Annotated in this window: 45 protein-coding genes (1 of these 45 running past the window's edge); 28 read left to right on the top strand and 17 right to left on the bottom strand. The window is 66.5% G+C overall.

Annotated features, from left to right (window positions below; translation table 11 throughout):
• Positions 1-371, top strand: the 3' end of a protein-coding gene (locus tag E8M83_RS14270; protein ID WP_137174012.1) for a 2-hydroxyacid dehydrogenase. 574 nt of this gene lie to the left of the window's left edge; 371 of the gene's 945 nt are visible here — the last part of the coding sequence; its start codon lies off the left edge, out of view; it ends in the stop codon at positions 369-371.
• On the opposite strand, the gene E8M83_RS14265 is transcribed toward E8M83_RS14270, so the two are convergent.
• Positions 368-1108: a siderophore-interacting protein gene (locus E8M83_RS14265; protein ID WP_137174011.1), complete on the bottom strand. Its 741-nt coding sequence runs from the start codon at positions 1106-1108 to the stop codon at positions 368-370. The genes E8M83_RS14270 and E8M83_RS14265 overlap by 4 nt on opposite strands.
• A gap of 114 nt (positions 1109-1222) precedes the next feature.
• Here E8M83_RS14265 and E8M83_RS14260 point away from each other — a divergent pair, with 114 nt between their 5' ends.
• Positions 1223-1621, top strand: coding sequence for a MarR family winged helix-turn-helix transcriptional regulator (locus tag E8M83_RS14260; RefSeq protein WP_229491531.1), 399 nt, complete (start codon positions 1223-1225; stop codon positions 1619-1621).
• A 19-nt stretch (positions 1622-1640) separates the two neighbouring features.
• On the opposite strand, the gene zwf is transcribed toward E8M83_RS14260, so the two are convergent.
• The 5 genes from zwf to E8M83_RS14235 form a co-directional block, all read right to left on the bottom strand.
• Complete coding sequence (gene zwf / locus E8M83_RS14255) at positions 1641-3119, bottom strand: glucose-6-phosphate dehydrogenase (RefSeq protein WP_137174010.1); 1479 nt, start codon at positions 3117-3119, stop codon at positions 1641-1643.
• Positions 3120-3299: 180 nt separating this feature from the next.
• On the bottom strand, positions 3300-6251 hold the full coding sequence (locus E8M83_RS14250; RefSeq protein WP_137174009.1) for a TonB-dependent receptor: 2952 nt from the start codon (positions 6249-6251) through the stop codon (positions 3300-3302).
• Between the two features lie 172 nt (positions 6252-6423).
• Positions 6424-8292, bottom strand: coding sequence for a glycoside hydrolase family 28 protein (locus tag E8M83_RS14245; RefSeq protein WP_137174008.1), 1869 nt, complete (start codon positions 8290-8292; stop codon positions 6424-6426).
• An 8-nt stretch (positions 8293-8300) separates the two neighbouring features.
• On the bottom strand, positions 8301-9527 hold the full coding sequence (locus tag E8M83_RS14240; protein ID WP_229491530.1) for a DUF4861 family protein: 1227 nt from the start codon (positions 9525-9527) through the stop codon (positions 8301-8303).
• A gap of 10 nt (positions 9528-9537) precedes the next feature.
• Positions 9538-10935, bottom strand: a complete 1398-nt coding sequence (locus tag E8M83_RS14235; RefSeq protein ID WP_137174007.1) for a glycoside hydrolase family 105 protein — start codon at positions 10933-10935, stop codon at positions 9538-9540.
• Between the two features lie 164 nt (positions 10936-11099).
• Between E8M83_RS14235 and garD the strand changes: the two genes are divergently transcribed.
• Genes garD through E8M83_RS26265 form a run of 4 tightly spaced genes read left to right on the top strand, consistent with a single transcriptional unit; the run spans position 11100 to position 16805 of the window.
• The gene (gene garD, locus E8M83_RS14230; protein ID WP_137174006.1) at positions 11100-12641 is read left to right on the top strand and encodes a galactarate dehydratase; all 1542 of its coding nucleotides are present in this window, start codon (positions 11100-11102) and stop codon (positions 12639-12641) included.
• 25 nt (positions 12642-12666) lie between these two features.
• Entirely contained in the window at positions 12667-13491 is an 825-nt protein-coding gene (locus E8M83_RS14225) for an NAD(P)-dependent oxidoreductase (protein WP_137174005.1), read from the top strand.
• Between the two features lie 15 nt (positions 13492-13506).
• Complete coding sequence (locus E8M83_RS14220) at positions 13507-14382, top strand: aldose 1-epimerase (protein ID WP_137174004.1); 876 nt, start codon at positions 13507-13509, stop codon at positions 14380-14382.
• Between the two features lie 11 nt (positions 14383-14393).
• Complete coding sequence (locus E8M83_RS26265) at positions 14394-16805, top strand: family 43 glycosylhydrolase (RefSeq protein ID WP_137174003.1); 2412 nt, start codon at positions 14394-14396, stop codon at positions 16803-16805.
• 6 nt (positions 16806-16811) lie between these two features.
• On the opposite strand, the gene E8M83_RS14210 is transcribed toward E8M83_RS26265, so the two are convergent.
• From E8M83_RS14210 to E8M83_RS14200, 3 genes are all read right to left on the bottom strand, one after another.
• Positions 16812-19910, bottom strand: a complete 3099-nt coding sequence (locus E8M83_RS14210) for a pectinesterase family protein (RefSeq protein WP_137174002.1) — start codon at positions 19908-19910, stop codon at positions 16812-16814.
• Complete coding sequence (locus tag E8M83_RS14205; protein ID WP_137174001.1) at positions 19907-20623, bottom strand: rhamnogalacturonan acetylesterase; 717 nt, start codon at positions 20621-20623, stop codon at positions 19907-19909. Before E8M83_RS14205 ends, E8M83_RS14210 begins: the two co-directional genes overlap by 4 nt.
• A gap of 73 nt (positions 20624-20696) precedes the next feature.
• On the bottom strand, positions 20697-21395 hold the full coding sequence (locus tag E8M83_RS14200; protein WP_137174000.1) for a FadR/GntR family transcriptional regulator: 699 nt from the start codon (positions 21393-21395) through the stop codon (positions 20697-20699).
• A 188-nt stretch (positions 21396-21583) separates the two neighbouring features.
• On the opposite strand from E8M83_RS14200, the gene E8M83_RS14195 reads away from it, so the two are divergent.
• From E8M83_RS14195 to E8M83_RS14175, 5 genes are all read left to right on the top strand, one after another.
• Positions 21584-22312: a FadR/GntR family transcriptional regulator gene (locus tag E8M83_RS14195; RefSeq protein WP_137173999.1), complete on the top strand. Its 729-nt coding sequence runs from the start codon at positions 21584-21586 to the stop codon at positions 22310-22312.
• Positions 22313-22424: 112 nt separating this feature from the next.
• On the top strand, positions 22425-23336 hold the full coding sequence (gene kdgD, locus E8M83_RS14190; protein ID WP_137173998.1) for a 5-dehydro-4-deoxyglucarate dehydratase: 912 nt from the start codon (positions 22425-22427) through the stop codon (positions 23334-23336).
• A 2-nt stretch (positions 23337-23338) separates the two neighbouring features.
• Positions 23339-24925: an aldehyde dehydrogenase (NADP(+)) gene (locus E8M83_RS14185; RefSeq protein ID WP_137173997.1), complete on the top strand. Its 1587-nt coding sequence runs from the start codon at positions 23339-23341 to the stop codon at positions 24923-24925.
• Positions 24926-24997: 72 nt separating this feature from the next.
• Complete coding sequence (locus tag E8M83_RS14180) at positions 24998-26392, top strand: MFS transporter (RefSeq protein WP_137173996.1); 1395 nt, start codon at positions 24998-25000, stop codon at positions 26390-26392.
• Positions 26393-26406: 14 nt separating this feature from the next.
• Positions 26407-27279 carry an SMP-30/gluconolactonase/LRE family protein gene (locus E8M83_RS14175; RefSeq protein ID WP_137174352.1) on the top strand — a complete coding sequence of 291 codons (873 nt, stop codon included), beginning with the start codon at positions 26407-26409 and terminating at the stop codon, positions 27277-27279.
• Here the strand turns inward: E8M83_RS14175 and E8M83_RS14170 are convergent.
• A complete protein-coding gene (locus E8M83_RS14170; RefSeq protein WP_229491529.1) occupies positions 27276-28190 on the bottom strand; it encodes a DUF4380 domain-containing protein in 915 nt (304 codons plus the stop codon). The genes E8M83_RS14175 and E8M83_RS14170 overlap by 4 nt on opposite strands.
• Positions 28191-28378: 188 nt before the next feature.
• On the opposite strand from E8M83_RS14170, the gene E8M83_RS14165 reads away from it, so the two are divergent.
• Complete coding sequence (locus E8M83_RS14165; RefSeq protein ID WP_137173994.1) at positions 28379-30391, top strand: DUF262 domain-containing protein; 2013 nt, start codon at positions 28379-28381, stop codon at positions 30389-30391.
• A gap of 45 nt (positions 30392-30436) precedes the next feature.
• On the opposite strand, the gene E8M83_RS14160 is transcribed toward E8M83_RS14165, so the two are convergent.
• Positions 30437-30826 carry a hypothetical protein gene (locus E8M83_RS14160; RefSeq protein WP_137173993.1) on the bottom strand — a complete coding sequence of 130 codons (390 nt, stop codon included), beginning with the start codon at positions 30824-30826 and terminating at the stop codon, positions 30437-30439.
• Positions 30827-30938: 112 nt separating this feature from the next.
• Positions 30939-31826, bottom strand: coding sequence for a LysR substrate-binding domain-containing protein (locus E8M83_RS14155; protein ID WP_137173992.1), 888 nt, complete (start codon positions 31824-31826; stop codon positions 30939-30941).
• 97 nt (positions 31827-31923) lie between these two features.
• Here E8M83_RS14155 and E8M83_RS14150 point away from each other — a divergent pair, with 97 nt between their 5' ends.
• Both E8M83_RS14150 and E8M83_RS14145 read left to right on the top strand, forming a co-directional pair.
• The gene (locus E8M83_RS14150; protein ID WP_137173991.1) at positions 31924-32856 is read left to right on the top strand and encodes a DMT family transporter; all 933 of its coding nucleotides are present in this window, start codon (positions 31924-31926) and stop codon (positions 32854-32856) included.
• Between the two features lie 117 nt (positions 32857-32973).
• Positions 32974-34455 carry a S41 family peptidase gene (locus E8M83_RS14145; RefSeq protein WP_137173990.1) on the top strand — a complete coding sequence of 494 codons (1482 nt, stop codon included), beginning with the start codon at positions 32974-32976 and terminating at the stop codon, positions 34453-34455.
• Here the strand turns inward: E8M83_RS14145 and E8M83_RS14140 are convergent.
• Positions 34406-35047 (bottom strand): MOSC domain-containing protein, encoded by a 642-nt coding sequence (locus E8M83_RS14140; protein ID WP_137173989.1) that lies wholly within the window; start codon positions 35045-35047, stop codon positions 34406-34408. The genes E8M83_RS14145 and E8M83_RS14140 overlap by 50 nt on opposite strands.
• Positions 35048-35119: 72 nt before the next feature.
• Positions 35120-36595 carry a M28 family peptidase gene (locus tag E8M83_RS14135; protein WP_137173988.1) on the bottom strand — a complete coding sequence of 492 codons (1476 nt, stop codon included), beginning with the start codon at positions 36593-36595 and terminating at the stop codon, positions 35120-35122.
• A 383-nt stretch (positions 36596-36978) separates the two neighbouring features.
• Between E8M83_RS14135 and E8M83_RS14130 the strand changes: the two genes are divergently transcribed.
• The 3 genes from E8M83_RS14130 (at position 36979) to E8M83_RS14120 (ending at position 41582) form a co-directional block, all read left to right on the top strand.
• On the top strand, positions 36979-39534 hold the full coding sequence (locus E8M83_RS14130; protein ID WP_137173987.1) for a TonB-dependent siderophore receptor: 2556 nt from the start codon (positions 36979-36981) through the stop codon (positions 39532-39534).
• Positions 39535-39675: 141 nt separating this feature from the next.
• Positions 39676-40785, top strand: a complete 1110-nt coding sequence (locus E8M83_RS14125; RefSeq protein ID WP_170976807.1) for a sensor histidine kinase — start codon at positions 39676-39678, stop codon at positions 40783-40785.
• Entirely contained in the window at positions 40782-41582 is an 801-nt protein-coding gene (locus E8M83_RS14120) for a LytTR family DNA-binding domain-containing protein (RefSeq protein ID WP_137173985.1), read from the top strand. Before E8M83_RS14125 ends, E8M83_RS14120 begins: the two co-directional genes overlap by 4 nt.
• A 15-nt stretch (positions 41583-41597) precedes the next feature.
• Here E8M83_RS14120 and E8M83_RS14115 read toward each other — a convergent pair whose 3' ends face one another.
• Genes E8M83_RS14115 through E8M83_RS14105 form a run of 3 tightly spaced genes read right to left on the bottom strand, consistent with a single transcriptional unit; the run spans position 41598 to position 42855 of the window.
• Positions 41598-42011 (bottom strand): hypothetical protein, encoded by a 414-nt coding sequence (locus E8M83_RS14115; RefSeq protein ID WP_137173984.1) that lies wholly within the window; start codon positions 42009-42011, stop codon positions 41598-41600.
• A complete protein-coding gene (locus E8M83_RS14110; RefSeq protein ID WP_137173983.1) occupies positions 42012-42401 on the bottom strand; it encodes a hypothetical protein in 390 nt (129 codons plus the stop codon).
• 7 nt (positions 42402-42408) lie between these two features.
• Entirely contained in the window at positions 42409-42855 is a 447-nt protein-coding gene (locus E8M83_RS14105; RefSeq protein ID WP_137173982.1) for a hypothetical protein, read from the bottom strand.
• 114 nt (positions 42856-42969) lie between these two features.
• Here E8M83_RS14105 and E8M83_RS14100 point away from each other — a divergent pair, with 114 nt between their 5' ends.
• From E8M83_RS14100 to E8M83_RS14050, 11 genes are all read left to right on the top strand, one after another.
• Complete coding sequence (locus E8M83_RS14100; RefSeq protein WP_137173981.1) at positions 42970-43758, top strand: ferritin-like domain-containing protein; 789 nt, start codon at positions 42970-42972, stop codon at positions 43756-43758.
• Positions 43758-46118 carry a DNA polymerase II gene (locus tag E8M83_RS14095; RefSeq protein WP_137173980.1) on the top strand — a complete coding sequence of 787 codons (2361 nt, stop codon included), beginning with the start codon at positions 43758-43760 and terminating at the stop codon, positions 46116-46118. The genes E8M83_RS14100 and E8M83_RS14095 overlap by 1 nt, the downstream gene beginning before the upstream one ends.
• 67 nt (positions 46119-46185) lie before the next feature.
• Complete coding sequence (locus E8M83_RS14090; RefSeq protein WP_137173979.1) at positions 46186-47961, top strand: alkaline phosphatase; 1776 nt, start codon at positions 46186-46188, stop codon at positions 47959-47961.
• A gap of 119 nt (positions 47962-48080) precedes the next feature.
• A complete protein-coding gene (locus E8M83_RS14085; protein WP_137173978.1) occupies positions 48081-49490 on the top strand; it encodes a GntP family permease in 1410 nt (469 codons plus the stop codon).
• Between the two features lie 135 nt (positions 49491-49625).
• Positions 49626-50585 carry a chemotaxis protein gene (locus tag E8M83_RS14080; protein ID WP_137173977.1) on the top strand — a complete coding sequence of 320 codons (960 nt, stop codon included), beginning with the start codon at positions 49626-49628 and terminating at the stop codon, positions 50583-50585.
• A 49-nt stretch (positions 50586-50634) separates the two neighbouring features.
• The gene (locus E8M83_RS14075) at positions 50635-51576 is read left to right on the top strand and encodes a LysR family transcriptional regulator (RefSeq protein ID WP_137173976.1); all 942 of its coding nucleotides are present in this window, start codon (positions 50635-50637) and stop codon (positions 51574-51576) included.
• An 81-nt stretch (positions 51577-51657) separates the two neighbouring features.
• Positions 51658-53115: an efflux transporter outer membrane subunit gene (locus tag E8M83_RS14070; protein ID WP_137173975.1), complete on the top strand. Its 1458-nt coding sequence runs from the start codon at positions 51658-51660 to the stop codon at positions 53113-53115.
• An 18-nt stretch (positions 53116-53133) separates the two neighbouring features.
• Complete coding sequence (locus E8M83_RS14065) at positions 53134-54306, top strand: efflux RND transporter periplasmic adaptor subunit (RefSeq protein ID WP_137173974.1); 1173 nt, start codon at positions 53134-53136, stop codon at positions 54304-54306.
• 15 nt (positions 54307-54321) lie between these two features.
• A complete protein-coding gene (locus E8M83_RS14060) occupies positions 54322-55776 on the top strand; it encodes an MFS transporter (protein ID WP_137173973.1) in 1455 nt (484 codons plus the stop codon).
• 84 nt (positions 55777-55860) lie between these two features.
• Entirely contained in the window at positions 55861-56388 is a 528-nt protein-coding gene (locus E8M83_RS14055; RefSeq protein ID WP_137173972.1) for a TetR/AcrR family transcriptional regulator, read from the top strand.
• Positions 56385-57509 carry an MFS transporter gene (locus E8M83_RS14050; protein WP_137173971.1) on the top strand — a complete coding sequence of 375 codons (1125 nt, stop codon included), beginning with the start codon at positions 56385-56387 and terminating at the stop codon, positions 57507-57509. Before E8M83_RS14055 ends, E8M83_RS14050 begins: the two co-directional genes overlap by 4 nt.
• Positions 57510-57671: the final 162 nt, after the last annotated feature.

Genomic DNA, 57671 nt, shown 5'->3' with positions numbered 1-57671 from the left:
CGCTGGCCGAGGAAAGCGATATGCTGGTGCTGTGCATGCCGGGCGGCGCCGACACCCGGCACATGATCGACGCCCGGTTACTCGAAGCGCTCGGGCCGGAAGGCACGCTGGTGAATATCGCGCGCGGCTCGGTGGTCGACCAGGACGCTCTGGTCGCGGCCCTGCGCGACGGCCGGCTTGGCGCGGCCGGACTGGACGTGTTCGAGGACGAACCGAATGTGCCGCAAGCGCTGTTCGGGCTCGATAACGTGGTGCTCACGCCCCACGTGGGCAGCTTCACGGTGGAAGCGCGGCGTGCGATGGGCAGGCTGGCCGTGGCCAACCTGGTGGCCCACTTCAATGGCGAGCCCTTGCCGACGCCCGTCGTTTAATCGAGATGTTCGTGGTGGTCGGCCACGCCTTGCTTCCAGTAGGCCGAGATCCGGCCGGCCTGGCGCGGCAAGCCCTTGTCGACCAGTAGCTGGCGCACCTGTGCCATCAGCGCGGCTTCGCCGCCGCCCCAGGCCAGGCCCGCGCCGCTGTGCAGCGGCAGGTCTTTCAGCACCTGCAACAACGCTTCGTTCGAGGCTACCCAGTGGATGTCGGCATTGGCCTGGGTGGCGAACTCGCGGCGATCGGCCGCATCCACCAGCAGCACCACCTGGGCACGGGCGGCCGGCGGCAGTTCTTCCAGGCGGCGGGTCACGGCCGGCAGGGCGCTGGCGTCGCCGATCAGCAGGTGCCAGTCCATCGCCAGAGGCAGGATCATCGAGCCGCGCGGACCGCCGATGATGGCATTCGAGCCGACCTGCGCCTTGCGCGCCCACTCGGCCGCCCCGCCGTGGCCGTGCAGGGCGAACTCGATGTCGACCTCGCAGGCTTGGCGGTCGAAGCGGCGTGGCGTATAGTCGCGCCGAACCTGCTGGCCATCGGGGCCGTCGAACATGAACTTGACGTGGTCGTCGAACGACAGCGAGGTGAAATCCGAGAGTGCGGCACCCTTGAAAGTGATGCTGGCGAAGCCGGGGCTGAGCTGTTCGATGCGCGCGACTTCGACCTCGCGCATCTTGAGGTCGTGGCGAACGCGCTCGATCGCCGGAATCGGGGAGGGAATGTGGGATTCGGACATGCTACACTCCAGAATTAGTTGATAGTATCCACCATTATGCGAAAAGAAGTTGATAGAGTCAACCAAAACCATGGCAATCGTGCCGACGATCCCCTGGAGACGATGCACGCGATCGTGCATCTCTACCGTTCACGGCAGCTGCGCGGCTTGCGCGGCGGCCCGCATGAGCTGGCGCATATGGAGATGAAGGCGCTGGGATATTTTGCACGTCATCCTGGCGCCACGCAGAGCGATCTGGTGGCGCATTCGGGCAGGGACAAGGCCCAGGTGGCACGCTTGATCCGCGCGCTGCGCGAGGGGCAGTTGCTGGAGGCGACTGCCGATGAGCAGGATCGGCGCAGCACGCGGCTGTCGCTCAGTGCGGCGGGAGAAGAAATATTCGCGGGTCTGCACCGCCAGAGCGGCGCCCTGGGCCAGGTCGCCCTGGCCGGCCTGTCCGGCGACGAACAGGCGCAGCTTGGGGGCTTGCTGGCACGGGTGCGCGCCAACCTGGAACAGGCGCGGGAGGACTAGCCGCCCGCCCAGGTCGGGCTTATTCCACCCAGCCGAAGCCGTCGCGCGCCAGCAGCGCGAACGACTCCGCCGGGCCCCACGAGCCGGCCGCATACGCATGCGGCTTTTCGTTCAGGGTTTCCCAGCCATTGATGATCGGCTCGACCCATTCCCAGGCCGCTTCGAGTTCATCGCGGCGCATGAAGTGGGTCAGGCGGCCGCGCACGACGTCGATCAAGAGGCGTTCATAGGCTTCGGCGCGGCGCTGCTGGAAGGCCGATTGCAGGTCGAGGTTCAGGGCGACCTGCTGCATCTGCATGCCGCTGCCGGGCTGCTTGGCAAAGAGCTGCAGCTTGATCGCTTCTTCGGGCTGCAATTCGATCACCAGGCGATTGGCGACGCCGCCCGGGGTCTCCGGGAACAGCGGGAATGGCGGATTGGCGAATTCGATCACGATCTTCGACGAGCGGCGCTGCATGCGCTTGCCGGTGCGCAGGTAGAACGGCACCTTGGACCAGCGCCAGGTGTCGATATGCGCGCGCAGGGCGACGAAGGTCTCGGTGTGGCTGTCGGCCGGCACGTTGCTCTCCTCGTGGTAGCCCTTGACTTCTTGGTTACCGCTGACGCCACGGCTGTACTGCCCACGCACCGTGTCGCGCGCGATATCGGCCAGCGTCATGCGGCGCAGCGAGCGGATTACTTTCAGTTTTTCGTCGCGCACCGCATCCGGCGACAGCGAGGTCGGCGGCTCCATGGCGACGATGCACAGCAGTTGCATCAGGTGGTTCTGCACCATGTCGCGCATCGCGCCGGCGCTGTCATAGAAACCGGCGCGGCTGCCCACGCCCACTTCTTCTGCCACCGTGATCTGCACGCTCGCGATGTTCGGTGCGCGCCACAGCGGTTCCAGGATCGAGTTCCCGAAGCGCAGCACCATCAGGTTCTGCACCGTCTCTTTACCCAGGTAGTGATCGATGCGGTAGATCTGCGATTCGGCGAAGTGCTTGCCGACCGCCTCGTTGATCTCGACGGCCGAGGCGAGGTCGCGGCCCAGCGGTTTTTCGAGGACCACGCGCGCATTGGCGTCGACCAGGCCGGTCGCGGCCAGCCTGTCGCAGATGGTGGTGAACAGCGACGGCGCGGTGGCGAGGTAGAAGACGCGCTGGGCGCCTTCGCGCGAGGCGTCCTTCAGCGTGTCGAAGACCGGGGCCGCCGAGACGTCCAGGCGCACATAGACGAGCAGGTCGAGGAAGCCGGCCCAGCTCTTCTCGTTGAAATTGGCGGCGCTGATGAAGGAGCGCGAGTGTTCCTCGACGAAGGCCAGGTAGGCGGCGCGATCGTAGTCCTGGCGGCCGGTCGACAGGATGCGGGTCGATGCTGGCAGGTTACCGTGCAGGAAGGCCATGTACAGCGCCGGCAGCAGCTTGCGCATGGCAAGGTCGCCCATGCCGCCGAAGATGGTCATGTCGAGGGGAAGGCCGTTGTCTTGCTCTTTCGCGTGCTCGTTCGAGGTGCTCATGTCTCTTTCGCTATCAGGTTGTATAGATCGCTTGCGTCGTGCGCTCGCCTGGTTGGTCTTTGATTGTAGCCTACATGAAGCGGATCGATTGGCAAAAGCGGCAAGATTGCCACGGTCCGCGTACGGACGAAAAAAAGCCCGCGCAAGGCGCGGGCTCGAAGCCACGAGGAGAGGGGCGGGTCAGAACTTGTAGCGCAGGCCGAACAGGTACTCCCGGCCGGTCACATTGTTCACCACGACGCTGTCGCGCTGGCGGCTGATGAACTGGTCGTTTTCCTCGTTGGTCAGGTTGACGCCTTCGAGCGTGAACTCGAGGTTCTCGTTGACCTTGTACGACAGCGACAGGTCGACGTTGAACGTTTCGTTCTTGCCCTCGACGTCGTTGTTGTTCTGGCCCGGCACGCGGGTCACGAAGCCCGAACGCTTGGCGCCCGAGATACGCGCGCTGAACTTGCCGTCGTCATAGAAGAAGGTGGCGTTCCACGACTTCGGTGACAGGTTCAGCAGGTCGTCGGTGATCGTGGCGCCGCCGGTTGGCGACACCAGGTACTCGATCTTCGACGACACCTTGGTGTAGTTCAGCAGGGTGCCGAAGTTCTTGCCCCAGCCCGGCAGGAAGGTGAACGGCTGCTGGTAGCTCAGCTCGAAGCCCTTCAGCTTGCCGCCATCGGTATTGACCGGCAGGGTCTGCTGGAAGACTTCCTCACCCGTGAAGTTCGCCGGCAGCAGCGACATCGGCAAGCCAGAATCCCTGAACGCCACATTGGTGCGCAGGCTCTGGATATAGGTGTCGATGTTCTTCTGGAACAGGCCCAGGCCGACGAAGGCCTTGTTGGCGAAGTAGTACTCGAAGCTGCTGTCGAAGGTCTTGGCGCGGAACGGTTTCAGGAACGGGTTGCCCGAGTTGATCGACAGGTTGCCGGTGGTGGCGATGCTGCCGCCCGGCGACAGGAAGCCCAGCTGCGGACGGGTCATCACCTTGGCCGCGCCGAAGCGCACGATGAACTCGTCGGTCACGTTGGCGGTCAGGTTGAACGATGGCAGGGTGTCGGTGTAGTCGTGGTTCACCTTGACCGCGGTGCCGCCGCCGGCCGCCTGGTAGCCGATGGTCTCGAGGTCGGTCTTCACGTAGCGCACGCCGACGTTGCCGCGCACCGGAATATTCCACAGGTCGTGGCGGAACTCGCCCATCAGGTAGACGCCGTCGCTCTTCTCGGTCACCGAACGGTTGTTGCCGCGCGCATTGCCGTTCTCGATCGACGACAGGGTGAAGTCGCCCGGGCCGCCCGCAGGACCGCTCTTGATGCAGTTGCAGTAGATGTCGTAGGCGGCGGCGATGGCCTGCAGGTTCGGCATTACCCAGCCGGTCGCATTCCCGGCCGGCATGCCGAGCTGGCTGCCGAAACCGGTCATGTTCGAGGTAAGGCCGGTGGCGCCGCTTGGGGGCGCGAAGATCGTGTCGTTCTGGTTCACGCGGCGGAACTCGTAGGTCTCCGACGTGTATTTCTTGCTGTTGACGCCGCCCTTGAAGGTCAGGCTGTCGCTCGCTTCCCAGGCCAGGTCGAACTGGGCGACGTTGTTGACGTTGTCGGTGCCCTGCGGACGGATGCGGATCTCGCTGGTCGTGGTGTTCGGTACCGTGGTCGGCTGAGTGCCGCCGGCGACCTGCGGCACGCCGATCAGGCCCAGCGGGCCGCCGTTGACGTCGAATGGATACGTGATCAAAGGGCGGCGGCTGTCGCCACGGAAGTCGATGCTGTAGCCGTCCACGTTCAGGGCGTCGAGCGTGACCGTGGTCTGGATCGGGTTGCGGAACTTGGATTCGGCGCGGCCATACTTGGCGCTCATGCTCCAGGTGTCGGAGAGCTTGTGTTCCAGGGTCAGCGTCGGCTGGGTGAAGGTGGTTTTCAGTTCGTCGAAACGCTGCTCGGAACGGATGTCCACGTTGTTGTAGCGGCCGTACAGCAGCGAGCCGTTCGGGGCGTACTCGGCTTCCAGCACGCCGACCTGCGGCTTGCCGCCCTGGCTGGCGCTGCGGCTGAACGAGGTCGCCTGCAAGAAGTCCTCCTGGCGGGTGGCGTCCAGCTTCGAGTACAGCATGTCGAAGGTCAGCAAGGTGCCGCGTTGCGGGCGCCATTGCACCGAACCGGTCAGGCCCAGGCGGTCCTGGTCGTGGGTCAGGCGGCCATAGCGCGGCAGGCGCGGATGGAAGTTGTTCGGATCGCTGGCATTGTTATAGGCGGCGATGTTTTCCGGCGTGCCGGGCAGGCGCTCGGCGCCTTGGGCGGCCGGGCCGCAGGTGGTCGCGGTCGAATTGGCCGGGTTGGCGGCCATGCCTTGCGGGGCGCACCAGCCGCCCGACGATGGGCCGTTATCCCAGCGCACCGTGCTGAAACCGTCTTCCAGCACGCGGCGTTTGGAGTAGGCGCCCGAGATCAGCACGCCGACCTTGCGGTCGAAGAAGGTGTTCGAGACCATGAAGGCGGCGCGCGGATCGGTTTTTTCCGAGCCGTCGTTGTACTTGCCCTTCAGCGCGACCGTCGCGTTGAAGCCGCGCAGGTCGAACGGGCGCAGGGTCTGCAGGTCGACGGTGGCGCCGAGCGAACCCTCGTCGACGTCGGCCGAGGAGCTCTTGCGCACCGTGAGGGCGGAAAACAGCTCCGAGGCGAACACATTGAAGTCGAAGCCGCGGCCGCGGTTGGTGCCGCCCGAGCTGTCGGTGCCGCCGGTGGTGGCCAGGCCCTCGATGCCGTTGATGCGCACGCGGGTAAAGTCCTGGCCCAGGCCGCGCACCGTGATGCTGCGGCCTTCGCCGGCGTCACGGTCGATCACCACGCCCGGCACGCGCTGCAGCGATTCGGCCAGGTTCGTGTCGGGGAACTTGCCCATGTCTTCGGACTTGATGACGTCGACGATGCCGTTGTCCTGGCGCTTGGCGTTCAGTGCGCTTTCGAGCGAGGCACGCAGGCCGGTCACGACCACGGTCTGGGCGTTGACGGTGTCGCCGCCAGTCGGCGTGGCCGCTACTTCCTGGGCAAACGCCGGGCCGAGCGAGAGGGCCGACACCGAGGCGGTGCCGAGCAGGCAAAGGGTAAGTTTGCGCAGGACTGCGCGGTGGGGAATGTGGTTCATCTTGTCTCCATGCGTTTTTGATCCGGTGGACTATGAACATGTCCGCCGCCGCTACTTTGTGATTATTTGGTCAGACCAGTGGTCAGGCCAGTTGTTGAATTCTATGTCAACTTTTATGTTTTTGGTCAGACCAATTAAAAAATATTTTTAAACTGGCCTGACCTGTTATCAGTCAGGTCTTTGTCGACAAGACCTGCTTGTAGCGTTTTCCGCCGATGGTGACGTTATCGAGCGTGATGTCGACCGCGTTGTGAATGAACCACGGTTGCGTCGTGTTGGCTGGCGTGCCGAAATCTGAATCGCTGATGCGAATGCGCGCGATCGGCGGGATTGGGGTACCCGGCTTGCCGTTGAAGCTCGATGCGACGGGCCCCAGCAGCATGAAAGCCTGGTAGCACGAGAAACTGCCCTTGCCGGTATCCACATTGCTGGCCCGGACATTGCGGATATCGATGTCCGATACCTGCGGCGGCCGGATGCGCATGGTGTCGTCGCCGGGCACGTAGTCGCAGTCGATGGTGACGATGGCGCCTGCGCTCGAGGCCACCGGCACCTTGATCTCGTGCGCACCGGGCAGCGGCTTGTACAGCATCGGTTCGACCGACACGCCGTGGGGCAGGGTGACGTCGCGCACGTACAGGTGGCGCAGGAAGCCACCCCGGTTCATATTGGTCTTGAGCCGGATCGCCGTGTTCAGCGGATCGTCCTTCCAGTGGATGTTGCGGAACTCGAGCTTCTCGGCGAAGACATACTCGATACCGCCGGCCATCTCGCTGCCCAGGGTCACGCCGCCATGGCCGCTGTTCATCACGCAGTTCTGGATCACGATATTGCGCGTGGGCCCGTGCCGGGTATCGAGGTTCTTGCCGGCCTTGATCGCGATGCAGTCGTCGCCATTGTTGAACAGGCAGTCGTCCACCAGCACGCCGTCGCACGCCTCCGGATCGAAGCCGTCGCTGTTCGGTCCCAGGCTTTCCATATTGACGCGCCGGATCAGGAGGTCGCGGCAGTTGACCGGATGGTGCAGCCAGAACGGCGCCGCATTCACCTGGTAGCCCTGCAGCAGCACCTTGTCGCAGCCGATCAGTTCGATCATGCAGGGCCGCAGGTAGTGGCCGTGGCCGAATACGCGCCGCTCCACTGGCACGCCGGCTTCCGACAGCGCCGGCAGGTAACGCGAATCGGTCTGCCAGCGGTCGCCCTCGCCCTGGATGCTCGCCTGGCGCCGCGCATCGATGCCGGGGACGACCTGGTCGAGCGGCGGGTTGTGCGGATTGGCATGGACCTCGGTGCGCCTGCGTACCGGCTTGCCGCGGCCCTTCCAGTCCCACCAGCATTCCGGCCCGTCGGCGAAGCCCGGCTCGAACGGCACGCCGCCCTGGCCGTTGAGGATGCTGGTCCAGTCTTCGCCGGTGAGGGCGATATTGGTCTGGTCGATCGCGTACACCATCGGCGAGTAGTTCAGGCAGTCGTTGCCCTGCCAGCGCGACAGCACCAGCTTGCCGTTCTTGCCGCAATCGTGGTCGCCATGGCGCGCGTAGTGGGCCGGATTGGCGGCGAAGTGCACGCGGGCGCCGGCGGCCAGGTGCACGTGCACGTTCGAGCGCAGCACGATCGGGCCGGCGCAATACCATTCGCCCTTGGGGATCACGACCCGGCCGCCGCCCTTGGCATGGCAGGACGCAATCGCCGCGGCGATCGCCGGATAGCAGTCCGGGGAGCCCGGCGCCGGCGTGTCGAGGGTGCCCTCGACCAGCGATTCGGTCTGGCCCTTCACTTTCACCAGCGTGCATGGCCTGGCGCCGTGGGCGGTGATCGGAAAGTCCTCGTCGCGGAACGTCAGGGGCGTGGCGAAACGGGCGACGATGGCTGCGGCGCGCTGCCATGGGTCGCCCACCTTCGCAGTCGCGACGGCGGCACCGCCGGCGGTTGCCAGGGCGCCGGCCTGGCCTGCGGCCGCTGCGCTCTTGACCCCACCCAGCATCAGCGACGCGGCTGGGACCGTGCGCAGCAGGGCGCGGCGTTTTGCTTGAAAATTCATCGGCATCCTTATTTCACCGCCTGGACGGTGACGCGCACCGGGCTGGCGTCGCGCGCCGCGATGTCCTGGGCCTGGCGCTCCCACTGGGCTCGGCTGGTGATCTCGCCGGCGCGGCTCCAGGCGGCGCCCGCGTAATAGCGTAGCGGCTTGCCCGGCGTGGCCCTGGCGAACACCAGTTCGTTGAGCTGGTCCTGGGCGAAGCCTTCGGCGCCCGGCAGCACGATCGCGGTGCCGAAGGCGTCGTTGGTCTTCTGCTCGACCCATTGCAGCAGCACCTTGCCGTCGCGGCCGACCCCGATCTTCGCGTCCTGGCCCTTGTCGGCCGGCGTCTTGTTCAGGCCCACGGCCACCGTGAGCGGGGCCGAATTGTCCACACCCGCGCCACTGGTCGTGGTAAACGTGCTGTCGATGCGGTCGAGCCAGTGGCCGGCGTCGACCGTGAAGCGCTTGACTTCGCTGACCTGGCGCCCGCCCGCGTCCCACGGGGCGTAATGCAATTCGAAGATGGCGCGGATCGGGCCATTGGCCAGGATTTTGTAGCTGGCGTAGTTCACGCCCGTGTACAGCGTCTTGCCGTCCCAGATGCCGGTGCCGCCGGCGCCGCGCGACTTGCCGACGTTGTACATGTCCATGCCTTCACCCTGGTCCTTGTGGTAATGGTCATGGCCCTTGTTGTACCAGCGGTCGACGATCGGGTAGTCGACCCGCTTGAACCAGATATCCAGGCCGCTGGTCACCAGCACTTCCTTGACCACGCCCGCGGGCGCCGGGGCCGCGAGGGCCGGGCCGTAGGTGCGGTGCGCGACCTTGTCGTTCTCCCATGCGAAGTCGTCCAGGCGCTCCGGCACCTGGCGCGCGAACGCCTTGATGGGGAAGGGCGGCGCCACGCCGTCGATGCGCTCGACGGTGAAGCTGGCGCTCTTCTCGCCGGCTGCGAAGCTGTGCTGGAACAGCAGCTCGCCGTAGGCGGCGCCTTCGTTCTTCGGATCCTTGGCCTGCGGCGCCACATTGGTCACCTGGTGCGGCAGCACCCGGCCCGCTGCATCCTTGACCGCGATCTTCTGGACCATCGCGCCCGGCATGGCCGCATTCACGTCCTTCCATGGGATAGAGATGGTTTCGGATGGGCGTGCGATCGCCAGGTCGTGCTGGACCTGGACTCCGAATTTGTCCTGGGCCTGGGCTGGCGCCAGCGCCGCCCCGAGCATGGCTGCTAGTACGAGTCGTTTCATCATATTCCCCCGATCAGTGGTGTTCGCGGTAGTCCGTCTGGCCGCCCTTGGGCATGTAGTGGTAGGTGCGTACCTTGTGCTGCACCTCGAAGGCAGGGTTGGTCACCAGGCGGATGATCTCGGCGCCGGCCATCAGCATCGGGCCGTAGCCGTGCAGGGCGTCGACGCTGGTCGGGCGATGGTAGTAATAGACCATGTCGCTGGCCAGGGTCGTGCCCACGCAAGTGCCTTCGACCTGGCCCAGCGAATTGATGCGGGTCGATAGTGCGTTCCAGCCGGTCTGCGCGATCGAGCCATAGGTGGTGGGGCTGACCCAGCCTTCGTTGACCGCGTGCGCGAACACATAGGTGAACATGGCGCTGGCCGAGGTTTCCAGGTAGGAGTCGTTGCGGTCGAGCATCTGGTGCCACAGGCCGCTGCCGCTTTGCAGCTCGGCGATACCCTTCAACGAGGCGCGCAGCTGGGCCATCACTTTCGGGTAGCCCGGATGGTCCTTTGGCAGCACGTCGAGCAGGTCGGACATCGCCAGCACCGCCCAGCCGTTGGCGCGCGCCCAATAGAAGCGTGGCGCATCCTGGTGATTGGCGTGCCAGCCGTGGGTGTACAGGCCCAGCTGCGGATTGAACATGCGGCTCGACATGCCCAGCACATTATTGACGGCGTCGTCGAAGTGCTCGCGCTTTCCGGTCAGGCGGCCCATCTCGGCCAGCGCCGGGATACTCATATACATATCGTCGGCCCACAGCGAGACTTCCTGCGGACGCTTGCGCGCCATGGTGCCGTCTTCCAGCCGGAACTGGCGCTTGGCGACCCAGTCGCTGCAGGTGTCGATCATGGATGTCAGGTCGGGGCCGACCTTGGACAGGCGGGCGCGGATCAGGGCCGCGCACATCGAGCCGGTGTCGTCGAGCGAGCGCGGGTCGAGGAAGCGCGAGAAGCTGTTGCCGCGTTCGAGCTTGAATTTCTGTTCCTGGGCGCGGAAGTAGGGGAGGGTGTCGTTGAAGAACTGGAAGTGGCGGCGGGTCATGCCGGTGAAACCGTTGTCGCCGGTGACCTGGGCGGCTTTCATCAGGCCCGAATGGACGACGCCCATCTCATACACCTGGATGCCGTAGTCGCCTGCACTGCGCTCGAAGATGGCGTCGGCGTTCGGGGTTTTCAGGTCGGCGATCGGCTGGCCGGTGCGCTTGCTGACGATGCGGGTCGGAGTGGCGCGGTCCATGAAGGACCGGATCGATTGCAGTTGGGCGGTGACCTCGGCCACCACGGGTTTCTTGTAAGGGATCGGATAGGTCCCTTCGCCCGGATCGCCCAGGTTCGTGTTGTCGGGATTGCGGTACTTGCCCTCGGCGAGGGCGGGTCCGCAAGCGAGCGCGCAGCCCAACAGGGCTGCCAGCAGGTGCAGTTTCATTTGTCTCCAATCGGCGTTGTTGTGTTACCCGTGTTGCTTAAACTTCAGGTACTGCTCTTTTGGTCAGGCCATTCTAATTTGGTCAGACCAAAATCGCAAGGTGGACTAGCCACTTTCGATTTTTGTGTGGCATACTGAAAAAGAACTTCCAGACAAGGCAGACCATGAACCAGCTCGTCCCCCGTACCATCCGCATGCAGGCCAGCGACAATGTAGCGATCGTCGCCAACGATGGCGGCCTGCCCGCCGGCACCGTGCTGGAGGACGGCCTGGTGCTGGTCGAAGGGGTGCCGCAGGGGCACAAGGTCGCGCTGAGCGACCTGCATGACAACGATCCGGTGATCCGCTACGGCGTGGTGATCGGCTATGCCAATGGACCGATCCCGCGCGGCAGCTGGATCTCGGAGAAGGTGCTTCACATGCCGGCTGCGCGCTCGCTCGAAGACCTCCCGATCGGCACCCACGCCGTGACCGATTTCCCGCCGCTCGACGGCTATACCTTCGAAGGCTATCGCAATGCAGACGGTTCGGTAGGCACCCGCAACCTGCTGGCGATCACCAGCACCGTGCAGTGCGTGTCGGGCGTGATCGAATACGCCGTCAAGCGCATCCGCGACGAACTGCTGCCGCGCTATCCGAACGTCGACGACGTGGTCTCTCTCGAGCACGTGTATGGCTGCGGCGTGGCGATCGACGCGCCCGGCGCCGACATCCCGATCCGCACCATCCGCAACCTGTCGAAGAACCCGAACTTCGGCGACGACGTCATGGTCGTCAGCCTGGGCTGCGAAAAGCTGCCGCCAACGCGCCTGTTCCCCGCCGGTTCGATCCCGATCGGCACCGCCCAGCCGTCGGTGGTGACCCTGCAAGACCCGCAGCACGTCGGCTTCATGTCGATGATCGACAACCTGATGGCGACCGCCGAGCGGCACCTGCAGAAGCTGGATGCGCGCCGCCGCGAGACCTGCCCCGCGTCCGACCTGGTAGTGGGCGTGCAGTGCGGCGGCAGCGACGCCTTCTCGGGCGTGACCGCCAACCCGGCGGTGGGCTACGCCACCGACCTGATCGTGCGCGCCGGCGGCGCTGTGATGTTCTCCGAAGTGACCGAGGTGCGCGACGGCATCGACCAATTGACCGCGCGCGCCGCATCCCCCGAAATCGCCGAAGCCATGGTGCGCGAGATGCAGTGGTACGATGACTACCTGGTGCGGGGCGGGGTGGACCGCAGCGCGAACACGACGCCGGGGAACAAGAAGGGCGGCCTGTCCAATATCGTCGAAAAGGCGATGGGATCGATCGTCAAGTCGGGCAGCACGGCCATCACCGGCGTGCTCTCGCCCGGCGACAAGCTCACGCAGAAGGGCCTGATCTACGCCGCAACGCCGGCCAGCGACTTCATTTGCGGTACGCTGCAGATGGCCGCCGGGATGAACGTCCACATCTTCACCACCGGCCGTGGCACGCCATACGGCCTGGCCGCGGTCCCGGTGATCAAGATGGCGACCCGTTCCGACCTCGCGCGCCGCTGGCACGACCTGATGGACGTCGACGCCGGACGCATCGCCACTGGCGAAGCGAGCATCGAGGACGTGGGCTGGGAGCTGTTCCGCCTGATCCTCGACGTGGCCAGCGGCCGCCGCACCTGGGCCGAGCAGTGGAAACTGCATAATTCGCTGGCGCTGTTCAATCCGGCGCCGGTGACGTAAACAATAAAGATAGAGGAGTGGTGGTATGACTGAAGGTGTGAACAAGGTTGGCAAGCCGTTCAAGCGTATCCTGCTGACCGGCGCCGCCGGCGGCCTGGGCAAGGTGCTGCGCGACCGCATCAAGCCGTGGGCCGAGGTGGTGCGCCTGTCGGACGTGGCCGACCTGGGCGAGGCGCGCGAGGGCGAAGAACTGGTCCAGTGCGACCTGGCCGACAAGGAAGCGGTGATCAAGCTGCTCGAAGGCGTCGACGCCGTGCTGCACTTCGGCGGCATCTCGACCGAGAAGCCATTCGAACCGATCATGCAGGCCAACATACTGGGCGTGGCCAACCTGTACGAGGCGCTGCACAAGGCCGGCACCCGGCGCGTGGTGTTCGCCAGCTCGAACCACGCCATCGGCTACCACCGCACCACCGAGGTGCTCGACGCGAATTCGCCGACCCGTCCCGACAGCTACTATGGCCTGTCGAAAGTATTCGGCGAGCAGATGGGACGCTATTACTTCGACCGCTTCGGCATCGAGACCGTCTGCATCCGCATCGGTTCGAGCTTCCCGGAGCCGGCCAACAAGCGCATGATGAGCACCTTCCTGTCCTACGATGACCTGACCGAACTGCTGCGCTGCTCGCTGTTCGCGCCGCGCGTCGGCCACACCATCGTGTATGGCCAGTCCGACAACGACAGCACCTGGTGGGACAACCGCCTGGCGTCGCACCTGGGCTACAAGCCGAAGGACAGCTCGAGCAAGTTCGCCCACCTGTTCCCGGATACCTCCGAATTCCCGGCGGCGGATGACGTGACCACCATGTACCAGGGCGGGAAATTCCTGCTCGACGGTCCACAGTACTGAGCCGGGCGGCGCCGCATGCTGCACCGCCTCCTGCTCGAGAGCGATCGCCTGCGGGCCGAAGTCGTGCCGGAGGTCGGAGGCGGGCTGGCCCGCCTCGACTGGCTTGGCGGCTCGGCGCCGGCGCCGCTGCTGCGCGCGCTCGCTCCCGATGCCCAGGGCCTGCCACTGCCTTCTCAACTGGCGTGTTTTCCGCTGCTGCCGTGGTCGAACCGCATGGCGCCAACCGGCTTCGAGTTCGGCGACCGGCGCCATGTGCCGACGCCGAACCGGGCTGGCGAACCTTGCCCGATCCATGGCGACGGCTGGCAGCAGGCCTGGGCCGTCGAATCGCACACGCTTGATGCGGCCCTGCTGCGGCTGGAGCGCTTTGACGCCGCACCCTTCGCCTACGACGCAACGCTGCGCTATGCGCTCGAAGGCGACGCGCTGGTGGTCGAACTCGCGGTGCGCAATGCCGGCGCCGGCGCCTTGCCATTCGGCCTCGGCCTGCATCCCTGGTTGCCGGATCCGCAGGGCGCCCGGTTGCGCGCCAGGGCGACCCAGGTGTGGCTGTCGGGCCCCGACAAGCTGCCGTCGATGCGCAGCCTGCTGCCGCCGGACTGGAATTTCATCGATGACGCGCGGCTGCCCCCGGATGGCGTCGACAATGTGTTCGAGGGCTGGGATGGGCAGGCGCATATCGGTTGGCCGGCGCGCGGCGTGGGCCTGGCGATCGAGACCAATATGGATTACTTCATCCTGTACGCGCCGCCGGGGCGCGACTTCTTCTGTTTCGAACCGGTCGACCATCCGATCAATGCCCATAACCTGCCGGGTTACCCGGGGTTGAGCATCCTCGCTCCCGGCGCCAGCCTGCGCCGGCGCGTCGTGTTCCGGGGCACGGCGCTGTGAGGCGCTGGCCAATGGCGCTGTTGCTGCCCTTTGCCGCGGCGAGCGCGCAGCCCCAGCCTTACAGCGCCGAGACCACTTACCGCAAACTGGCGGCCGCCTATCCGTTCATCCGCATCGCCGCCAGCACGGCGCCGGCGCCGGTCCAGGTGCGCAAGGACCTGGTCTATGCGCTCCGGGGCGATACTTCCCTGGCGCTCGACCTCTACCTGCCCGCGCCAGGCAAGCGGCCGGCGCCGCTGGTCGTGCTGGTCCATGGTGGCGGCTGGCGCAGCGGCGACCGTAGCGAGATGGCGCCGCTGGCGGCGCGGCTGGCCGCGCGCGGCTATGCGGCGGCCAGCGTCAGCTATCGCCTATCGGGCGTGGCACCTTACCCGGCGGCGATCGACGACGTCAGGCAAGCCGTTGGTTGGCTGCGCGCCAGCGCCGGCCGCTTTGGCGTCGACCAGGCGCGCGTGGCCATCGCGGGCGGCTCGGCTGGCGGGCAGATTGCCGCCCTGGTCGGCATGACGGACCACGGCGCCATTCGGGCGGTCGTGAATATCGACGGCCTGTCCGACTTCACCTCCAGCGAAGCATTGCGGCACGAGGACGATCCAGCCAAGAACCCGTCGGCCGCCGGCGCCTGGTTCGGCGGGCGCTACGCCGAGCGGCGTGCGCTGTGGCACGCAGCCTCTCCGATCTCGCATGTGGACATGGCCAGCCCGCCGGTCCTGTTCATCGTGAGCGGGGCGCCGCGCTTCTCGGCCGGACGCGAAGCGATGGCGGCCAGGCTGCAGGGTCATGGCATCCTGGCCGAGACCGTGGCGCTGCCCGGCACGCCGCACGCGTTCTGGCTGTTCGACCCGTGGCTGGCGCCGACCGTCGAGGCGATGGACGGTTTTCTCGGGCGCGTGCTAGGGCCCCTGCCGGCACACGCGCCGTGGTCGCCCGACCTGGGCAATGGCCGCTACCGCAACCCGATCCTGCACGCCGACTATTCCGATCCGGACGTGATCCGCGTGGGTGACACCTATTACATGGTGTCCTCGAGCTTCGCCAATGCGCCCGGCCTGCCGCTATTGACCTCGAAGGACATGGTCAATTGGGAGTTGGCGGGCCATGCTTTGCCGCGCCTCGTGCCCGAGGCGGCATTCGCGGCGCCGCAGCACGGCAAGGGCGTGTGGGCGCCGTGCCTGCGCTACCACGACGGCAAGTTCTGGATCTTCTATCCCGACCCCGACCAGGGAGTGTTCGTCACCACTGCGACCAGCTTTACCGGTCCCTGGAGCGCGCCGCACCTGCTGTTGCCCGGCAAAGGCATCATCGACCCGACGCCGCTGTGGGACGACGACGGCAAGGCGTGGCTGCTGCACGCCTGGGCCAGGAGCCGCGCCGGCTTCAACAACGTCCTGACCTTGCGCAGCATGGCGCCCGACGGCCGCAGCCTGCTGGACGACAAGGGCAAGGTCGTCATCGACGGCAACCGCCTGCCGGCCTACCGCACGCTGGAAGGGCCGAAGCTGTACAAGGCCAATGGCTGGTATTACGTGTTCGCCCCGGCCGGCGGCGTCGAGCATGGCTGGCAGTCGGTATTTCGTTCGCGCTCGATCGAGGGGCCATATGAGGACCGCATCGTGCTGGCCCAGTCGACCACCGACATCAATGGTCCGCACCAGGGCGCTTGGGTCACGACGCCGGAAGGCAGCGACTGGTTCTTCCACTTCCAGGACAAGCGCGCCTATGGCCGCGTGGTGCATCTGCAGCCGATGCGCTGGCAGGATGGCTGGCCGCTGATCGGCGAGCCATCGAGCGCGCCGGGCGTTGGACAACCGGTGCTGGAACACGCCAAGCCGGTAGCCGGCGCGTTCCCGCGCCGCGAACCGGCGGTCGGCGACGAATTCGACGGGACCGTGCTTGGCCCGCAATGGCAATGGGCGAGCAACTGGCAGCCCGGCTGGCATGCGCTGGGCGACGGCAAGTTACGCATGCATGCGCAGCCGCCGGCGCCGCTACGCCAGCTCGCGTCGGTGCTCACGCATAAATTCGTGGCACCTAACTTCAGTGCGACGGCGAGCGTGAAACTGCACGCGGTGCGCGACGGTGACCAGGCCGGCTTCGGCATCGCAGGCCTGGCCGACCACTGGTTCGGCGTACGCCGTATCGACGGCGCGCCGCGCATCGTGAGCGTGCGCTGCGGCGAGGGCGGGCCGTGCGTGGAAGAAGTGGGTGCGGTGCTGCCGCGTTTCGACGTCCGATTGCGGATCGACGTCACGGATGGCGCCAGGGCAGCGTTTTCATACAGCGCGGATGGCCTCGGTTTCGTCCCGCTCGGTGCGCCGTTCGAGGCGCGCATGGGGCGCTGGGTCGGTGCGCAGCTGGCGCTGTTCGCCACGGGCGCGCAGGGCGCGCATGCCGATATCGACTATGTGCGAATCAAGCCGTGACCGGCCTCAGGGCTGGGGCTTCCAGCCCTGGCCGCCGTTGAAGCGGCTGAACACGGCGCCGCGGGTCTCCAGGCTCCGGGCTTCTTCCTCGCTCATCCGGTAGCCGCCGAAGGACAGCGGTGCCCCGTCCGGCGTCGCATTCGTGAACTCGCGCCAGCCGGAAACAGCATCGCCACTGCGTGGATTCGGCGCAGGCTGGCGCAGCCATGCATCGGCGGCGATGTGACGGCTCACCGTATTGTCGATGAAAGCGACGTTATCCCAGGTGTGGGCGGTGCCTGGCGAGCGCGCCAGGTAGACGCTCGCCGGCGGCGGCCAATTGCCAGCCGGTCCGGGACCATGGGTCAGCCGTGAGCGCAAGAACACGAACCCCGGATCGTGGCGTTCGACGGTCCTTGCCTGCACCAGGTAGCCGCCGTTCTCCCTCGATGCGCTGTCGCCCACGCTCCTGATTTCGCATTCCTCGAACACTGCGGCGCGGTTGTGCCCCCAGATGAAGTCGACATTGCCTTCGACCAGCGAGCGGTAGACCCAGGCATAGCCGGTCAGTTGCAGCGTATCCTGCTCGCTGATGAAGGCCGCGTTGCGGGCGATGAACCGGCCTTGATCGTTGCTGAAGAAAAGCGTCTCGGCCTGGGCCGAATGCCCGTCGCTGCGGCGCGTGGTGTTGTGAAGCGTCAGGTCGCGGATCTCGAGCAGGTCGCTGTCCTGGGCCAGGAACAGGGCGCGCCCTTCGGAACCGGGATTGCGCGCGTCGCTGTTGGCGGCGCGGATGATGGTCGCCTCGCGGCTCTGCCCGCGCAACATCAGCTTGTCCTTGTCGCGCAGGTAGAGCAGCTCGGGGTAGACGCCGTCGCGCACGTTCACGGTCACCGGCGTCGCGCGCGCCAGGGTCATGGCGTGGTCGAGGGCGCCCTGGACGGTGCGGAAATCGGCGCGGCCGTCGTCGTCCACCGTCACGCTGTCGCCGACCGGACGATACGGCGTGGTGCGAAAGGTCCAGCGTGCGCCCTTGAAGCCGCGGTTGCGCAAGAGCGCGGGATCGACCAGCACTTCGTATTCGACGCCGTGCTCGAGCTTGAGCGGCAGGCGCGCGCGCAGCGCATTGCCCTCGACCTGGAGCGCATGGTGGCGCAGCAGGCGTTGCCGGCCCTCGGGGCCGAGCGCAATGACGGCCTCGCCAGGCCGGATCGTCGCTACCGGCTTGCCATCGTGGCGCCGCAAGATGCGAATGCTGCCCGCGCCGCTCAGGACCGGCGCCTGCGCGAATGTCATCCGCAGTGGCGTGTCGGGCGGCACGCCACGCTCGGCATGGCCCGGCTGCAGGCGCGCCGCCGGCAAGGTTGTGCGGCCCGGCGCCGCGAAAGGCCTGCCCACGTCGAGTGCGAACGCTGCCTGCTGCCATGCCGGATCCTGGCCGCCGATCGTGATCGTGGCGCGTCCGGGCCGGTGCGGCGTCACCAGCAGCTGGCCGCCTTCCAGCGCGACCGTGGCGATGTCCGGATCGCTCGACGTGGCGCTTGCCGCCTGGCCGGCAATGGCGACGCGCTCGGCCGGGTCGCCTGCCTGCAGGGCGAGGGTGTTGGCGCCGAGCCGCAAGGCGATCCGCTGCGCGCGCAAGCCGGCCGGACCGTCGCGCAGGTCGAGCAGGGTGTGGTCGGCCGCGTCCCAGCTTGCCGCCTCGCTCGCGGCCAGCGGCGCGACCTGGGCCGAAGTGACCCGTTCACCGTCCAGCCAGGCCGACATGAGCCCGGCCTGCTGCTCCACCCGCAGCACGAGCGGAGTGCCGGCCAGCGGCGCGCGCCGCCGCACCTGCTTGAGGCGGACCGGGGCGCCGCCGCGGGCCTCCAGCAGCTCGACCTGCAGCGTGGCGCCGCCATCGATGGCGCGGGCGCTGGCGCCTTGCCAATGGCCATCGCTGCTGCGCCGTGCGTGAAGGACGAATGGCGCCTCGCCCGCGCCCAGCGTCAGCCTGGCTTCGACGTGGCCGTTCGCCGCATCGAGTGGCCGGGGGCCGGCATTGGCCAGCACATGCCGAGGCACGTCGCGCGCGGGAATCGCATCGAACGGGTAGGGTACACGCCAGCCGACGTCGCCGCCATGGGCGCAGCCGGCCAGCGGCAGGCCGTTGAGGGTCGACCCTTGGTCGCGATGGACGCCGGCGCTGCGGCCGGGCGCGCGCACGACTTGTCCGCAGTCCTTCGCCCCCTTGACCTCGTAGGCATTGGCATGCGCGACGATATGCGCCTCGATGCCGACGCCCACGCTGTAATTGTGCCCATACACGGGATGCTTGCGATCGCCCACGTGATAATTGTTGAGCAGGTGGACCTGGCCGTAGCGCACGCGCGGTGCTCGCTCGCTGACATGCTCGAACAGGTTGCCCTTGAAGGTCACGCGCAGGTGCGTACGGTCGCCGACTGCCCGATCGTCGCCTCCGACCAGCGTGTTCTTCTCGTGCAGTGCGAAACGGTTATGGGTGACGCTGACGAAGTCCGCGCCATTGGTGATGTCCAGCGCGCCATCGTGGCACTGCTTCGGCATCCCGTTGTCGACCGGCTGCGTGTCGTCGGTCACCGGCGCATCCGTAAAGCTGTTGTGGTCGATCCAGACGTGGCGGGCGTTCGAGACGCTGATGCCGTCGTAGCGTGAATTCCAGTTGCCCCTGGCGCTATCCCCGGCGTCCCACTTCGGTTCGACGTCGCAGGGATTGCGCAGCTGCAGATTGCGCACGATGACCTGCGACACGCCGGACACATGCAGGCTGGCGTTGACGAAGCCTGCATCCGGTGTCACGCCGAGCAGGGTGGTATTGGAAGGAATGCGCACCACGCTGCGGCGCGCCTGGTCTGCGGTATCGCTGAAAGGACGGCCCGCGCTCATGTCGATCGTGGCCGCCACCCGCACGATGCGCGCCGGCGCCTCGGCGCTCAGCGCCGCCAGCAGCTCGTCGGGATTGCGCACCGTGTAGACGTGGCCTGGCGCCGCCATGGCGCCGCCGCGCGTACCGCCATCCTGCGCCGCCCAGCCGTCGACGGGGGCATGCTGGCGTTCGCTGACGGCGCCGGCCAGCGCCAGCGCCATCGCGGCCACCGCCGCGCTCATCGGGCGCTCCCGAAGGCGGCTGCGATGGCCGGCACCCGCCGCCGCAACTCGCCGGCCATCATGTCCGCATAATGCTCGGCGCCGGCGGGGCCGACATGGGTGTGGTCGAAGTTCGTCCCGGCGCGCGCCAGCGCATCGGCCTTTCGCGGTCCCATGGCCTGGACGTCGGCCAGCGAGAGCGCGTTCAGGTCGGCCAGCGGTGCCCGGCTTGCACGCGCCACCTGGCGCACGGCGGCCGACCAGGGCGCCAGGTCGTCATGTACCCACTTGCCGCGCAAGCTGCGCCGGGTGAGCGGCGTCACCAATACCGGGATGCCGCCGGCGGCGCGCGTCTCGTCGACGTAGCGCCGCATATTGGCCGGGAATTCATGGACGTAGTCGGTCGAGCGTCCCGGCTTGCCTGGCTGGTCGTTATGGCCGAACTGGATCAGGACGTAGGTGGCCTTGAAGTCGCGACCCTCGCGCAGCAACGCCCGCACCTCGTCCCAGCGTCCCTCGGCGCGAAAGCTGCCCGAGCTGCGGCCGCCGCGCGCCAGGTTGATGCAGGCCGTCTCGGGCGTCAGGCGCGCGCACAGCGCGTCGCCATAACCGGTGCTGCTGGCCATGGTGGAGTCGCCGACGAGGATCACCCGCAGCGGCTTGCCGGGCGCGGCGACGGCGCCGGTCATGAAGAGGGAAAGCAGCAGGGGAAGGGCGCGAATCTGATACGGCATGGGCAAACTCCAGGGGTTTGCCCGATTCTATTTTGGCCTGACCAATTAAGCAAGCGGTCAGGCCATTTGTCGTTCAACCGCGCGAGAAGGTGCGCGTCACCCGCTCCAGGTGGGCGCGCATGGCGGCACGCGCGCCCGGCGCGTCGTGGGCGGCGATGGCGGCCAGGATGTTGCGGTGGTCGAGCAGCGTCTGCTTGCGCAACTCCTCGGTCTGGAAGTGTTCCTTCAGCTTGTGCCACAGGCTGCCGCGCTGGGCCCACAGGTATTCGATCACCCCGACCATGGCCGTATTGCCGGTGGCGCGTGCCAGCGCCAGGTGGAAGTTGCGGTCGGCGTTCTCGTTGCTGGCGCGGTCGTCGTGCTGGCGCTCCATCTCTTCGACCGCCTTCAGGATGGCGTCGATCGCCGAATCGGTGGCGTTCTTGGCGGCCAGGGCGGCGATCTCGGATTCGATCATGCGGCGCGCCGCCAGCACTTCGAACGGGCCGGGGCCGGCTTCGGGCACGTCGGAGGGCGCCACCGCCTTTTCGCTGACATAGACGCCGGAGCCGCCGCGCACCTCGACGATCCCGGACAATTCCAGCACGATCAGCGCCTCGCGCAGCGAAGCCCGGCTGACCTCGAGCTTGGCGGCCAGTTCGCGCTCTGCCGGCAGCCGGGTGCCGGGCTGGATCTTCTCGATCCTGATCAGCTCCTGGATGCGCGCGGCGACGACGCGGTACAGTCGCGGTTCGACCTGGCTGCTGTCGGCGGTGGCTGGTGCTTTTTTCATGTGGCGGGGCGCTCTCGGCTTGATGACCGACGGGTAGGTGACGGTCAGACGATTCTAATTTGGCCGGACCAATCCCGCAAGGTGGACAGTCCAATGTTATAAGAAAAGACGTCTGCTCATAGGATGTCTGATGACTTGTTGTGAAGTATAATACGTGATCATTCCCTTATACTCTTCGATAGGCAATCATGGTTCCCACCCAGCGCAAGCACCGCAGCCTGGCCCACGGCGTGGTTGAGCAGATCAGCGCCGTCATCCGCGACGGGATGCTCAAGCCGGGCGACAAGCTGCCCACCGAGTCTTCCTTGATGGCGCAGCACGGCGTCAGCCGCACCGTGGTGCGCGAAGCAATCTCGCACCTGCAGGCGGCCGGCCTGGTGCAGACCCGGCACGGCATCGGCACCTTCGTGCTGGACCGTCCGCAATCGGGTCTGGGCCTGGATGCCGAGAACATCCTGACCCTGCGCGACGTGCTGGCCATCCTCGAGCTGCGCATCGGCGTCGAGACCGAGACCGCGGGCCTGGCGGCCAGCCGCCGCAGCGAGCTCCAGGTGAACGAGCTGGCCGGCGCGCTGGCCGAGATGCAGCAGGCGATGGCCGAGGGCAGGTCGGCGGTGGATGCCGACAAGCGCTTCCACCTGCTGATCGCGCAAGCCACCGGCAACCGCTATTTCGCCGACATCCTCGAGCAGCTGGGCAATGCCATCATCCCCCGCGCGCGCCTGAACACGCCGGTGCTGGAACAGGACAAGCCGGCCGATTTCCTCGAGCGCGTCAGCCGCGAGCACGACGACATTTTCCGCGCGATCGAGCGGCGCGATCCGGAGGCGGCGCGCGCCGCCATGCGCACCCATCTGTCCAACAGCCGCGAGCGGCTGGTGCAGGCGCAGCGCCGGCTGGAGGGGGCGGCCGGCTGATCTTTTTCACACATTTTGCTTGCAGCCGGTCAAACTAGGTTGTACGATGACTTACAACCTGATTCATCGAACATCTTTTTTGTCCAACACAAAGACCTACGGAGACCCTCGCATGCAACCAAATGAACTCAAGCAAGTCCTGTCGCACGGCCTGCTGTCCTTCCCGATCACCGACTTCGACGCGCAGGGCGAGTTCGATCCGAAGGGTTATGCGGCCCGCCTCGAATGGCTGGCGCCGTTCGGCGCGACCGCGCTGTTCGCGGCCGGCGGCACTGGCGAATACTTCTCGCTGCACGGAGAAGAGTACGGCCAGATCATTAAGACCGCGGTCGATACCTGTGCCGGCAAGGTGCCGATCCTGGCCGGCTGCGGCGGTCCGACCCGCACCGCCATCGCCCATGCCCAGGAAGCCGAGCGCCAGGGCGCCAAGGGCTTGCTGCTGCTGCCGCATTACCTGACCGAAGCCAGCCAGGACGGCCTGATCGCCCACGTCGAAGCGGTGTGCCGCTCGGTCAAGATCGGCGTCGTTGTGTACAACCGCGCCAACTGCCGCCTGACCCCGGATTCGCTGGCCAAGCTGGCCGACCGCTGCCCGAACCTGATCGGCTTCAAGGACGGCAACGGCGACATCGAACTGATGGTCTCGATCTGGCGCAAGCTGGGCGACCGCTTCAGCTACCTGGGCGGCCTGCCAACCGCCGAAGTGTATGCCGGCGCCTACAAGGCCCTGGGCACGCCGGTGTACTCGTCGGCCGTGTTCAACTTCGTGCCGCAGCTGGCGATGGACTTCTATCACGCCACGGCCGCCGACGACTTCGCGACCACCAACCGCCTGATCGACGAGTTCTTCCTGCCTTACCTCGAGATCCGCAACCGCAAGGCCGGCTACGCCGTCAGCATAGTCAAGGCCGGCGCGCGCCTGGTCGGCCACGGCGCAGGGCCAGTGCGTCCGCCGCTGACCGACCTGACGGCCGAGGAAGACGCGATGCTGCTGGATCTGCTGAAGAAGAACGGAGTGCTGTAATCATGACGATCCTCGGTGAAATGATCATCGGCCAGCAGTGCCTGCGCGGCACTGGCGGCGAGGCGCGCGGCTTCAACCCGGCCACCCGCGCCGACCTGGAACCGGCCTTCGGCCTGGCGACCGGCGACGACGTCGAACGTGCCTGCGCGCTGGCCGCGCAAGCCTTCGACCCTTACCGCGCATTGCCGCTCGAGCAGCGCGCGCGCTTCCTGGAAGCGGTGGCCGAACAGATCCTGGCCGTCGGTCCGGAACTGATCGAACGCGCCATGCTGGAAAGCGGCCTGCCGCAGGCGCGCCTGGAAGGCGAGCGCATGCGCACCGTGAACCAGCTGCGCCTGTTCGCCAAGGTGGTCCGTGACGGTTACTTCCTGGATGCGACGATCGACAGCGCCTTGCCGGATCGCGCGCCGCCGCGGCCCGACCTGCGCCTGTCCAAGATCGGCCTGGGTCCGGTCGCCGTCTTCGGCGCCAGCAACTTCCCGCTCGCGTTCTCGGTCGCTGGCGGCGACACCGCGTCCGCATTGGCCGCCGGCTGCCCGGTGGTGGTCAAGGCCCACGCCGCCCACCCCGGCACTTCGGAGCTGGTCGGACGCGCCGTGCAGCGCGCGGTGAAGGAATGCGGCCTGCCGGAAGGCGTGTTCTCGATGCTGTTCGGCGACGGCCGCACGGTCGGCCAGCAGCTGGTGGCGCATCCTGCGATCAAGGCCGTCGGTTTCACCGGTTCGCGCCAGGGCGGCACCGCGCTGATGCGCACTGCCGCCGGCCGCGACGAGCCGATTCCTGTCTACGCCGAGATGAGCAGTGTGAACCCGGTATTCCTGCTGCCGGCCGCGGTGCAGGCCGGCGGCGCCGGCCTGGCGCAGGGCTTCGTGGATTCGCTCACGCTCGGCGTCGGCCAGTTCTGCACCAATCCGGGCCTGGTGTTCGCGCTCGAAGGCGCCGACCTGGACGCCTTCGTCACCTCGGCCGGCGACGCGCTGGCGGGCAAGGGCGCCGGCACCATGCTTACCGCCGGCATCCATGAAGCCTATAACACCGGCGTGGCCAGGTTCGGCAAGGTGGAGGGCCTGCAACTGGTGGCCCAGGGAGGCGAACAGGGCGCCGGTTGCGCCGCGCGCGCCGCGCTGTACCTGTGCGACGCCGATACCTACCTGGGCAATGCGGCGCTGGAAGACGAAGTGTTCGGCCCGGCCGCGGTGCTGGTGCGCTTCAAGGATGCCGAGCAGCTGCTCAAGGCGGCCGAGCAGCTGCACGGCCAGCTGACCGCGACCGTGCACGCGCAAGCGCAAGACCACGCACTGGCCGGTTCGCTGTTGACGATCCTGGAACGCAAGGCTGGCCGGGTGCTGTTCAACGGCTTCCCGACCGGCGTGGAAGTGTCGCACGCCATGGTCCACGGCGGTCCGTTCCCGGCCACCAGCGACAGCCGCACCACCTCGGTGGGCGCCAGCGCCATCGACCGCTTCCTGCGGCCGGTGTGCTACCAGAACGTTCCTGCCAACCTGCTGCCTGAAGCCCTGCGCGACGACAATCCGCTGGGACTTGCGCGCCTGCAGGACGGCGCCTTGCAAGCAGGAGGGGATGCATAACGCCGTAAGTTTTATTGCAGCACCAGCCGGGGGAGACACCGGCTGTCTTCACTTGAAAAGAACTGATCAACCATGAATCAGCAAGTCATCGACGTCACACCCGCACAAACGGTGGTGGGCAAGTATCGCTGGACGATCTGCGCACTGCTGTTCTTCGCTACCACCATCAACTACCTGGACCGCCAGGTCCTGAGCCTGCTCGCGCCGATGTTGTCGGCCGAATTCGGCTGGTCCAACACCGACTACGCCAATATCGCGGCCACCTTCCAGTTCGTCTACGCGATCTCGATGCTGTTCGCCGGCCGCGTGATCGACCGCATGGGCACCAAGCGCGCCTATGTGCTCGCGATCGTGGTCTGGTCGCTCGGCGCCATCGCCCATGCCTACGCGATCTGGATCGGCGAAGCGGTCAATACCGTGTTTACTTCCATCGGGCTGGCCGTGGTGCCGGTATCGATTGCCGGCTTCATGATCGGCCGCGCGATCCTGGCGATCGGCGAGGCTGGCAACTTCCCGGCCGCGATCAAGGCCACCGCCGAATACTTCCCCAAGCGCGAGCGTTCGTTCGCGACCGGCATCTTCAATTCGGGCGCCAACGTCGGCGCCATCCTGGCGCCGCTGTCGGTGCCGCTGATCGCCGAATACTGGGGCTGGCAGGCTGCCTTCATCGTGATCGGCGCCATCGGCTTCGTCTGGATGGGGGCCTGGATCTGGCTGTACGACGTGCCGGAGCGCTCGCCGCGCGTGGGCGCGGCCGAACTGGCCTATATCAACAGCGACAGCGGGGTGAATCCGGCCGCGGTCGACAACACGCAAGTGGCCAGGAGCTCGTGGTTCAAGCTGCTGGGCTACCGCCAGACCTGGGCCTTCGTCGCCGGTAAGTTCCTGACCGACGGCGTGTGGTGGTTCTTCCTATTCTGGCTGCCCAAATACATGTCGGCGCAATACGGCCTGTCGGCCACCGCCATGATCCTGCCGCTGGCGGTCCTGTACAGCATGACGATGGTGGGCAGCATCGGCGGCGGCTGGCTGCCGACCTACTTCCTGAACCGCGGCGCCGACATCTATCAGGGCCGCATGCGCGCCATGCTGTTGATCGCGCTGTTCCCGCTGGTGGTGCTGCTGGCGCAGCCGCTGGGTTACCTGGGTTTCTGGTTCCCGGTGATCCTGATCGGCATCGGCGCTTCGGCCCACCAGGCGTGGTCGGCCAACCTGTTTACGACGGTGTCGGACATGTTCCCGAAACACAGCGTCGGCTCGGTGGTCGGCATCGGCGGCATGGCCGGCGGCCTGGGCGGCGTGCTGCTGACCAAGCTCGGTGGCTGGCTGTTCGACTACTATGGCGCGCTGGGCCAGCTGTCGACGGGGTATATGATCATGTTCTCGATCTGCGCGCTGGCCTACCTGGTCGCCTGGTGCGTGATGAAAGCCCTGGTGCCGCGGCACCGTGAAATCAAGGACCTGTAAGAATGTCGATGGAAATGGAAATCGTCGCCGGCGTGCATTGCGCGACCGGTGAGAGCCCGATGTGGCATGCGGCGGAACAGGCCTGGTACTGGGTCGACATCCCCGCGCGCCGCATCTGGCGCCTGGACCACGCCAGCGGAGAACTGCGCCGCTGGCTGGCCCCGGAGATGGCCGCCTGCATCGCGGCCCATGGCAGCGGTGGACTGATCGCCGGGATGGAAACCGGCATCTTCCACCTCGACCTCAAGGACGACGGCACGGTCGGCGCGCGCCGGCTGGATGCGCCGCCGGCGGCCGAACTGGGCGAGGGCATGCGCTTCAACGACGGCCGCTGCGACCGCCAGGGAAGGTTCTGGAGCGGCACCATGTTCATGGACATGGGCGCCGCGCGCGCGGTTGGCGGGCTGTATCGCTACTCGGCGCGCGCGGGCCTGCATGGGCCGGTGGTGTCGAATATGCTGACCCAGAACGGGCTGGCGTGGTCGCCTGACGGGAAAACGATGTACCTGTCCGATTCCCATCCCCAGCGCCGCCTGGTGTGGGCCTACGATTACGACGTCGATGCCGGGCTGCCGCATGGAGAGCGGGTGTTCCTCGACCTCACCGGGCAGAAGGGCCGGCCGGACGGCGCGGCGGTGGATGCCGACGGCTGCTACTGGACCTGCGCCAACGATGGCGGCGTGGTGCAGCGCTTCACGCCGCAGGGCAGGCTGGACCGGGAGCTGGAGCTGCCGATGGCCAAGCCTTCGATGTGCGCCTTTGGCGGGCCGGATCTCGACCTGCTGCTGGTGACCTCGATCGACCCCGGCGTCGGCGGCGATGCCGGCGCCGTGGTGCTGTTGCGGCCCGGTGAGCGGGGCGTGGCCGAGACGCCGTTCGCGGCCTAGTCGATCCCCAGCTGCGCCGCCTGCCGGCGCAGGAAAGCAACATGGGCTTCGCGGGTCGCCGGCCCATCGTAGGGCAGGATGGTCCACAGCTCGGACGCTTTCATCGCCTGGCCGGGCGCCAGTTCGATATAGGGCGCATGCACTTCGATCTCGAGCATGCCCTTGCCCGATGTTGCGGGATCGGCGTCCTGGAACAACTCGACCTGGCCCTGGGCCGGGTGGATCGCCGCGCGCGGCTGGTGGGTAAACCGGATCACCAGGACCTGGCCGTCGCGGAACGCTGCCACCCAGCCGTGCGACGGCTGGACGAACAGCTTGCCCTTGCGCGCCGCCTGGCCCGGCGCCGGCAGGTCGAGCGACAGCAGGCCGCCATCGAGCGTGGTTCGCAGCGCCCCGGCCGGCTCGACCCGGATATCTTCCTGCGTCGCCACCGGCACATAGGCCCGCGTGTGCGCCGGCACGCGCGTATTGAACCAGATGTCGCGTCCCGCCAGCTTGCCGCTGCGGTTGGTCGCTTCGGCATCGAGCCGCAGGCTGTTCGGCCGGCCCGCCACCAGCGCATAGCGCTTGCGCAGCTGGACGCCGGACACCGGGCTGGCCGGACTGTCGAGCGTGATCTCGTCCGGCCGTTGGTCGACCAGCGTGTACTTGGCAAGGCTCAGCCAGGGATCGGGTGGCCAGGTCGCTTTCGCCGCGGCGCGCGCCGGATTGAGGTGCTGGTGCACCCACCATTCGCGCTGCGGTCCGATCCATACCTCATGGCCCTGGTAGCGGATATAGCCCGAGTGCGCATCCGGCGGCGCCTCGGGGTCGCCCGCGCCTTCGTCGATCAGCAGGAAATTGGGCTTGCCCGCCAGCGCGAACGACAGCAGGCGGCCGCCGGCCACTTCAGACGCACGAGCCTGGACCATGTCGTTACTCAGGACGTGGGCCGTAAGCTGCGCAGCGGCAGGGAAGCCAGCGCACAGTCCCATGATCAGTAATGCCAGACGATGTTTCAGACGTCGCATAAGAAGAACCCTTTTTCTTGCTTACAACGAATTATTGCCCCAATGCATGTAATAATGCTACAGAAACGACAAGACATAGAGGAAAGAGAATGGCATTTTCATCTGCGACACTTCAGACGCTCGGCGAGCTGCTCGTCGATTTTCATTTCCACGTTCCGGATTATCAACGGGGTTACTCCTGGGGTAAAGCCCAGCTCGAAGCATTGTGGGCAGACCTGCGTATTGCGGTCAACTCGCCGGCACGGCAGCACTTCACCGGCAATGTGCTGCTGCAACGGCGCACTGGTGGCGCCGATGGCGTGCTCCCGGTCGATCTGGTCGATGGCCAGCAGCGCGTGGTGAGCACTATTGCGCTGGCCGCCGCGCTGACCCGGCGCATCGCCGACTTGACGCCCGGCGCGCCAACCCCTGCAATCCCGTATCGCATCAAATTTGAAGACAGCGACGAGCTGCAGACCTATTTCGATTTCTTCGTGCTCGACCGCAGCCGTCTGGCACCACGCCTGGCGCACGAGTGTTCAAGCTATGCCGCCAATATCCAGCATGCCGCGGCCTTCTTCAAGGCGCAGGCAGATGAGCTGCCTGACGCGGCGGCGGCGCAAGCCTGCCTGGATACCTTGCTCGGTCGGTTTTGCATCTTCGTTCTCGACGTTCAACCCGAATTTGATATCCACGTCGCATTCGAGACACTCAATAATCGGGGCAAGAAGCTTTCGCACCTCGAGCTTTTGAAGAACCGGCTGATCTACTTGTCCAGTGTCGTGCCGGCCGGTGAGAACAGCGTCGATGGCGACGCGTTGCGCCGCCAGATCCACCTGGCGTGGAAAGGAATCTATCGCTCCCTGGGGCGCAACAAGGCTACGCAAAACCATGACGACGAGTTCTTGCGGGCCCATTCGATCGCCTATTTCGGCGAAGTGAAGGATCGGGACTGGCTCGAAAAAGTCCTGCTCGACGAGACCTTCACCGTCACGAATCCAGACCTGTCGCGTGCGTCGATCGGTAACTATATTCACCATCTGGAAACCGCAGCAGTCTGGTGGGCGCACATGCATGGTACGGATCTGATGCCCAACCTGCATCGGATGCGGCTGGCGCAGATTGCCCGGGTTGGCGATGCTTTCTTCAAGCCTCTCATGTTGGCCGCCTATATGCGGATTGCCGAAGGCGATCCTGCCATGGCGCTGCAGCCCTCTCGCTTCGAACGCGCGCTCAGGCCGGCGCTCGGGCTTCTGGAGCAGATCGAACGCTACGTGGTGCTTCTGCTGACTTTGTCGGGCCGCCCATCACATCTTGGCCGGGCCGACATTAACCGGATGGCGCGTGCCCTCATGCGTCCAAGCCCCGACTTCCCTTCGCCGAGCGACGACGATTTCAGCAGCATGGGCGGCCCCGCGGCCGTCGACAAGGCCGCGGCCTACGTGCGCAATTACGTGGACGAGGAGTTTTCGGCGCAGGATGTCCAGCAACAGGTCGCAGCGCGGCTGCGCAGCAGCAAGCATACGGGCTATTACCGCTGGTCGTTCACGAAGGTCTTGTTACTGGAGTTCGAAGAGGCGCGCCGCGCAGACGGGAACAAGCCGATGGCGCTGAAGTGGCCGTGGGATAAGTTCAGCTTCGACAGCTCGGTGGAACACATCTATCCGAACGTGCCCGATCAAGGAGGCTACTGGGACAGCGTCATCCCCATCCACGGTAACGCAAAAGCGCTGAAGCAGGCTGTCGTCAACTCGCTCGGTAACTTGATGCTGCTGTCGGTTAGCAGGAACTCGTCGGTCTCCAACTTGCCATTCGCAGCGAAGAGCGGGGGATGCAAACGAAGCCGTTATGCACTTGGCAGCCATTCCGAGACCCAGGTCGCGAATGCGTTCAAGTCGCATGACTGGAGTGTGGCGTGTATCGCCGCGCGCGGCATCGCCATGCTGAAGTATGCCGAAAAGCGCTGGAATTTCAGTCTGACCGATGATCCGGACGATAACGCAAGCTATCTGCCGATGCTCTTTGGTCACAAGGCGGAAGAGGTACGTGCAGGCAACGCCAGCAGCGACAAACGCATCGATAATCGTGCACTCAACCCGCTCGTGAAGTTGCTCGACAATTAATGCTGGAAACGCTTGCCCACGAGTTCGCGGGCAAGCGCAGTCATATTACTTCGAAGCGTCCTGCATTTTTTCGCCGGCGCGTTCGACGCTGCGGCCGGCAGCGGCGGTCGCGTCGCTGGCAGCATCCTTGGCTTCAGCAGCGGCTTCACGCGACTCCTGGCGCACTTCGGCGGTGGCGTTGTCGATACGGTCGCCAGCGCGATCGGCAGCAGCTGCGGCGCGGTCGCCAGCGGCATCGATACGGTCGCCTGCGCGCTCGGCGGCGGCGTCGGCTGCAGCCACGCCTTCACGGGTCTCTTCGGCGACCGCACGGCCGGCGTTGTCGACAGCGGCGCCAGCTTCTTGCGCAGGGCCCATATTGTCGTTCTTGTTGCAGCCGGTAGCCAGCACGGCGACCGACAGCATGATGGCGGAGAGGGCGATAGTGGTTTTCATGGTGTGCTCCTTAAAATAAATGTTGTCGTTTAGCTTACACCTATTGCTAATTTTTTGACTCACGCCACGACCGCAATCGTGCGCGACAGGGGCATTACAACATTTCCGCTACTCATCGGCTGTGCGCTAGATAACGTAACAACAACTCTGCGTGCGGCGTCAGCGTAGTCGGATCGGCGAAGCACACCCGAAGTTCCCGGTTGGCCCAGGTGTCGTCCAGTGCCACGATGCTGACCGGCAGCTCGCGGACATAACGGCTGGCAGCCGCCTCGGGCAGCATGGCGATGCCGGCATCCTGCGCCACCAGCTGGGCGATGGCGCCGAAGCCGGGCGCCCGCACCCGCACCTTGAGCGGCCGTCCACTCTGGACCGCGCGCGCCTCGATGAAATGCTGCATCGGCCGCTCGGCCGGCAGGCAGACGAAGGAGAATTCGAAGGCGTCGCGCATCCGCGTGGCCGGGCGTTCGGCCAGCGCATGGCCATTCGGCACCAGCAGCACCAGGCGGTCGGTCCGATACGGCAGCGAAATGACGTCGCCGGTCGCCACATTGCCATCCAGGATGCCGATCTCGATCTCGCGCTTGCGCACCGCCTGCAGGATGTCGCGACTGGTGCGCTCCTCGAGCTGCAGGTCGACCTCGGGGTAGTCGGCCAGGAATACGCCCAGCGAGGCGGGCAAGAAGGTGCTGATCGCGACCGTGGTGCCGGCCAGGCGTACCGCGCTGCGTTGCGGACCGCGCAGTTCGCGCACGGTATCGCGCAGCTGTTCGACCTCGCTCACCACGCGCGCCGCGCGCTCCAGGATGAAGCGGCCGGCCGGCGTCGGCGCCATGCCGCCGGCCGAGCGGGTGAAGACGACGAGGCCGCAATCGTCCTCGAAGCCGCGCAGGCGGTTGCTGGCCGCCGATAGCGCGATCGGGAAGCGTTCGGCGGCCTTGCTGAGGCTTCCGGCATCGGCAATCGCAAGCAGCAGGCGGAGATCGGTAAGGTCGATATGCATGAGGTTTCTCGAAACGCGAAGGCCTGGTCCAGGATTGGCGCATTCTAGCGCGAATCGTTTCGCGTCAGAATAAGGTCTTTGGTATGCGAGCGTCGACATGAGTCCCACCCAAGTACGTTTGCGGCGCTGGTCGCAGGATGGCCGCCTGTACGCGGTGCTGGCCGCGACCGGTTTCAGCATGAAGGCCGTGTTCGTCAAGCTTGGGTATGCGGCGGCGCCGGTCGACGCATTGACCCTGCTGGCCCTGCGCATGGGATTCGCGCTGCCGCTGTTCCTGTGGCTGGCATGGTTGTCCTCGCCTGCGCGCGATCCCGATGCAGCGCCTTTGTCGCGCAAGGATGGCGCCCATATCGTCGTCCTCGGCTTTCTCGGCTACTACCTGTCCAGCCTGTTCGATTTCTATGGCCTGGAAACCATCACGGCCGGGCTGGAGCGCCTGATCCTGTTCCTGTACCCGACCCTGGTGCTGCTGTTCCATGCCTGCCTGACGCGCCAGCGGCCGTCGCCGCGCACGCTGCAGGCGCTGGCGATCTGCTACCTGGGCCTTGGCATCGGTTTTGTGCACGACCTCCAGGTCACCGGCTGGAGCCGCGACGTGATGGTCGGTTCAAGCTGGGTGTTCGCCAGCGCCGTCACCTATGCCTTGTACTACCTGGGCACCGGCGCGCTGGTGGCCCGGATCGGCTCGATGCGCCTGGCCGGACTCGCCGGCGGCGCATCCTGCGTGTTCGTGCTCGGGCATTACCTGGTGGCGGGCGATCCGGCTTCCTTGCCCGGCCTTCCGCCGGCGGTCTGGCTCAATGGCGGCCTGATGGCCGTGGTGTCGACGGCATTGCCGATCTATTGGCTGGCGCTGGGAATCCAGCGCATGGGCACGGCGCAGGCGGCGGCGGTGGGCAACCTGGGACCGGTGCTGACCGTGTTCGCGTCCTGGCTGCTGCTGGGAGAGCCGCTATCGGTCTACCAGCTGGGCGGACTGGCGCTGGTGATCCTGGGCGTGTCGCGGCTCAAGCCGAAGTCGGCGAGCTAGCGCACTTTTTGCAACATTGAAACGCACAATCCGCACCGCTGCGGGCCGGTTTCCGGCATCGGGGACGTGATACAACTCTTGCTGCTCTGCATTTACCCCAACAGCACAGAAAGAGTCATGAGAACCACATCCTCCTTGACGCTGGCGCGTCGACTGCTGGCTGCCGCCTGCTGCCTGTACCTCGGCACTGCGTCGGCGGCGCCGCCAGCGCATCCCTGGGCCGCGATGGCGCAAGCGGATGCGGACTTCGTCACCCACTGGATTGAAAGCCAGTCGATCACAGCGGTCTATCCGGACAGGCAGGCGTTCGCGACGCAGCGGGCTGCGGCGCGCCGCGTGTTCGACGCCGACGTTGCGCGTGTCAGCAACTACGCCGGCTATCGCCATGCGCTGAGCCGTTTCGTCGGTTCCATGCAAGACCTGCACCTGCGCCTGCATTTCTCGCTGCTGCCCGCGACCTATGCCTGGCCCGGTTTCCAGCTGGTCTACCGCGGTGGGCGCTACGTCGCGGTATCCAGCCAGGGCAGTGCGCTGGCCGGCCAGGAGGTCACCCACTGCGACGGCAGGCCGCTGGCCGATTGGGTAAGCCAGGTCGCCACCTACGAACAGCTCATCCCCGGCCTGGAATCGACCGCGAACTGGGCGGCGCCCCTGGTGCTGCGCGATGGCGGCAGCCCCTTCATCGTGCGGCCGCGCAGCTGTACCATCGGCGGGCGGGACGTGGTGCTCGACTGGCAGCCGGTCGCGGCCAGCAAGTTCGCGGCGGACCGCAGCGCCGCGACCGTGTTTCGCGACCGGGCCGCACAGGTCACGCCATTCGGGGCCGACGGCGCCTGGGTGCGGCTCGGTTTCTTCGCGCCCCAGACCCAGGCCGAAGGCAGGGCTTTCAAGGAGTTGATCGCCCAGGCCCCGGGCTTGCGCGACAAGTCGGTCATCGTCCTCGACGTACGCGGCAATGGGGGCGGCTCCTATGAGTGGTTCATGGGATTCCTGCGCGCGCTGTATGGCAGGGACTATGCCGACGTCCACGCGCGTTCGCGGCTCGGGATCGCGCATGTGTACCGCGCCACGCCCGAGATCCTTGCGTATTTCAAGAGCGATAGCGAGACCGAGATCGATGCGCTGGTCCCGCCTGACGACGGCACACCGTTCGATCCCGGCTATGTAAAGTACCAGCGCGCGCTGGAATCGGGGCAGGCGGTATTCGTCTCGCCTAGAAATGCGCGCGCGGTGCCGCTGCCGAAAGGGAGTCCTGCCAATCCGGTGAAAGCCAGGGTGCTGCTGCTGACCGATTACAACTGCAGCAGCGCCTGCATCGTGTTCGTCGATGAATTGAAACGCTTCCCCGGTGTCGAGCAGATCGGCGTCGAGACCGGGATCGATTCGCGCACCGGAACCAGCCTCGCTGCGCCGCTGCCCAGCGGGAATGGCGTGATCGACGTGCCGGTCGTGACACGCGACGGGCGCGAACGCGGCGACAATATCCCGCACCGACCCGACCGGCTATTTACCGGCAATATTGTGGACACGGCGGCAGTCAAGGCCTGGATCAGGGACGAGGTGCTGGGCGAGAAGGGGCTGACGCCCAAGCGTCCGTGACGTCAAACAGGCCCGCACCGTTCCAGCGCGGCCCTGGACAGGCAGCGCGTGCTGCGATGGCCTTCCCGGCGTAGCCGGGCCCCAGCGTGCGCAGCAGGCGCGGGAAGGCCCGGCAATAGCTGGACTGGATGCCGGCCAGGCGTGCGAGCTGGGCGTATTCGACCACGGCGCCGGGCGGGACGGCGTCCAGTACCTGGGCGATGCGCACGCGCCAGTCGTGCGGCCAGGAAGCGAAGCGTTGGCCAAGAGCGCGCACCGGATCGCCCGGGCGTATGACGCCGCCCTCGACCACGCGCGCCAGGATGCCACGCCGGGCGCCGATCCTCGTTGCCAGCCGTGCGCCATGCAGGTCGAGCCGCCCGCAGGCTTCGCAGGCGAACATCAGGCGCACCTGCGCGTGCTCGCCGATCTGCAGCACGGTGCCGGAGGGCAGGCGGTCGATGTCGTCGTCGAGGAGCAGGTTTTCGCGCAATGCCTGCGGCGGCAGGTCGAGGGCCGCGTAACTGGTGGTGGAGGCGAGCAGCAGCTGGCGCGGGGAGAGCGGATCGAGATGGCGGTCGCCGTCGGCGCCGCTGCCCGCGATCAGCTGCATGCAGTCGACCCGCTCCGGCGCGGGCGCGCCGGGAGGGCGGATCGACAGGGCGGCGATCACCAGGCGTTCAACTCAAGGAGCAGTGTGCAGCGCGCGCGCCGCTTCGCGGTACTTGGCGGCATTCGGCACGTCGGTCCATGCCGGCTTGGCCTGGTCGTTGGCGATGTCCTGCAAGGCGACGGCGATCATGCGGTTCACACGCACCATATTGTCGTAGTCGATCTTGTCCCAGGTGTCGTCCTTGCCGTGGTAGTCGGGGAAGCCGAAGGCGACCGCCAGGGTGTGGGCCGGCACGCCGGCATCGGCCAGCGCCTGGTTGTCGCTGCGCGCGAAATAGCGGTCGCTATTGGTCGGGTGCTTCCAGAAGCGGATGCCGGTGCGCTCGCTGGCGCGCTGCAGCGTCGTGCCCACGGTCGAATAGTCGAAGCCCGTCATGGTCGCCGAGCCCACTTGCGGGCCTTCGCTGTCGTCGGTGCGGCCCAACTGCTCCAGGTTCAGGTTCATCACGGTGTCCTTCAATGGGAACACCGGGTTCTTCGCATAGTAGCGCGAGCCGAGCAGGCCCAGTTCTTCGCCGAACAGGGCGACGAAGGCGATGCTGCGGCGCGGACGCTCCTTCTGCGCCGCCATGGCGGCGGCGATCTCGATCACCGAGACCGTGCCGCTGCCGTCGTCGTTGGCGCCATTGAAGATCTCGCCATCGCGGATGCCCAGGTGGTCGTAGTGGGCGCTAAGCATGACGTAGGTGCTCTTCAGTTGCGGATCCGAGCCGCGCAGCACGCCGATCACATTGCGCAGCTTGACTGGGCTCACGGTCGGCGCCACCACCCTGGCGGCCACGCTCGCGCCGCCTTTTTCCAACGTGCCCGCGACATCGGCCGCGTGCAGCAGCACGACCGGCGGGCCGTTCTTGGCCACCGGCTGGCTCGGGTCGATCAGCCAGCCGCCCTGGGTGCGGCCATGGCGGCGCTCGCGGTCGATCATCACGATCAGCGCAGGTTTGCTCTGCAGCTTCGCTTGCAGTACCGCGGCCGCGCCGGGAACCGCCGCCGCCGGCACCACTAGCACCTTGCCGTCGGCCGCGCCCTTGTCGTCCAGCGCCGCCTGCCACTGCATGAACACGGCCGGCGTATTCTTGAGCGCGACCGGATCGACGAAGTTGGCCGAGGCGCCGCCGAGCGGCACCTCGATCGTCTTGCCGCCCGCCGTCACCATGAGCGTGATGTCGTTCTCGCCGCGCCTGGCGTATTGCCAGTTGGCGGTCTGGTAGTAACCATCGTCGCCGGCCGCTTCGAGACCGGCGCGACGGAACTGGGCCGCGATGTATTCGGCGGCCAGGTCGACGCCGCGCGACGGCGTGCCGCGGCCTTCGAGCAGGTCGGACGACAGGAAGGACAAGTGGCCGCGCAGCGAGTCGGCCGAGATCCGCGCGGTGAGCGCGGCGTCGGGCGAGGCGGCGGCGGAGGCGCGCGAGGCGTCGGCTTGGACCGCGCAGCCGGCGAGGGCAAGGCTGACGCTGAGGCCGAGGGCAGGGACGATATGACGCATGGTGGCTTCTTTGGGTGGAAAGAATTGCAATATGACATGTTGGCAAGAAGCGGTCAATCGCATGGCACGTACGGCGTTTCCATGGCTATTTGCATAAGCTAGTAGTTATTTATTCGTTTGGCATAGCTTTCTTGGCAGCTATAGTGCGTCTCCACAGGATTTCAACGATTATTCAGCCATGACCGATTCGCAGCACCGCCTTTCACGCACCCGCCCGGCATCCTTGCCGGGCCTGGTCGGGCCGCGCTGTCGAATGCGGCGCTACTGATCGCCTGATCCATACCGCCGTCTCCCGCACTCGTCCTGCACGGATGGGGCAGGGAGCGCATGCCTGCCGCGGTGCCGCAAACGCCGCCGGCAGCAAGACCACTACCAGGAACACCATGCATAAACCACTCGCTATCGTCGTGGCGCTCGCCGCCGCATTCTCGCAACACGCCGCCGCCCAGGACATCGAAAAAGTCATCGTCACCGGCTCCAACATCCGCACCACCCAGAAGGAAGGCGCCAGCGCGGTGCAGGTCATCTCGGCCAAGGAGCTTGCCGCCACCGGCAAATCGAGCATCGCCGACGTGATCCGCTCGATCTCGGCCAACAGCGGCAACAGCTATAACGAACAGTTCACCGGCAGCTTCTCGGCCGGCACCGCCGGCCTGTCGCTGCGCGGCCTGGGCCAGAAGAACACGCTGATCCTGGTAAACGGCAAGCGCGTCAGCCCCTACGCCACCGCCCAGAACCTGCAGGAAGTCTTCGTCGACCTGAACAGCCTGCCGATGGCGGCGGTGCAGCGCATCGAGGTGCTCAAGGACGGCGCCTCGTCGGTCTACGGCTCGGACGCGGTGGCCGGCGTGGTCAACATTATCCTGTACAAGGAGTTTAAGGGCACCGAGATCAGCGCCCAGGCCGGCCGCTCGCTAGAAGGCACCGACCAGGACGACAAGAGCGTGACCCTGCAGACCGGCGTCGGTTCGCTGGTCGAGGATGGCTACAGTATCGTGTTCTCGGCGGACGCCCAGTGGCGCGACAAGCTGCAGCAGGACCAGGTTGGCTGGATGGCTGGCAGCGATTTCCGCGGTAACCCGAACGGTACCCTGGCCTGTGTGCCGACCAACTATGTCAACAACGATCCGACCCAGTGGCTCGGCGGCGCCGGCGGTGCGCTGGCGGTCCAACCCTACGGCCAGGTCACGCCCGGTCGCAGCGGCAACGTGCTGGCGTATAACCCGGCCGAGTACAAGACCCTGATCCCGGGCATCCAGCGCGCCCATGCCTCGCTGCGCGGCACCGTCAAGCTGGGCCAGGACCATGAAGCCTATGCCGAGGTGCTGTACGGGCGATCGCGCGCCGACCAGACCTTCAGCGCGCCGCTGACGGTCGGCACGGGACTGCGCGCATGGAACGACGCCACCCAGCAGCTGGACAATATCAATGTCGTGCTGCCGGTCGGCCATCCGAACAATCCGGGCGCCACGCCGCTGCCGTTCAACGCCACCCTGTTCGACCTGGGTCCGCGCATGAAGCAGGGCCGCGTCGAGTTCTTCCGCGCGCTCACCGGCGTCAAGGGCTATGCCGGCGGCTGGGAATACGATGCCTCGATCGGTCATTCGGGCAGCGAGTTGAAGGAAACCGTGCAGAATTTCGTCAACCGCTACGAGTTCGAGAAGGTGCTGGCCGATGGCAGCTACGACTTCGTCAACCAGGCCAATAACAGCGAGGAGGTGCGCAACCGCCTGCGCCTGTCGACCCTGCGGCCGGCCGAATCGAAGCTGACCACCGTCGACCTGAGCGCCACCCGCGAACTGGCCCAGTTGCCGGCCGGTGCGCTCGGTTTCGCGGCCGGCGCCCAGTGGCGCCGCGAAGAGATGGATTCGCAGACCTCGAGCGCCGTGTTGTCGGGCACCGAACTGCGCCCGGCGATCAATATCATCGACGGCTCGCGCGACGTGGCGGCGCTGTTCGCCGAACTGAACGTGCCGCTGCTGCAGGGCTTGAATCTGAACCTGGCCGGCCGCGGCGACCATTACGACGACTTCGGCAGCGCCTTCTCGCCCAAGGCCAGCGTGCGCTGGCAGGCGGCGCCATGGCTGCTGGTGCGCGGCACGGTGTCGCGCGGCTTCCGGGCGCCGTCGCTGCCCGAGATCACCAACTCGACTTCGGTCAGCTACGGCAACGTGGTCGATCCGCGCGATCCGATCTCGCCGACCCAGGCACGCGGCATCACCAACCTGACGATCGCCAACCCGGACCTGTCGCCGGAGCGCTCGACGAATGCCAACTTCGGCATCGTGATCGCGCCGAACAGCCTTACCAGCCTGGGCCTGGACTTCTATCGCATCCGTACCAAGGGCGTAATCGGCACCGAGTCGGCCGACAACATCATCGCCAATGAAGCGACCAGCCCGGACAAGATCGTGCGCGACGCCCAGGGCCGCATCCTGACCCTGTACCGCCAGTACGCCAACCAGGGCAATCGCTCGGTGTCGGGCTTCGACATCGACTTGCGCCATGTGCAGCCGCTGGCGGCCTACGGCAAGCTCACGCTGAACGCGCAACTGAGCCGGGTGCTTTCGTTCGAACAGCCGCTGGCGGTCGGCCTGCCGCTGACCGAAGGCGCCGGCAACAATTACTTCGGTTCGATCCCCAAATGGCGTGGCGTGACCGGGCTGACCTGGGACATCCAGGACTGGACCAATACCCTGGTGTGGAACTACGTCGACGGCTATGACCAGACCACCCGTGCGGGCGAGCGCGTGAAGCCCTACGGCACCTTCGACCTGAACCTGGCGTACCGGGCGACCGAGGCGGCGACCGTCAGCTTCATCGTGCATAACCTGGGCGACAAGCGTCCGTCGTGGGATTCGTCGACCGCCTTCTTCGACTATACCCAGGGCGATCCGCGCGGCCGCGTGGCGTCGGTGAAGGTCAATTACCGCTTTTAAGCGGTCAGGCGAAGCGGTTCCGGTCGATTCCGGGATCGCTTCGCGCCACGCATTTCCCGTTTCGTCGCACCTGGCTTGCGGGCCATTGCGGTGCTGGGCACAATGACTCCCGTTCCTCATCATCGAGAAAAGCGAGTTTGCATGTCGTCCACCGCCCAACCGTCCACGGCCGTACCCCATTCGCGCTGGCGGCGCATGCTGAGGGATGCGCCGATCGCGATCGGCATCAGCGCGCTGATCGCGGTCGTTATCGTACTGATCATCGGCCGGCCGGAAAGCTTGTTCGAGCAACTGGTGTTCTCGATTATCATCGGGACGATCGCTTTTGTGATCGTCAACGGCGCCCGTCTGCTGCTGTGGGACCGCAGCAACTGGGGACTGCGCGAGTGGGCGCCGTTCGCGCTGCTGGTGATCGTTACTGCACCGGTCGCGCATTTCGGGGGCATGCAGATCAGCGGGGCGATCCTGGGCATCGAGGTGCCGACCCTGGCACAGTATCCCTCCCTGAACCAGTTGAGCATGATCGTCTTGACCTTGATCGTGGTGGCCGGGATGGTGGTGCTGGTGCGGCATCGCGAGCACATGCGGCGTGCCAATGAAGAACGTGCCGCCGAGCGTTTGCGCGCCGAGGTCATCGAGCGCCAGGCGCTGCAAGCGCAGCTGCGCCTGATGCAGGCGCAGATCGAGCCGCACATGCTGTTCAACACGCTGGCCAACCTGCAGGGCCTGATCGCGATCGACCCGGATCGTGCCAGCGAGATGCTCGACCAACTGATCCAGTACCTGCGCGCCACCCTGAGCGTGTCGCGCTCCGAGACCACGACCTTGGAGCAGGAATTCGCTGCGATGGAGGCCTATCTCGGGCTGATGAAAGTGCGCATGGGCGACCGCCTCCGCTATCGGCTCGAACTGCCGCCCGAACTGCGCAAGGCGCGCCTGCCCACGATGCTGCTCCAGCCGCTGGTCGAGAATGCGATCGTGCACGGCCTCGAGCCCAAGATCGATGGCGGCGCGATCGTCATCGAGGCCAGCGCCGATGGCGCCAGCATCGAGGTCGAGGTGCGCGACACGGGGCTGGGACTGGGGCAGGTACACGGTCCCCGCGGTCCGCGCGGTGGCGGCGTGGGCGTGTCGACCACCCGCGAGCGGCTCGAGGCCTTGTATGGTGCGCGCGCCGCGATTACCCTGTTGCCGGCCGAGCCGCATGGCACGCTGGCCCGATTGACCCTTCCCCTGGAGAGCCCCGCATGACCCGCGCCCTGATTGCTGAAGACGAACCGATCCTCGCCGCCACCCTCGCCAAGACCTTGCAGGGCTTGTGGCCCGAACTCGAGATCGTGGCCACGGCGCCGAACGGGCTGGTGGCGGTGGAGCAGGGCCTGGCGCTGCGTCCGGACATCCTGTTCCTCGACATCCGCATGCCGGGCCAGACCGGGTTGGAAGCGGCCGAGGAACTGGCCGAGCGCTGGGAAGGGCCAGCACCGTTCCCGCACATCGTGTTCGTGACCGCCTTCGACGATTATGCGGTCGAGGCCTTCGACCGGGCGGCGGTCGACTATGTGCTCAAGCCGGTGAGCGCGGGGCGGCTGGGCAGGACGGTCGAGCGCCTGCGGGCCCTGGTGGATGCGCGCAGTGCCCCGGTGGCTTCCTTGCCTGGGGCGGATTCGCTAGGCCACTTGCTGGGACAGCTGCAGGCGCTGCTGCCGTCGGTGCAGGCGACCGAGCGGCTGACGACCGTGCGCGCGGCGGTCGGCAATGTGGTGCGCATGATTCCGGTGGCCGACGTGGTGTTCTTCCAGGCGGTCGACAAGTACGTGAACGTGGCGACGGCGGACAGCGAGGCGCTGATCCGCGTGCCGCTGAAGGATCTGCTGCCGCAACTCGATCCTGACCGGTTCAGGCAGGTCAGCCGCAGCATGGTGGTCAATATGGGGTACGTGACAAGCGCGGGACGCGATGAGCTGGGCAAGTTGACGCTGAATCTGCGCGGACGGCCGGAGAAGCCGCGGGTCAGTCCGGTGTATGCACATTTGTTCAGGCAGATGTAGTGTCTGGCGGTGCAGCTATTTCACTCGCGGGAAGAAGAAGACACGCTCGATCTTCCCATCGTCTTTGTCGGCCTCGAATACCAATAGATAGCCCGGGCCGTACATGCTCTGCACGGTATCCGGGCCGACGAAATACGCGACATTCGAGTCGTAATCGAAATAGGCAGTTTGAGATCCGAGCAACGCCTCGACTTTCTTTCTGCTATCGAAGTCCGAGAGATCGTATTGCTCGAGAAACGAAGCCGTCATCTCGCCGCGCTGTATTTGGGAGGCTTGTGCCCACGCCTGCACGCTGAATTGGCGAGATCCGAGTTTGCGCGCCTGGCGTTCGACCGAGTACCACCAGTCGTGCGCGAGAATCAACAGCCCAACGATCGCTAGCAGCAGGATAACCCGGCGACTTCTCACATTCGTTTCGCGGTTTTGCATCTACTTCACGTTGGGGACGAAGAACACACGGCGAATCCGGTCAGTACTTTTGTCAGCGTCGAATACCCATAGGTAGCCGTCGCCGTGTACGCTTGTTACTGTACGCGGCCCAACGAAGTATGCCGGATTGGTATCACTGTAGTAGTAGCCCGTCGGGTCCCCTAGCAAGGCTTCGACCTCTTGCCTGCTCAAATCAGTCGCTTTGTATTTGCGGAGGAAGGATGCCGTCATCTTGCCTCGCTCCAATTCAGAAGCATTTTTCCATTCGTGAACGGTAAATTCCTCGCGCCCCAATTTTTCGGCCTGTTGTTCGACGTCGGCTTCACCGGATTGCCACCAGCATCCGGTCGCGGTCGAGGTAAGCAGGAGTAAAGTGCAGAATGCTCGCATGTCGTGGTCAACGCTTGAGGACCTTCAGTCTGCCAGATCGCAGGGCGGCGATGGACCTATCGCTCAATATTGGGTCTGGGGCGTGAGAGAGACCAATCTTCAGGCCTACAGCATTATTGTGCAGGTCCATCTCCTTCTCGGCAGGTGGATTGCGGTCATACGCCTCATGAACAGTCGTGTACCGGAGTGCAATCCGGTAGCCGAGCTCCTTGCATAACAGCGCAGACCAGAAACAGTGCCGAAATGCATCGGCCGGCGTATTATGCCCGCTCCCCGAAAAGCGACGCTTAGTTTCGGCAACTGCCTTTGCTATCGTTGGTCTGATCACTGGCGCCTGCTCGGGGAATAAGGAAAGATAAGTCTTTTCATTGGTGTTCAGCTGCTGATACAGCTCGGAATAGTTGGTGTTCATTTCAGACCTGAAAGGTGAGATCGCCAGCGATAAGTATTCCATGGCGATCCTCGTCCCTTCTTGTTGATCGTCAACCGTCGAGAGAACGTCTCCGTTCAGGTCTCAATGTCGCTCAATTGAGTAAAATGCCTTCTTTTCGCTAGAACAGATCACACGATGGAACTCCGCGCCGCCGCGCTGCACGCGCTGCTCGAAACCGATCCCGCCACCAAGGCCCAGTCAGTCGCCGCATTGGCCGCCGCGGTCAGATCCGGGAACGTGCGCATCGACCCCGATGCGGCGATGGAGGCGCCGCCCGGCATTCCTGGCCGTCCGCTCCGTCCCGAGCTGGTGCCGCCGCTGCAGGTCGGCCGCCGTTCGATGGCCACGCCCGAAGGCCGCGCCATGCTGGTCCACGCCCTGGCCCATATCGAATTCAACGCGATCAACCTGGCGCTCGACGCGCTGTGGCGCTTCGAGGGCATGCCCGAGCGCTACTACCTCGACTGGCTGCGCGTGGCCGACGAAGAAGCGCTGCACTTCACGATGCTGGGCACGCACCTGCAAACGCTCGGCTATGCCTACGGCGACTTCCCCGGGCACGACAGCCTGTGGGAGATGGTGGCCAAGACCAGCGACGATGTGCTGGCGCGCATGGCGCTGGTGCCGCGCACGCTGGAGGCGCGCGGGCTGGATGCGATTCCGCCGCTGCGCAAGAAGATCGCCCAGGCCGGCGACATCGCCGCGGCCCTGATCCTCGACCGCCTGCTGGTGGACGAAGTCGGGCACGTCGAGATCGGCAACCGCTGGTACTTCAGCCTGTGCGAGCAGCGCGGCCTGGAGCCGCTCGCCACCTACGATGCGCTGACCGTGCGCTACAAGGCGCCGGTCCTCAAGGGCCCGTTCAATATCGAAGGCCGGCGCCAGGCCGGTTTCACCGAGGCCGAGCTGCAGCGCTACCGCTGATGGAAACAGGCTTTCTCCTGACGCGCCACTGGCGCGACACCGCCGCCGGCTGCGAGGTCGAGTTCTGGCTCGCCACCGATGCCGGGCCGCGCCGCCTGCGGCTGCCGGTCCAGAAGCCGGTTGCCTTCATCCCGGAAGAACAGCGCGCCACCGTCGAGCAGCTCCTGCACGACGAACGCGGATGGGAGCTGCGCCCGCTCGACTTGCTCGACTTTCGGCATCGGCCGGTCGCCGGCCTGTACTGCCGCAAATACCGCCAGCAGATGCGCATCGAGAAGAACCTGCGCCAGCACGGGCTTGACGTGTTCGAGGGCGACGTGCGCCCGCCCGAGCGCTACCTGATGGAGCGCTTCATCACCGCGCCCGTGACGTTCGGCGGCACGCCGGTCGACGGCGATCCGCTGCTGCTCGTCGATGCGGTGCTCAAGCCGGCGCCAGGCTACCGGCCCACGATACGCACCGTGTCGCTCGATATCGAGACCACCTTCCAGGGCGACTTGCGTTCGATCGCGCTCGAAGGCTGCGGCCAGCGCCAGGTGTACATGCTCGGGCCGCCGAACGGGGAGGACGGCCCGCGCGACTACGACCTCGAATACTGCGACACCCGGCGCGAGCTGCTCGACCGGCTCGAAGACTGGTTCATCCGCCACGACCCCGACGCCATCATTGGCTGGAACCTGATCCAGTTCGATATGCGCGTGCTGCAAAAACACGCCGAGCGCTTCAATCGCCCCTTGATGCTGGGTCGCGATGGCAGCGCGATCGAGTGGCGCGAGCATGGCGGCAAGCAGGAACACTACTTCATCTGCATCGCCGGCCGCCTGGTGATCGACGGCATCGACGCGCTGCATTCCGCGACCTGGAGCTTTTCCTCGTTCAGCCTCGAGAATGTGTCGCGGGTCTTGCTGGGCGAAGGCAAGGCGATCGACAATCCGCACGACCGCATGGCCGAGATCGACCGCATGTTCGCCGAGGACAAGCCGGCGCTGGCCTATTACAACCTCAAGGATTGTGAGCTGGTTACCCGCATCTTCGACAAGACCAGGCTGATGGCCTTCTTGCTGGAGCGTGCCAGCGTGACCGGGCTGGCGGCCGACCGCAGCGGCGGCTCGGTCGCGGCTTTCGAGCATCTGTACATGCCGCTGCTGCACCGGCAGGGGCGGGTGGCGCCGAACATCGGCGACGTCGAAGGCGCCGATAGTCCCGGCGGCTTCGTGATGGATTCGCGATCCGGGCTGTACGATTCGGTGCTGGTGCTGGACTATAAAAGCTTGTATCCCTCGATCATCCGCACCTTCCTGATCGATCCGCTCGGCCTGGTCGAGGGCTTGCGCGAGCCGGAGGAAGCCACCGTGCCGGGCTATCGCGGCGGACGCTTTTCACGGACGAAGCACTGCCTTCCGGGCATCGTGACCCAGGTCTGGGCCGGCCGCGAAGCGGCGAAGAAGGAGAGCAATGCGCCGTTGTCGCAGGCGCTCAAGATCATCATGAACGCCTTCTACGGCGTGCTCGGCACCACGGGCTGCCGCTTCTTCGATCCGCGCCTGGCCTCGTCGATCACGATGCGCGGCCACGACATCATGCACCGCACGCGCGAACTGATCGAAGAGCAGGGCTACCAGGTTATCTATGGCGACACCGATTCGACCTTCGTCTGGCTGGGGCGCGAGCACGCCGAGAGCGATGCGCGGCGCATCGGCCAGGCGCTGGTCGATCACGTCAACGGCTGGTGGCGCGAACACCTGCACGCGACGCTGGGCATCGCGAGCGCGCTCGAGCTCGAATACGATGTGCATTTCCGCCGCTTCCTGATGCCGACCGTGCGCGGCTCGGACGAGGGCAGCAAGAAGCGCTACGCGGGCCTGGCCGCGACCGGTGACGGCGGCGAAGAGATGGTCTACAAGGGCCTGGAAACGGTGCGCACCGACTGGACCCCGCTGGCGCAAGCCTTCCAGCAGGGTCTCTACGAACGCATCTTCAAGGGCCAGCCCTACGAGGACTATGTGCGCGAGCTGGTCGGGCGCATGCTGCGCGGCGAATGCGACGAAGACCTCATCTATCGCAAGCGGCTGCGCCGGCCCCTCGACGACTATCAGCGCAACGTGCCGCCGCACGTGCGCGCGGCGCGCATGGCGGACGAACACCACCTGCGCCAGGGCCGCCCCGCGCTCTATCGCAAGGGCGGCTGGATCCGCTATGTGATGACGTTGAACGGCCCCGAGCCGATGGAAGCGCGCTACTCGGCCATCGACTACGAACACTACCTGACGCGCCAGCTCGAGCCGATCGCCGACGCCATCCTGCCCTTCCTGGGCGACAGCTTCGCCAATCTCACCAGCCCCCAGCAAACGTTATTCTAGTGTCCTGTCACGTGTTGGAAACATCGGCTCGCTAGACTGCCGACACGTTTTCAACAGGAGGCAACAAGTGGATCGTCGCGGCTTTTTACGCAGTAGCGCTTACTTTACCGTCGCCAGCGCCGGCGGCCTGCTCGCCGCTTGCGGCGGCTCGGATGACACGCCGCCGGTGGGCAGCTTCGGCTTCCCGCTGGGCGTGGCCAGCGGCGACCCGAAGGAGGCCAGCATCGTGTTCTGGACCCGCTGCGCGCCGAAGGGCGGCAGCGAAGAGGTCGAGCTGCGGCTCGAAGTCGCGACCGACGCCGCCTTTACCCAGGTCACGGGCGTGGTTGAACTCAAGGCGCTGCCGGCCCATGACCACACGGTGCGCGCCAAGCTGACCAAGCTGGCGCCCGGCACCCGCTACTACTACCGCTTCCGCGCCGGCGCCGACCTGAGCCCGGTCGGCCAGGCCAGGACCGCGCCCGCGGCCAACAGCACGCCGGCCCAGATGCGCTTTGCCTGGATGACCTGCCAGGACTGGAGCATCAACCACTGGGCCGCGATGGGCATGCTGGCCAATGAAGAACTGGACTTCATCGTCCACCTGGGCGACTACGTCTACGAGACCGTCGGCGCCGATTTCCAGACCGGCCGCGCCGAGCCGGCACATGGCCGCATCAACCTGCCGGACGGCGTCACCATGCCCGGCGGCGGGCGCTATGCCAATTCGCTGGCCGACTACCGCACCCTGTACCGCACCTACCGCGGCGATGCGCGCCTGCAGGCGCTGCACGCCAAGTGCCCGATGATCGTGATCTGGGACGACCACGAATTCTCGGACGACTGCTGGCAAGACCACCAGACCTATGACAACGCCAACCAGCAGCAGACTTCGCGCCGGCGCAACGCGACGCAAGCCTGGGCCGAGTACATGCCGGTCGACTGGGGTGACGTGTCGTTCGACCTGAACAAGGCCGGCTACGACAATATCCGCATCTACCGCGACTTCCGCTTCGGCACCCTGATGCACCTGGTGATGACCGACCAGCGCCTGTACCGCGACGACCATGTGGTCAATGAGGCGGCCTACGCCCAGCTGCTGCAGGGCGATCCGGTGAACGGCGACGACTCGATCGGCTCGCGCTACTTCGTGCCGCAGCCGCTGCTGGCCCAGTTCGAGGCCGGCGCGAAAGCCGCCCTGGGCCGCAACCCGGGCCTCCTGGGCGCCACCCAGACCCAGTGGTGGAAGGACACCATGAAAGGGTCGAGCGCGACCTGGAAGGTATGGGGCAACGAAGTCACCCTCAATCGTATGTGGCTCGACATGCGCACCCTGGCGCCGGCGCCGTACAACAACCTGTACATCGTCAATGCCGACGGTTGGGACGGATTCCCTTCGTACCGCGCCGAGATGCTGGGCCACCTGGCCAGCCACGACGTGAAGAACGTGGTGGCGATCACGGGCGACCTGCACGCCTTCCAGTGCGGCGTGATCTACGACAGCAACGACCCGGCCGGCGGCCGTCCGGTGGCGGTGGACTTTGTCAGTGCCGGCATCAGCAGCTCCTCGTTCTACCAGTACCTGCGCGCCGGCGCCGGCAGCACGCCGCTGGCGCCGCTGGTCGCCACGCCGCAGGGCTTCGACCAGGTGCTGCGCATGAACAATCCTGCCTTCGCCTATGCCGACCACGATGCGCAGGGCTTTGCGGTGGCGACCGTGACGCCGGCCGCGTTCAGCGTCGTATTCACCAAGGTCAAGCCCTTGGAGGCGAGCGGCGCCGCGCCATCCTCGCCGCCGGCCAAGCGCACCCGCATCACGCTGGCCAGCGGGTCGACCACGCCGCGGGTCGAAGACAACGTGTGAGGGCAGGGGGCGATGCCGCCCGCATAGGCGCGCGCGGCATCGCCCCGAACGCTGGCACGAGGCCGCGTATGCTTTCTATAATGACGGTGTCTTGACAATCCGTCACCATGGAGTCCGTCGTGTCCTTCCTGATCGTCCTGGCCGCACTGGCCTTCCTCATGTTCGCGGCCTACCGCGGCTACAGCGTCATCCTGTTCGCGCCGGTCGCGGCCCTCGGCGCGGTCCTGCTTACCGATCCGGCCCAGGTGGCGCCGGTCTTTTCCGGCATCTTCATGGAGAAGATGGTGGGTTTCATCAAGCTGTACTTCCCGGTCTTCATGCTCGGCGCGGTATTCGGCAAGGTGGTCGAGCTGTCCGGCTTTTCCGAATCGATCGTGGCGGCGGCGATCCGCTACATCGGCGCGGCGCGGGCCAATGCCGTCATCGTCGCGGTGTGTGCCTTGCTCACCTATGGCGGCGTGTCGCTGTTCGTGGTGGTGTTCGCGGTCTATCCGTTCGCGGCCGAACTCTATCGGCAAAGCGACATCCCCAAGCGCCTGCTGCCGGGGGCAATCGCACTGGGCGCGTTCTCGTTCACGATGGATGCCTTGCCCGGCACGCCGCAAATCCAGAACATCATCCCGACCACCTTCTTCCAGACCACCTCGTGGGCCGCACCTGTCCTTGGCACCGTGGGCGCCTTGTTCATCCTCGCGGTGGGTCTTGCTTACCTCGAATGGCGCCGCCGCGCGGCCGCCAGCCGGGGCGAGGGCTATGGCACGTCGCTGGTGAACGAGCCGGAGCAGGTCGACACCGGCGCCGGCGGCCTGCCGCATCCGCTGCTGGCCGTGGCGCCGCTGCTACTGGTGGGCGTGGCCAATTTCGTCTTCACCCGCATGATCCCGGTCTGGTATGGCGGCGACAGCCACACGGTGCCGCCCGAGATCCTGCCCGGCATTGCCACCCCGGTGACCACCACCATCAAGACCGTCACCGCGATCTGGGCGGTGCAGGCGGCGCTGCTGCTGGGGATCGTGTTCGTGATCGCGACCGCATACAAAAGGGTCGCGAAGCGCTTCGCCGACGGCAGCAAGGCGGCGGTCGGCGGCGCGCTGCTGGCGGCGATGAACACGGCCTCCGAATATGGCTTCGGCGGGGTGATCGCAGCGCTGCCGGGCTTTATCGTGGTGAGCGACGCGCTGCGCAGCATCCCGAATCCGCTGGTGAACGCGGCGGTGTCGGTCAGCTCGCTGGCCGGCATCACCGGCTCGGCCTCGGGCGGCATGAGCATCGCCCTGGCCGCGATGTCCGACGTCTTCATCCGCGGCGCGCAAGCCGCCGGGATTCCGCTGGAAGTCATGCACCGGGTGGTGGCCATGGCCAGCGGCGGCATGGACACGCTGCCGCACAACGGCGCCGTGATCACCCTGCTGGCGGTGACGGGGCTCACCCACCGCGAGGCTTACCGCGACATCTTCGCCGTCACCCTGATCAAGACCCTGGCCGTGTTCTTCGTCATTGGTGTGTATTACGCCACGGGACTGGTGTAACTATTCGTGGTTTTTTCGCACTGCTTCCGGCAAAATCAGCAATGCTTGCGCCTTGTATTGACCAAAGATTGAAAGGCACGACTACAATGACTTCCGCAATGGTTTCCGTACAGCACTATTAATCCAGGATGGAACATGAAATCGGTACAACAAGAAGTCGACGAACGCAGCAACCTGACCGGCACCAATAAATTCGAACTGCTGCTGTTCCGCCTGGGCGGCGACGAGCAGGGCAACCATAACGAGCTGTTCGGCATCAATGTGTTCAAGATCCGCGAGATCGTCGCCATGCCCGAGATCACCGCCGTGGCCGGCGCGCCGCAGCACGTGCTGGGCGTGGTCAACCTGCGCGGCCAGATCATCCAGGTGCTCGACCTGCCGGGCATCACCGGCGTCAAGCCCAAGACCGGCCTGAACATCATGCTGGTGACCGAGTTCGCGCGCACTACCCAGGCCTTCGCCGTCGAAAGCGTGGAAGAGATCGTGCGCCTGGACTGGAGCCAGGTCATGACCGCCGAGCACAGCGCCGGCAGCGGCATGGTGACCAGCATCGCGCGCCTGCCCGAATACGATGGCCAGCCGGCGCGCCTGGCGCAGGTGCTGGACGTGGAAACCATCCTGCGCAACCTGAACCCGACCCATGAGCGCGAGAACATGGAGCAGGCGGTCGGCGCCAAGATCTCGATCAAGCCGGGCGCCGTGATCCTGGCGGCCGACGACTCGGTGGTGGCGCGCGCCCTGATCGAGCAGGGGCTGGACGCCATGGGCCTGCCGTTCATCATGACGAAGAGCGGCAAGGAGTGCTGGGACCAGCTGGGCGCGATCGCCGCCGCGGCCGAAGCCGAAGGGCGCACCGTGTACGACCGCGTGGCCATGGTGCTGACCGACCTCGAGATGCCCGAGATGGACGGCTTCACGCTCACCCGCAATATCAAGTCGAGCAACCGCTTCGGCCACCTGCCGGTCGTGATCCACTCGTCGCTGTCGGGCACCACCAACGAGGAACACGTCAAGAACGTGCGCGCCGACGCCTACGTCGCCAAGTTCTCGGCCGAAGACTTGTCGCGCACCCTGCGCAAGGTGCTGGGCGGCTGATCGCACCCGGGGCGTCACGCCGCACGTGACACAATGTTATGATGCGGCCGTGATCCCCGAACTTTCCCAACTGCGCATCCTCGACAGCCTGCTGCGCGAGGGCAGCCTGACCCGTACCGCCGAGCTGCTCGGCATGACCCAGCCCACCGTCAGCCGCGCGCTGGCCAGGTTGCGGCGCCATTTCGGCGACCCGCTGTTGGTGCGCTCGGGCCAGCGCATGCAGGCGACCGCGCGCGCACTCGAGCTGGCCGGCCCGGTCGCGGCGGTGCTCGATGCCGCGCGCCAGCTCGATGGCGGCCCGGCCGTGTTCGATCCGCTGGCGGCCACCCGCTCGTTCGGCCTGTACATGGTCGATGGCGCGGTGGTGAACATCCTGCCGCAACTGCTCGATGGCCTGGCGCGCATGGACAACGGCGCGGCCGGCCTGCAGCTGCGCAGCGTGCATATCGATCCCAGCTCGCTCGAAGCGCAGCTCGAGCGCGGCCATGTCGATCTCGCCATCGGCCGCTATCCTGGCCTGGTCAACAATATCCGCCAGCGCAAGCTGTGGGACGACGATTACGCCTGCCTGATGCGGCCGACGCACCCCTGCGTCGGAAAGCTCGACCGCGATGCCTACCTGACCCATCGCCATGTGCTGATCGAGATGGAGCATACCAGCCAGCACAACGTCGCCATCACCCGCAAGCTCGAGACCCTGCTCGAACCGACCCGCATCCTGTGCCATGTGCCGAGCTTTACCTCGGCGGCCCACATCGCGCTGCACACCGACGCCATCGCCACCATCCCGCGCCGCCTGGCGCGGCCGCTGGCGCGCGACCTCGGCCTGACCCTGGCGCCCACGCCGATCGAACTGCCTTCGCTGCAGCTGTCGCTCTACTGGCACGAGCGCAGTCATCGCGATCCGGCCAACCGCTGGCTGCGCGAATTCGTGCTCGCGACGCTGACCGGCGCCCCCGACGCCGCCACCGGTCATGCCGATTCTGCATAATGTGCATGGCATCGACCGCATGGCCTAAATAACTCAGAGCAACTATGCTTCGGCTATTCCGACTTCTTGCCGAGGCATTTCATGCTTTTTTCTACTGTCGTGCCATACCGGCGCCTGCCGGGCCTGACGCTCCTGTCGGCGCTCGTGCTGCTGTCCGGTTGCGTCTCGATGGGCCCCCAGCCGCAGCGGGCGGGCCTGAACGCCGATGCGGCCCCGAATTCATCGCGCGCTATTGATTCGTTGTCAACAGAGGTCGCCCCATGGCCCAGCCAGGACTGGTGGCGCGCCTACGGCGACCCGCAGCTCGACCGGCTGGTGGAAGGCGCCCGCGCCGCCAGCCCGACCGTTGCCGGCGCGCTCGCCCGGGTACGCCAGGCGGCGGCGCTCGAAGGCCTGGCCGCATCGGCGCTGTCACCCCAGGCCAATGCCTCGGTGCGCTCCGCGCGCCAGCGCTTCAGCGAGAACGGTAGCGTGCCCAAGCCGCTGGCCGGCAGCTGGCAGTGGGTCAACGATGCCGGCGTCAACCTCGGTTACGAGGTCGATTTCTGGGGCAAGAATGCAGCAGCCGTCGCAGCCGCTGCCGGTCGCGTCAATGCGCGCCAGGCCGAAGCCCAGGCCGCCAGCCTGGCGGTCTCGACCGCGGTGGTGCAGGCCTACCTGCGGCTGGACCACCTGTACGCGCAGCGCGACCTGGCCGAGCGGGAGCTGCGCCAGCGCAGCCGCATCCTGGAGCTGGTGCGGCAGCGCGTCTCGGCCCAGCTCGACAGCAATGCCGAGCTGAAGCAGGCCGAGATCGGCGTGCCGGCCGCGCGCGGCCTGATCGCAGCGCTCGACGAAGCGCTGGCGCTGACCCGGGGCCAGATCGTGGCGCTGGCCGGCCAGGGCCAGGATGGCGCTGCCGGCATCGCCCGTCCGACGCTGCGGCTCGCGCGCCCGCCCGGTGCGCCGGCCGACATCCCGGCCGCCTTGCTGGGCCGGCGCCCCGAGCTGGTGGCGCTGCGCTGGCAGGTGGAGGCGGCCAGCGGCGAGATCGATGTCGCCAGGGCGCAGTTCTATCCGACCGTGAACCTGAGCCTCTCGGCGGGCCTGGGGAGCCTGGGCTTCGATCGCCTGGTGCAGGGCGGCAGCCGCAGCTTCGCGGGCGGTCCGCTGATCACCCTGCCGCTTCTCGACGGCGGGCGGCTGCGCAGCAGCCTCGCTGCGCGCAATGCGGAATTCGACATCGCGGCCGAAAGCTATAACGCGGCCGTGGTCGAGGCGCTGCGCGACGTGACGGCGCAACTGACTTCGCTGCGCTGGCTCGGCGACCGGGTGCGCGAACAGGCGCAAGCCCTGGCGGCGGCCGAGCAGGCCTATGACCTTGCCGAGGAGCGCTACCGCGCCGGCCTGGGTAATTTTCTGCAGGTCCTGATCGCCGAAACCCAGGTCGTGGCCCAGCGCCGCGCCCAGGCCGAGCTGGACGCCCGCGCCCACGAACTGGACGTCAACCTGGTGCGCGCCCTGGGCGGCGGCTACCAGGCCGGCGCACCGGCACTGTAAACCATTCGACACTACGCCATGACTACCACGAACACCAATCCCTCTCCCCATGGCCGCCGCAGGCTCGCGATCGGCCTCACCGCCGCCGTGCTGGCCACCGTCGGCGGCATCGCCTGGTCCTCGCCCGAGGTGCTGGGCATCGGCTGGAACAGCCAGCACACCGAAGACGCCTATGTCGAGGGCAACCTGGTGCAGGTGACGCCGCAGGTCGGCGGCACCGTGACCCGCATCGCGGCCGACAACACCGATTTCGTGCGCCCCGGCGAAGTGCTGGTGCAACTGAACGAGGTCGACGCGCGCCTGGCCCAGGACCGCGCCGAAGCGGCGCTGGCCAAGTCGGCGCGCCAGGTGCGGGCCCAGTTCGCCGGCGTGGCGCAGTTGCGCGCCACCGTGCTGCAGCGCGAATCCGACCTGGGCAAGGCCACCAGCGACCTGGAACGCCGGCGCAAGCTGGCCGACACCGGCGCGGTGTCGGGCGAGGAGATCCGCCACGCCGAGGATGCGGTGGCCGCCGCCGGCGCCGCCCTCGCGGCCGCGCGCCAGCAGGTCGGCTCGGCGCTGGCCCTGGTCGACGGCACCACGGTCGAGAGCCATCCCGACGTGCTGGCCGCAATCGCCCAGTTGCGCGACGCCTCGCTGGGCCTGGCGCGCACCACGCTGGCGGCGCCGGTGGGCGGCATCGTCGCCCGCCGTAACGTCCAGATCGGGCAGCGCGTGGCGCAGGGCACGCCGCTGATGGCGATCGTACCGCTGGACCAGATGTGGATCACCGCCAACCTCAAGGAAACCCAGCTCAAGGACGTGCGCATCGGCCAGCCGGTCGCGGTGACGGCCGATGTGTATGGCAAGGATGTCGTCTTCCGTGGTCGCGTGGTCGGCCAGGAAGCCGGCACCGGCAGCGCCTTCGCCGCGGTGCCGGCGCAGAACGCGACCGGCAACTGGATCAAGGTGGTGCAACGGGTGCCGGTGCGTATCGCCCTCGACCCGGCGCAGCTGGCGCGCCATCCGCTGCGCCTGGGCCTGTCGATGAAGGTCGCGATCGACACCAGCAACCGGCAGGGCCTGAGCCTGATGCAAGCCGGCGCCGTGCGCCAGCAGTACAAGACGGTGGTGTTCGAGACCGAGTCGCACGGCGCCGACGAGGCGATCCGGCGCGCCCTCGGGCATCCGGGCGCGATCGCGTCGCGCTGATGGAAAGGGCAGGCCATGAACGCTCCCGCTAGCGTCGACATCCCGCGTCCGGCGCTGCTGGCCGCGATCTTCGTCTTTAACTTCATCGAGTTCCTGTCGACCGGTATGACGGTGTTCGCGGCCCCCGCGATCATGGGCCACATCGGCGCTTCGCCCGAGGAATATGCGACCGTCTCGGCGCTGTACGCAGCGGTGGCGGTGCTGTCGATCTCGCAGCTGACGGTGCTGATGCAGCGTCTCGGCTGGCGCAACTACCTGCTGGGCGCAGTGCTGTGCTATATGTTCGGCGCCTGGCTGTGCGCCACCAGCGGCAGCGTCGCGGCCTTCGCCGGCGGGCGCCTGCTGATGGCGCTGGGTGGCGGCGTGTTCATGACCGTCTCGCGCATGATGGTCAACCTGATTCCGCCGTCGCCGCAGCGCCTGCAGGGCATCGCGGCCTTCGGCGGCGCGCTGTCGGCTGGCCTGGCACTCGGTCCCTGGCTCGCCTCGCGCATGCTGGCCCACGAAGCCTGGGGCGGCATGTTCCTGGCGCTGGCCCTGCTGGCCGCGCTCGGCGCGCTGATCGCCGCGCGCTGGCTGCCGCAGGATGCCGTCACGCTGGACGGCAGCCCGTCGCGCATGCACCTGCCCGATGCGGTGCTGCTGGGCGCGGGCGCCGCGGTGACGCTGTACGCGCTGCAGCACCTGACTTATGACTGGCATGGCGAGCGCGCCCCGCTGATGGGGCATCTGGCGCTGGGCGTGGGCCTGCTGGCCGCCTTCGGGGTGCTGCATGCACGTCGCAGCGATCCCTTCCTGCACCTGCGGATCCTGAAAAGTTCGCGCTACCGGCTTGGCCTGTTGATCTTCAGTGTCTGCTATGCGGTGCTGGGGATAGTCAATACATTGCTGCCGCAAGTGGTGCAAAAGGGACTGGGCGTGGGCCTCGAACAGGCCGGAGAATTGCAGGGCATCGGCCTGCTGTCGACCGTCGTGGCCTTCATGGCGATGCTCGAGCTGGTCAAGCGCAAACCCCATCCGACCAAGTTCTACGTGACCGGCTTCCTGTTCCTGGCCCTGCTGGCGTGGCGCTTCGCCACGCTCGACCCGCGCGCCCATGCCTTCGACGCTGTGCAGCTGTGGTTCGGCCTGTTCGGCGCCTTCCTGACCCTGGGGATGGCGACCACGGCGATCCATTCCTTCAAGGACCTGCAGGCGGATAATGTCGTGTTCTCGAATGCCCAGCAGCTCAAGAACATGCTGGGGCAGGCCGGTCTTGCGCTGGGCGTGGGGCTGGCCAATATCGGGCTGCAGGAGCGTACGGCCCTGCATTCGTCGCGCCTGGCCGAGAAGGCCACGGCGCTCCCCGACGGCGGACTCGAGATGGCCCGCCAGGCCGGGCTGCTGGCAGGGCAGGACCTGTTCTGGGTCGTGATGTGGGTGGGACTGGCCGGCGCCGTGCTGCTGGCAATGCAGCGCCGCTTCGACTGAGTTTCGACTGGGTTTCGACCGGGTTGCGCCAGCCGTGCGCCAGTCGTGCGCCGCGGTGTAAAACGATCGTTTTACACTGTGGCCATGGATACCAACCCGCAACTGCTGGCCATTGCCGAGCGCCTGTTCTACCAGCGCGGCTACATGGCCACCAATATGGACATGCTGGCCAGGGCCGCCAATATGTCGAGCCGCACCCTGTACAAGCATGCTGGCAGCAAGTCCGCGCTGGTGGCCGAGGTGCTCGCGGCACGCGACCGGCGCTTCTTCGAGCAGGTCGATGGACTCGACGTGAGGGCGCTGTTCGATGCGCTGGCTGTGTGGATCGCCCAGGAAGGAGCGCGCGGCTGCCTGTTCCTGCGCATCCTGGGCGAGACCGGCGCCGGGGAACCGTCCATCGTGGCCGCGGTGCTGGCGCACAAGGCCAGGCTGCGCGAACACGTCGCGCGGATCGTCCAAAGGGACATCGGCCGTCGTGACGAAGTGCTGGCCGGGCGCATCGTCCTGCTGTTCGAAGGTGCGGTGGCGGCCAGCGCCTGGCAGGGCGCGGCTGCCATTGACGCCGCCTGCGGCGCGGCGGCCGACCTGGTGACAGCGGCGCGGCATCCATGAATCAAGCCATCCTCCTGGGCGCCACCGGCTTCGGCCTGATCGCCGTCTGCTACGGCTTTGCGCGCTTTGCCTTCGGCCTGTTCCTGCCCGCGATCTCGGCCGACTTCGAACTGTCGTCTTCACTGGCCGGCATCGTCTCGGCCGGTTCTTTCCTCGGCTTTTGCCTGGCGATCGCGGTCGCCGCCTGGCTCACCGAGCGCGTCGGGCCGCGGTCGGTCGCCGCCACGGCGGGCGTGGCGGCAGCGGCCGGCATGATCGGCATCGCCAGCGCCGGGTCGAGCCCGTGGCTGGCAGCCTCCGTCATCCTGGCTGGATCGAGCACCGGTTTCGCGTCGCCGGCACTGGCCGCGGCCGTGACGTCGATGCTGGTCCCAGGCAGCCGGGATACGACCAATACCTTCATCAATGCCGGCACCAGCGCCGGAGTCGCGCTGTCGGGATCCGTGGCGGCGCTGATGGGCGCCGACTGGCGGCTGGCCTACGCCGGTTTTGCCGGCGCCACGATACTGATGGTATGCGCGACCCTCAAGGTCTTGTCCGGCGCGACGGCGAGTCAGGCCGCAAAGGGGCCGCTGCTTCCATCCCTGGGCCCGGATCTCAAGCGCCTGATCGCGGCAGCGAGCCTCTGCGGGGCGGCCAGCACGGTGGTCTGGAGCTTCGGCGCCGACCTGCTCGCCGCCAATCTCGACTGGGATGGCCGCCAGGTCGGCATGCTGTGGACCGTGATGGGGTGCGTGGGCGTGGTCGGCGCTGGCGCCGGCTGGCTGATCGCCCGCGTGGGCATCCGCGCCGTGCACCTGGTGTTCCACCTGATGCTGGCATTGGCGGTCGCCGCGGTCGGCCTGGATGGTGCACCGCCGGCCCTGGTATATGTGGGCGGCGGGCTGTTCGGCGCTTCCTACTTGATGCTGACCGGGGTTTATCTGGTATGGGGTATCTCGGCGCTACCCGAACGGCCGGCAACCGCGGTGACCCTGGCCTTCCTTGCGCTGGCGGTGGGACAGACGCTCGGGGCGATGGCGTTCGGCTTCATCGTGGAGCGCATGCCGTCCAACGTGGCCGTGCTGGCGTTTGCGGCGCTGGCCGTGGTCGCCGGCGTCGTCCGCCGGCGGCCGGAATAAAAAAGGCGATGTCACCGTTTCCTATGGATGTAGCTGATCGCGATGCGCAGCAATTGCTCTACAGAAGTAACTCGCCCACCATCGAGCGCCCACAGCCAGCCCAGATAATTTGGCAGGCGCCATGACGCCACGCCATGAAAGCGCGCCAGCCACTCCTTGAAA

It is taken from the genome of Massilia sp. HP4 (assembly GCF_005222695.1).
Lineage (GTDB): Bacteria > Pseudomonadota > Gammaproteobacteria > Burkholderiales > Burkholderiaceae_D > Telluria.
The sequence above is the reverse complement of the archived record's forward strand: the minus strand, read 5'-3'. Positions and strand labels throughout refer to the sequence as shown.

Coding starts and splice junctions, on each gene's coding strand:
- E8M83_RS14250 (WP_137174009.1), bottom strand. CDS start 6,251: ATGAACCACATTCCCCACCGCGCAGTCCTGCGCAAACTTACCCTTTGC.
- E8M83_RS14195 (WP_137173999.1), top strand. CDS start 21,584: ATGGTTCCCACCCAGCGCAAGCACCGCAGCCTGGCCCACGGCGTGGTT.
- E8M83_RS14220 (WP_137174004.1), top strand. CDS start 13,507: ATGCTGCACCGCCTCCTGCTCGAGAGCGATCGCCTGCGGGCCGAAGTC.
- E8M83_RS14235 (WP_137174007.1), bottom strand. CDS start 10,935: ATGAAACTGCACCTGCTGGCAGCCCTGTTGGGCTGCGCGCTCGCTTGC.
- garD (WP_137174006.1), top strand. CDS start 11,100: ATGAACCAGCTCGTCCCCCGTACCATCCGCATGCAGGCCAGCGACAAT.
- E8M83_RS14120 (WP_137173985.1), top strand. CDS start 40,782: ATGACCCGCGCCCTGATTGCTGAAGACGAACCGATCCTCGCCGCCACC.
- E8M83_RS14115 (WP_137173984.1), bottom strand. CDS start 42,011: ATGCAAAACCGCGAAACGAATGTGAGAAGTCGCCGGGTTATCCTGCTG.
- E8M83_RS14180 (WP_137173996.1), top strand. CDS start 24,998: ATGAATCAGCAAGTCATCGACGTCACACCCGCACAAACGGTGGTGGGC.
- E8M83_RS14060 (WP_137173973.1), top strand. CDS start 54,322: ATGAACGCTCCCGCTAGCGTCGACATCCCGCGTCCGGCGCTGCTGGCC.
- E8M83_RS14245 (WP_137174008.1), bottom strand. CDS start 8,292: ATGAATTTTCAAGCAAAACGCCGCGCCCTGCTGCGCACGGTCCCAGCC.
- zwf (WP_137174010.1), bottom strand. CDS start 3,119: ATGAGCACCTCGAACGAGCACGCGAAAGAGCAAGACAACGGCCTTCCC.
- E8M83_RS14140 (WP_137173989.1), bottom strand. CDS start 35,047: ATGCAGCTGATCGCGGGCAGCGGCGCCGACGGCGACCGCCATCTCGAT.
- E8M83_RS14175 (WP_137174352.1), top strand. CDS start 26,407: ATGGAAATCGTCGCCGGCGTGCATTGCGCGACCGGTGAGAGCCCGATG.
- E8M83_RS14210 (WP_137174002.1), bottom strand. CDS start 19,910: ATGAGCGCGGCGGTGGCCGCGATGGCGCTGGCGCTGGCCGGCGCCGTC.
- E8M83_RS14095 (WP_137173980.1), top strand. CDS start 43,758: ATGGAAACAGGCTTTCTCCTGACGCGCCACTGGCGCGACACCGCCGCC.
- E8M83_RS14135 (WP_137173988.1), bottom strand. CDS start 36,595: ATGCGTCATATCGTCCCTGCCCTCGGCCTCAGCGTCAGCCTTGCCCTC.
- kdgD (WP_137173998.1), top strand. CDS start 22,425: ATGCAACCAAATGAACTCAAGCAAGTCCTGTCGCACGGCCTGCTGTCC.
- E8M83_RS14200 (WP_137174000.1), bottom strand. CDS start 21,395: ATGAAAAAAGCACCAGCCACCGCCGACAGCAGCCAGGTCGAACCGCGA.
- E8M83_RS14055 (WP_137173972.1), top strand. CDS start 55,861: ATGGATACCAACCCGCAACTGCTGGCCATTGCCGAGCGCCTGTTCTAC.
- E8M83_RS14165 (WP_137173994.1), top strand. CDS start 28,379: ATGGCATTTTCATCTGCGACACTTCAGACGCTCGGCGAGCTGCTCGTC.
- E8M83_RS14130 (WP_137173987.1), top strand. CDS start 36,979: ATGCATAAACCACTCGCTATCGTCGTGGCGCTCGCCGCCGCATTCTCG.
- E8M83_RS14145 (WP_137173990.1), top strand. CDS start 32,974: ATGAGAACCACATCCTCCTTGACGCTGGCGCGTCGACTGCTGGCTGCC.
- E8M83_RS14150 (WP_137173991.1), top strand. CDS start 31,924: ATGAGTCCCACCCAAGTACGTTTGCGGCGCTGGTCGCAGGATGGCCGC.
- E8M83_RS14265 (WP_137174011.1), bottom strand. CDS start 1,108: ATGTCCGAATCCCACATTCCCTCCCCGATTCCGGCGATCGAGCGCGTT.
- E8M83_RS14170 (WP_229491529.1), bottom strand. CDS start 28,190: ATGGTCCAGGCTCGTGCGTCTGAAGTGGCCGGCGGCCGCCTGCTGTCG.
- E8M83_RS14105 (WP_137173982.1), bottom strand. CDS start 42,855: ATGGAATACTTATCGCTGGCGATCTCACCTTTCAGGTCTGAAATGAAC.
- E8M83_RS14160 (WP_137173993.1), bottom strand. CDS start 30,826: ATGAAAACCACTATCGCCCTCTCCGCCATCATGCTGTCGGTCGCCGTG.
- E8M83_RS14110 (WP_137173983.1), bottom strand. CDS start 42,401: ATGCGAGCATTCTGCACTTTACTCCTGCTTACCTCGACCGCGACCGGA.
- E8M83_RS14185 (WP_137173997.1), top strand. CDS start 23,339: ATGACGATCCTCGGTGAAATGATCATCGGCCAGCAGTGCCTGCGCGGC.
- E8M83_RS14080 (WP_137173977.1), top strand. CDS start 49,626: ATGAAATCGGTACAACAAGAAGTCGACGAACGCAGCAACCTGACCGGC.
- E8M83_RS14100 (WP_137173981.1), top strand. CDS start 42,970: ATGGAACTCCGCGCCGCCGCGCTGCACGCGCTGCTCGAAACCGATCCC.
- E8M83_RS14205 (WP_137174001.1), bottom strand. CDS start 20,623: ATGCCGTATCAGATTCGCGCCCTTCCCCTGCTGCTTTCCCTCTTCATG.
- E8M83_RS14065 (WP_137173974.1), top strand. CDS start 53,134: ATGACTACCACGAACACCAATCCCTCTCCCCATGGCCGCCGCAGGCTC.
- E8M83_RS14070 (WP_137173975.1), top strand. CDS start 51,658: ATGCTTTTTTCTACTGTCGTGCCATACCGGCGCCTGCCGGGCCTGACG.
- E8M83_RS14225 (WP_137174005.1), top strand. CDS start 12,667: ATGACTGAAGGTGTGAACAAGGTTGGCAAGCCGTTCAAGCGTATCCTG.
- E8M83_RS14155 (WP_137173992.1), bottom strand. CDS start 31,826: ATGCATATCGACCTTACCGATCTCCGCCTGCTGCTTGCGATTGCCGAT.
- E8M83_RS14125 (WP_170976807.1), top strand. CDS start 39,676: ATGTCGTCCACCGCCCAACCGTCCACGGCCGTACCCCATTCGCGCTGG.
- E8M83_RS26265 (WP_137174003.1), top strand. CDS start 14,394: ATGGCGCTGTTGCTGCCCTTTGCCGCGGCGAGCGCGCAGCCCCAGCCT.
- E8M83_RS14240 (WP_229491530.1), bottom strand. CDS start 9,527: ATGATGAAACGACTCGTACTAGCAGCCATGCTCGGGGCGGCGCTGGCG.
- E8M83_RS14050 (WP_137173971.1), top strand. CDS start 56,385: ATGAATCAAGCCATCCTCCTGGGCGCCACCGGCTTCGGCCTGATCGCC.